Here is a 56120-nt window from a genome sequence, read left to right on the forward strand (position 1 = left end):
GTGCTGCCCATCGTCAAGAGTCACTACTACAGCAACGGCCAGCACTATTGAGCGGGCATCGTTGCTAAGACAGGTGCATGTCAAGAGGAGGGCCACCGAGGGCCCCTTTATCAGGCGGATTTGATCAGCAGCTTGTCCAGCCAGCGGCTTGGCAGCAGGCGGCGCAGCACGGTAAACAATTTGGTCGGGAAGGTGACCGGGTAGCGGTGCCTGGGACGCTTGCTCGTGAGCGCATGCACTAACGGCGGGATGCAGGCCTCGCTTGGCAGGGTAAAGCCCCGGGCACCCCCTTCACGCTCCAGCCTGGCCAGCGTCTGGGCATAGGCGTCCTGATGGCGGCTGGTGGCGGGGTCTATGTGGCGCAGGAAGGCCTCCCGGGCATTGGCGCGAAACCGGGTGTCGATGGGGCCGGGTTCGATCAGGCTGATGTGCACGCCGCTGCCCGCGAGTTCCAGGCGCAGGGTGTCGGTATAGCCTTCCAGCGCGAACTTGCTGGCGTTGTAGGCGCCACGATACTTCATGGCCACCAGGCCAAGCACCGAGCTGTTCTGCACGATGCGCCCCTCGCCTGCCGCCAGCATGGGAGGCAATATCTGGCGAATGAGGTGATGCCAGCCAAAGAAGTTGGTCTCGAACTGCTCGCGCAGCGCCTCGGTGGGCAGATCTTCCAGCGCACCGGGCTGGCCGTAGGCGCCGTTGTTGAAGAGGCCGTAGAGGCGCCCTTCTGCCAGGGCCAGCGCCTCTGCCGCCCCTCGCTCTATGCTGGCGCTGTCCGCCAGATCCAGTTGCACCGCCAACAGACCCTGCTGCTGCAGCAGGGCCACATCCTCGGCCTTGCGGGCGGAAGCGATGACGGTGAAGCCCCGGGCGCCGAGCGTTCTTGCGGCGGTGAGGCCGATGCCGCTGGAGCAGCCGGTGACGAGCACGAAGGGATGGGGCATGAGCATGGTCCTGGTTGACGGCCGGCAGGTGGCCCGAAGTTGGCATGGTAGCGTGGTGCCACCAAAAACAAAACCGGGCCAGAGGCCCGGTTTTCGGTCACGTCAGATGCCTGATTACATGATGGTGAACGGCATGATGATGTGGAACTTGACGTCATGCTCGGAGCTGAACATGTTCGGGTAGTACCAGCTGCCCTTGTCGTCCTGTTCGTTGTTGTAGTCGGTGTAGTGCAGCTTGAACAGGGTGCCCTTCAGCTTGCCATCCTGCACTGTGTACATGACGTCGAAGTTGGCTGCCCACTCTTTGCCGCCTTCCAGGGACTTGTCGCCGTTGTTGGCATCCCAGCCGTAGGCACCGGAGACACCCACGCCCCAGCCCGGTGCACCCACCAGATCATCCAGGGAACGAGTCACGCCGAAGAACAGGGCTTTCTCGTCGTTGTGGTTCCAGTCGGAGCGGGAATCCCACCAGATTTCGTTCGCGCCCTGGGAGTTGCCGTAGCCGCGGGTCAGACGGGGCAGGTAGTTGCCCAGATCCCCTTCAGCCTTGGTCCACAGGCCTTCCAGACGGAAGCCATAGGGGCCGGCTGCCCAGCTGGCGGTCAGGGCTTGTTGCCAGGCCAGGCCGTCATAGTCGCTGTTCTCGGTGTCGGAACCGTAGAACTGGTAGCTGGTGTTCAGGCCACCCAGTACGTCGAACTTGTGGGCCAGCTTGAAGTGGTAGCTGTCCATGTAGCCTTCGGACTGACCGAAGCCGGCGGTGACGGCAGTGCCGTTCTCGAAGGTGTAGCGAGCGGCCAGACCGTGGATGTAGTCGATCTTGTTCGTATCGGTGAAGGGATCGCTGGCATAGGGGCTGCTCTTGGAGAAGCCGGTGGTGTTCTTGAACCAGGGAGCCTTGTACTCGTCGGCGATGGCGTAGGTCAGGTAGAGGCCGCCGAAGGTGCCTTCGATCTGGCCACCACGGTAGGTACCGGGTTGATAGGACCAGTTGACGCCGAGGATGCCGGGTACATAGAGCTGGGTGTAACCACCCTTGGCGGTGACGGCGTCACCGAACTTGAATTTCAGGGCAGCGTTGGAGAGGCTGAAGCCGTTCTCGGGAACACCGTCACCACCTGAACCCCACTTGTCGCCCCAGAAGGAGAACTCGTTCTCTTCGTTGACGCCATTGCTCTCGTCAACGGCCAGGTCGTAGGCACCGAAGCCGCCCACGTCGACGCCGACCACACCCCATGCATAGCCGGAGTTGAAGTTCAGGGCTGCCTGGGTGGTGGCATGGCTCAGGTTGGAGTGGTATTTGCCATCCTGACCCGGACCGGCCTGGACGCGATCACGCTCACGCTGGAAGTAGAACAGGCCACCGGTGAGCTTGCCTTCGTCGATGAAGGCGCTGTAGGACTTGCCGTATTCCGGGCTCATCATGTCTTGAGCGGCGAACGCCATGCCGGGGGCGACCAGTGCCGCGACCACGGCAGCACTCAACGCGGCGCGCTTGAAGATCACTTTTTCCATTTGTTATTGCTCCTGATTTTATGGACTTAGCTTTTTATCCGGCAGCCGGGTAGGCACCCGCCGCTCGGTATTGGCATTGCAATCAACACCCCGAAGGGCAAAAAAATGGTTCTCTGTCGTGCCCTTGTGCCTGATGCCTTGGCGCATCGGTCGGGGCTATCTGCATCGTTACAGTCGTTATTTTTTGGCTGTCGATCCTTGGCGATCTGACATCACCAAGAGTACGTTCGCGGTGCGAAATATCAATGTAAAGTTCCCGGCAAGTTTCAAAAATATGACCGAGTGCAAATAATCATGATTCTTGGTGTGGGCACTCCCAGGCCACTCATGTCGGCAATGACAGCGCTTTCATGGTGATTTCACCGTTCTCCTGCGCAGATCTTGCCGTCAAGGCAGAACTTTCTTTGTTAACCCGGTGGCAACATATAATTTTGTATCACAAAAAAAGATGGGCCCGGCCGGATGCCCACTGTCATGAGCGTGAGCCGTCGCCCGACAGACAGGGGGACCAGGGATGTGAAAGGGGTGAGGGAGCCTGTGACTGAATGGATGAGGCAACCCGTCATTGGCCGTGAGGACATGACGGGAGCATCAAGAGAAGGGTTGCGGCAAGGCCGTACCGCGGGGAGATTGACAGGGAACGCGCCCCGGGTCTGGTGCGAACCAGACCCGGGGGTTATCAGGCCTGGCTCAGGATCCGGGGGATCTGCTGGGCCTGGTGGTGGATATGCTCCGAGACCTGTACCGAGAGGCGGCTGCCCTGGCGGGCGTGCTGGCTGATGCGACCGATGAGGGCGGCGAAGCTCGCCAGCCTGTGCTCCTGGCTCTTGGCATTGTCGGCGCCCTGCAGGGCGATGACGGCGGTGCTGCGCGCCATCTCCCGCACCGTCAGGGTGGTCTGGCGCAGCTGCTCCGCCTGCTGGCGCTGCTCGGCGGCCTCTGCGGTGATGCGGGCCAGCACGGTGGCGAGCTGATCCCCCGCCTGGGTGAGGCTCGCCAGGATTTCGGTGATCTGGCCGAGGGAGCGCTGGGTGTCGGCGGAGAGGTGGCGCACCTCGTCGGCTACCACCGCGAAGCCGCGTCCCTGCTCCCCGGCCCTGGCCGCCTCGATGGCGGCGTTGAGGGCCAGCAGGTTGGTCTGCTGGGAGATATGGCCGATGACGTCGACGATGGCGGTCACGTCTTCCACCGAGCGGGTCAGCTGGGCCAGGGCGCCGCTGCTCTCGTCGATGGCGAGCCCGGTCTGGGCGGTAGCCGTCAGCATGCCCCCGACCAGCCGCTCGCTCTGGCTCATGGAGTGTTCATTGTGCTGGGCGTGCTGGGCGATTTCGGCGGCGACCTGGTGCACCTCGCTGGCGAGCTGGTTGAGCTCCTGCATCATGGTGTCGCTCTCGTCCACCGCCTGCTCCGTGGTGCGGGTGCTGTGATGGATCTCCTGCACCTGGTTGACCATCCCTTGCAGACTTTGCGACACCGCCGATAGCTGGCCCTCTTTCTGCTGCTGATCCTGTTGCAGGCGCCGTATCAGGCGGTTGTAGCTCGCGACGATGTCCGCCAGCTCGTTGCGCTCGCGCCCCGGGGTCAGCAGCTGGGCCTGACCCGTGGCGTCGAGCTGCAGGAAGGCTGCCCGCAGTTGCAGCAGGGGCCTGACCAGCCAGCGACGCTGCACCAGGGCGAACAGCAGGGCCACCACGACCAGGCAGAGCGCCAGCACGCCGAGCACGGTGGCCAGCTCCCGGTTCATGGTCTGACGGGCGGCGGCGAGTTGTTCACCCAATTGCTCCCCCGCTTGCAGCAGCTGGGTGATGTCCTGCTGCACCATCTGACGAGCGGCCTGCTGCTGTTGCAGCGCCTTGCGGCTGTTTTCCAGCTCCTGGGGATAGCGCTTGAGCAGGGAGGTCAGCTCGGCTTTGGGCTGATCCCCGAGCTCCTTGCGTATCGGCTCTCCCAGGGTGAATTCGTCGGCCGGTGCCTCCTCGAAAAGTGCCAGGCTCGGCAGGGCGGCCAGGGAGTCGGCCTGCTTTTGCAGGGCAGCCAGCTCGAATTGCAGCCCTTCGAGACGCTTGGCACTCGCCTGCTCCATGTAGTTCTGGCGCTGGTGGGCGAGGGAGGGGAGGGCGGTCAGGATGTCGGCCGCCCCCTGGCGATACTGCTCGGCAAGGGCCGGATCCCGCCCGGCGGCTGCTCCCTGCTGGCCGTAACGGAGCAAGGCTTTGGCCTGGGTGGTCAACTCGTTCTCGGCATTTTGCAGCAACCACTGGCTGTTGCCGGAGAGCTTGCCCGCCGCCAGATAGTCGCCGTCAATGCGGGTTTTCATCTGCTCAAGCCGGGCGTTTAGCGGCTGGGTCTGGGGATCCTCCAGGCGGGACAACAGCGCCAGCGCCTGCTGGCGCACCCCCTGTGCCTGGGCCAGCAACAGGGGATCCCCGCTGCCGAGATAGTCGCGAAGCGCCCCCTGCAGCGGACCGCTCAGTTGCTGTTGCAGGCGCTCCTGCAAACGCTGGGCCTGGGCCGAGTGGTTGAATTGTTGCCAGCCATGATAGAGCGCGGTGGCCTGGACACCGGCCACCAGCAGCAAGACGAGGGAAGAGAGGGAGGAAAAATGGGCAATTTTCACATCAGATTCCTGCTTGAATCACGCAATGGGCGCGAGCTTAATCAGGTCTGATGGCGTTTTTATGACAGTGGCTGTGCCAGCTCCCGTTGACTTGGGCTCTTCACCAGCAGGCCGAGCAGGGCGCCGCCCATGATGAGCCCCCCCGCCAGCAGATGGCGCGGGGTGAGCGCCTCGCCGTTGAGCCAGACCAGCAGCAGGGTGCTCAGCAAGGGCGTGAGGTAGGCGAGCGCGCCGATGCGGCGCGGATCCCCGTCCCGCAGCGCCAGATACCAGGTGACGAAGGCCGCCCCCATGGGGCCGAGGGCGAGCCCGGCGATGAGCAGCCAGTCCCCCTGGGGGATCCGGGCGAATGGCAAGGGGCCTTCCAGCATCCATGCCAGCAGCAGGGCCAGGAGCCCTGCGGGCAGGCAGGCGGCGGCCGTGACCACGGCGGGAGCGGGAGGCAGGCGGCGGGAGAGCACGGAATAGGCGCCCCAGACGATGGCGGCGCCGAGGGCCAGCAGGTAGCCGGGCAGATGGGCCTGTTGCAACTGCAGGTGACCATCGACCATCACCAGCACCGATCCCGCGAGACCCAGGGCCCCGGCCAGCAGATGGTGCAGGCTCAGGGGATGACCCGGCAGCAGCAAGGGGGTGAACAGGATGATGCACAGCGGCCAGAGGTAGTTGATGAGGTTTGCCTCCAGCACGGGGGCGTGGCGAAAGCTTGTGAACAGCAGCAGGTGATAGAGCAGCAGGGCGGTGATGGTCACCAGCCAGGTGAGGGGGCTGGCGCGCCACTGGCGCCAGAATGGCAGAGTGCCCGCCCCGCAGAACAGCAGCACCAGCCCCACCAGCACCAGCGGCGAGACGCTGGTGATCCGGGAGGTGAGCGCGGCGAGGGAGGCCCACAACAAGATGGTGAGCAGGGCAAAACCGGTGGACTTGTCCCACCAGGAAGGCGCAGGCATCCAACACTCCTTTGCAAGATGAATGAACGAAAAAGAGGGCCAGTCTAGCAGACTGGCCCTCGTCACACAGCGTTGCCGTGACGGTGCAGGTTATGACTCCCGGCTCGGGACGGCCCCTGCCGCCGGAGCCAGGGACTGCCCCTTGACGTACCAGACGATGAGGGCCAGCACCAGCAGCGGCAGCACGGGGTCGAACCAGGTGCCGCCGGAGCCGAACAGCAGGTTCAGCAGGGCGACGCCGGTGCCGCCGATGGCCCAGGCGATGGTGGTCGGGATGGACCAGACGATCATCTGTTGCTTCACGTCGGAGATCCCCATCATGCGGTTGACCACCCAGAACAGGCTGTCGTTGAAGTAACCGAAGAAGAGCGACCCCATGGTGGCGGCCTGGGCGGCCAGCAGCATGTTGACCCCGGGGATCTGCGCCAGGATGGGGGCGGAGATGGAGGCCGCCGTCACCATGGCCACGGTGCCGGACCCCTGGATGAGGCGCACCAGGGTCGCCACGATGAAGGGGATCAGGATGGGGGAGATGGGCAATTGGGCGATCTGCTCGGCCAGTTGCTGACCTGCGCCACTGTCGCGCAGCACGGCCCCCAGCGCCCCACCGGCACCGGTCACCAGCAGGATGATGCCGGCGGATTGCAGCCCCTCTTCCAGGCGGGCGGCGGTGGCGTGCCTGTCCATGTGCGGGACCAGGGTATAGACCGCCAGCAGCACGCTGATGGCCAGCGCGATGATGGGGGTGCCGATGAAGTTGATGCCCTGCACCAGGGGGTTCGCCATCAGGCCATCCATGCCCTCCAGGGTGGCCAGGGTGGTGAAGATGGCCTTGACGAAGATGAGCACGATGGGCACCAGGATCGGCAGCAGCGACAGGGTCAGGCTCGGCAGGGTCTTGCCCTCCTTCTCCTTGAGGTACTGCTCATAGGTGGCTTGCAGCTCGTCCGGGGTCTGGGCGGCCTGGGCACCGAACTCGGGGTACTTCTTGTCGAGCCACTGGGCGTAGAAGACGATGCCGAGCACGCAGGGGATGGCCAGGGCCATGCCGGTCAGCAGCATGGCGCCGATGTCCACGCCAAACAGGCCGGCAACCCCCAGCGGGCCCGGGGTCGGCGGCACGGTATGGTGGGTTACCACCAGGCCGCCCGCGAGCGCCACCCCCAGGGTGAGCAGGGAGCGCTTGCCACTTTTTGCCAGCGCCTTGGCCACCGGATAGAGGATGACGAAGGCGGAATCCACGAAGATGGGGATGCTGACGATGTAGCCCGTGATGGCCAGTGCCCACTCCTCGCGGCGCTTGCCGAGCCACTTGATGAAGCTGTAGGCGATCTGTTCGGCGGCGCCGGAGACCTCAAGCAGGCGACCCATCATGACCCCGAGGCCGATGACGATGCCGATGCTGCCGAGGGTGGAGCCAAAGCCCTGGGTGATCACGGTGAGGGTCTTGTCGATGCTCATGCCGCCGGTGATCCCGGCGATGCAGGCCGCCGCCAGCATGGCGATCAGGGCGTGCACCCGGGTGCGGATGACCAGGAACACCAGCACGAAGACCGCGATGATGAGACCGATGATGGGGGTTGGGATGTCGCTCATGATGCCTCCTGCATGTCATGGGTGATGAAACTGTCGATGATGTCGGCAAACGTCCTGTCTGCCGCGAAACCGAGGGCGCTGGCCCGCTGGTTGTCGATGCGTCCCGGCCAGCTTGCCACGATGCGCTCGATGGCCGGATCGGCGGCAAACTGCACCCGATCCCGGGCCGCCTGGCCACCGACCCGTGCGAGGGCCTCCAGCATTTCGCCGACGGTCACGCTGATGCCGGGCAGGTTGATGCTGCGGGCGTCACCGGTGGCGGGAAGTCTGGCCGCCAGCAGGAAGTTCGCGACCACGGTGGCGGGGCTGGAGAGCCAGAGGCGCAGATCCGGGCTCACCGGGCAGATGGCGCTCTCCCCTTGCAGCGGCTCGCGGATGATGCTGCTGACAAAGGAGGAGGCGGCGCGGTTCGGCTTGCCCGGCCGCACGCAGATGGTGGGCAGGCGCAATACCAGACCGTCGACGAAGTCCTTGCGGCTGTAGTCGTTGACCAGCAGTTCCCCCATGGCCTTCTGGGCGCCGTAGGAGGAGGTGGGGGTGAGCGCCGTGCCGTCATTCACCAGCTCCGGCAGCGGGCCGCCATAGACGGCGAGCGAGCTGGTGAAGACGAAGCGGATGCCCGGCCGGGCATGGCGGCACGCCTCCAGCAGGGTGCGGGTGGTGTCCAGGTTGACCTGCCAGCCGAGATCGAAGTCCTGCTCCGCGTGGCTGCTGACGATGGCGGCCAGGTGGTAGACCACGGCGGTCCGCTCGCTGATGAGGGACTCGGCGACACCGGCTTCGGTGAGGTCGGCCCGCAGACAGCGAACCCTGGGGTCCGGCAGGGGGGATTGCGGCTGCTGGATGTCCACCAGCAGCAGCTCGGTGAAGGGGTGGGGGCCTTGCAGCAGGGCCCGGGCTAGTTTCTGGCCCAGGAAGCCACCGCCGCCGGTGATGATGATCTGCATCTTGTTATCCTCAGACTCGTTCATGTTCAGGGTCGTTATTGTTGTGTCAGCCAGCCCAGCCCTTCCCGGGTGCCGGCTCTGGGGTTGTATTCGCAGCCAATCCAGTCGTGGTAGCCCGCCTGCGCCAGCACCTTGAACAGGTAGGGGTAGGCGATCTCCCCCTCGTCCGGCTCGTGGCGATCCGGCACCGAGGCGATCTGGACGTGGCCGATGGCCGGGCCCAGCTTGCCGATGAGACGGGTGAGATCCCCGTCCATGATCTGGGCGTGATAGAGGTCGAGCTGCACCCCCACGTTGGGTCTGTCTATCTCCTGCACCAGGGCCAGGGCGTCGAGCTGGTGGGCCAGGAAGTAGCCGGGCACATCTCTATCGTTGAGGGGCTCGAGCAGCACCTTGATGCCGTCTTCGGCCAGGAAGTCGGCGGCGAAGCGGATGTTGTCGATCAGGGTCTGGCGGTGGGCCGAGAGGCTATGAGCAGGGTCCACGATGCCGCTCATGGCGTGTACCTTGGTGCAGCCGAGCGCCAGGGCGTAGTCACGCACGCTTGGCAGGTGGCCGCGAAACTCCGCTTCCCGCCCCGGGATGGCAGCCATGCCGCGCTCACCCGCGCCCCAGTTGCCCGGCGGCATGTTGAACAGGGCCTGGGAGAGCCCCTGCTCGCGCAAGCGGCGGCCCAGCTCTGCGGCCGGCCACTCGTAGGGGAAGAGGAACTCTACCGCCTCGAAGCCTGTGTCGCGGGCGGCGGCGAAGCGCTCCAGGAACGGCACCTCGGTAAACAGCATGGTGAGATTGGCGGCAAACTTGCTCATGGTTTCATCCTCCTCAATTCATCAATTTCGGGTTCGCTCAGGTAGCGGATGGCGTGGCCATGGAGCATCAGTGCCAGGCGCGCCGTCTCCTCCAGCTCTTCCATGTTGTTGACCGCATCCACCAGATCCTTGCCCGTCACCACGGGGCCGTGGTTGGCAAGCAGGAAGGCGTTGCCTTCGGGGGCGCGGCGCCCCAGCTCCTCGGCGATGCGGGCATCCCCCGGCTTGTAGTAGGGGATGAGCGGCAACTGGCCGACCCGCATCACGTAGTAGGGGGTGAAGGGGCGGATGACGTTGGCCGGATCCAGCCCTTCCAGACAGGAGAGGGCGGTCAGGTGGGTGCAGTGCAGGTGCACCACGGCCCGGCAGTCCGGATTGTTGTGGTAGATGGCGAGGTGGAAGGCCACCTCCTTGGAGGGGCGATCTCCCCCCAGGTGTTCCCCCTGCAGGTTGACATGAGAGAGCCTGTCGGCGCTGAGCCGTCCCAGGCAGGAGCCGGTCGGGGTGGCGATCAGGGTGCCGTCCGGCAGCAGGGCGGAGAGGTTGCCGGCGCCCCCGGTGGCATAACCGCGCTGGAAGAGGGAAGCCCCCAGCATCACCATGGTGTCGCGCAGTGCCTGTTCAGTCATGGAAGTACTCCTGAGCCTTGTCGAAGAAGTCGTCGCTCCCGAAATTGCCGGATTTGAGGGCCAGCGACAGGGGGGCGTCGATGGCCCGCACCCAGGGCACACCGGGGGCGATCTGCGGGCCTATGTGGAACGCCTTGACGCCGAGAGCCTGGGTGACCCGGCTCGAGGTCTCGCCACCGGCGATGATGAAGCGGTCCACGCCGGCGCCTTGCAGCAGTTGGGCGAGGCGGGCAAAGCAGTGTTCCACCGCGTCGCTGGCTGCCTGCTGGCCGTGGGTTTCCTGAATGCGGGCCAGCTCAACCGGGCTGGTGGTGGCGTAGACCAGCGGCGCCGGGGTCCGGGGCTGGTCCAGTACCCAGCGCGCCAGCTCGGCCGGGTAGTCGGCATCCTCGAGGCAGCGCACCACATCCAGCGCCAGGGCAGGGGCGTGCTGGCGATAGCGGGCCACCTGACGGTTGGTCATCTCTGAGCAGGAGCCCGACAGCACCGCAGCGCGGGTGCCTCTGGGCCAGCCCGCTTCGCGGGCACCCTGCAGATCGCCGCTGCCAAGCTGACGGGCCAGGCCGATGGCGAGGCCGGATCCGCCGGTCACCAGGGGCATGTCGAGGGCGGCGGTGGCGATGTCCAGCAGGTGCTGCTCGGTCAGGGTGTCGACCACGGCGTAGCGCACACCAGCTTGCGTTAGCTGCTCAAAGGCGTCGGCAATGGCGCCGGGACCCTGTGCGATGGTATTGAACGGTACCAGACCGGCGCGGCCCTGGGCCTGCCCCTCCATCAGCCGCAGCAAGTTGCTGTCGGTCATGGGGGTGATGGGGTGATGGCGCATGCCGGACTCGGCGAGCGGCTGGGCGCCGACGAAGAGGTTGCCCTGATAGACGGTGCGACCGTTTACCGGCAGGGCCGGGCAGATCAGGGTGAACTTGTTCTCCAGCGCCGCCAGCAGGGCGTCGGTGACGGGGCCGATGTTGCCCGCCGCCGTGCTGTCGAAGGTGGAGCAGTACTTCTGGTAGATGCGCGGGCAGCCGCGGGCCTTGAGCCAGTCGAGGGCCGCCAGGGAGTCGCGTACTGCCTCATCGGCCGGGCAGGAGCGGCTCTTGAGGCTGATCACCACGGCGTCGACCCCGGTCAGATCCGCCTCAGCCGGGATGCCGGCAAACTGGATGGTGGAGAGGCCGTTCTCCACCAGGAAACCGGCGATGTCGGTGGCGCCGGTGAAGTCGTCTGCGATGACTCCGAGTTTCATGCTTGCTCCTCCTGACCCGGCAGGGTGATGCCTGAGAAGATCTTGATGACGGCGCTGTCATCTTCCTGGCCGTGCCCTGCGTTGCTGGCGCCGAGGAACATGTTCAGCGCCGTGCTCGCGAGCGGCAGCGGGAAGCGCAGCGCCTTGGCGGTGTCCGCCACCAGGGTGAGATCCTTGACGAAGATGTCCACTGCGGAGCGGGCCTGATAGTCACCGGCCAGCACCCGGGGCATGCGGTTTTCAAACATCCAGGAGTTGCCGGCGGCATGGGTCACCACGTCATACATGAGATCCAGGGACACGCCTGCCCGGCTGGCCAGGGCCATGGCCTCGGCGGCCACCGCGATGTGCACCCCGGCCAGCAGCTGGTGGATGATCTTGACCGTGCTGCCCTGGCCCGGCTCGCTGCCGACCCGGTAGACCTTGCCGGCCACCGCATCCAGCACCGGGGCCAGCTTGTCGAAGGCGGCGTCGGAGCCTGCGGCCATCACCGTCATCTCGCCGGCATCGGCCTTGATGGCGCCACCGGAAACCGGCGCATCCAGCATCGGCAACCCCATCAGCGCCAGCTCGGCAGCCAGGGCGCTCGCCTCTTCGGCGGCGATGGTGGAAGAGACCATGATGGCGGTGCCCGGTTTGAGGTGGCGAGCCAGCCCCGCTTCGCCGAGCAGGATGCGGCGCACCTGGGTGGCGTTGACCACCAGCAACAGCACGGCATCGAGCGTCTCGGCCAGGGGCCTGGCATCGGCCATGACGGCGGCGGCACCGGCCTGCTGCAACTGGCCGCGGGCCTGTTCGCTGAGGTCGATGCCATAGGTGGTGAGCCCGGCCCGCAGGCAGGAACGGGCGGCGCCCATGCCCATGGCGCCCAGGCCGATGACCGCAACATGATAGGGAGTGCTCATCTCGTGATTCCTCGATTACGACTGATGAGCAGATAGTAGAGGCTTGCGGCGATGAAATATCAGGCAGTCGTCACAAAAAATAACTTAATTGGTGTTAATTTTTGTTATTTGTGCGGGTTAAGATTCTTTTGAGTCAAATTTTGGCGTCTTTATTGTGAATAAATGTGATTTGTGAGCCCGTTTCAGGTTATTTATCATTTTTTCCCAGGTCGCTGGGGTAGAATGGCACCTTCCTTTTCCCGAGGCGCGAGGCAAGATGATTCCCGTAGAGCGACAGCAACGTATCCTGCAACTGCTGGCAGAGCGCGGCGTGGTCAGCATAGTGGAGCTGACCGACTGGCTGCAGGTCTCCCACATGACCATCAGGCGCGACATCCAGAAGCTGGAGGAGCAGGGGAGGGTACTCTCTGTCTCCGGCGGGGTCAGCCTCTCCCAGCGGATCAAGAGCGAGCCCTCCCACGCCGCCAAGCGCAGCCTGATGCAGGGGGCCAAGCTGGCCATTGCCCGGCTCGCCGCCGCCCAGGTGAGCGAGGGGAGCACCGTCTATCTGGATGCCGGTACCACCTCCCTGGAGCTGGCCCGGGAGCTGGCGCTTCGGGAAGACCTGATGATAGTGACCAACGACTTCATGGTCTGCGCCTACCTCATCGAGCACGGCCGCTGCCGCCTCTATCACACCGGGGGTCAGGTCATTCGCGAGAACCAGTCCTGTGCCGGGGAGGCCACCGCCCACTTCCTGCGCAACCTCCATCTGGACATCGCCTTCCTGTCAGCCTCCTCCTGGGACAGTCAGGGGATCTCCACCCCGAGCGAACAGAAGGTGCCGGTGAAGCGAGCCGTGGTGGAGTCGGCGGCGACGCGCATCCTCATCTGCGATTCGTCCAAATATGGCAAGGTGGGGACCTTCAACGTGGTGAGCTGGGATGCGATCGATCAGGTGATCACCGACGAGCAACTGCCCCAGAGCGCCCGCGAGGTATTGGCACAGCATGGGGTCAGGGTGACCATGGCGCCGCTGGCCAGTCTGGTGGCCAGCGCCGAACAGGGGTAAGGAAAGGGGTGACAGGAGGCGAACCACGGCGCCACCCGGCCGGGATCAGCGACCCTCTGCGGCCGGTGCGTCCGTCAGCTTGGCGGAGCCCTGGATCACCTCCCCCGCCTTCTCGATGTCCCGTCCCATCCCGTGTATGGTGTTGCAGCCCAGCAACCAGAGGCTGGTGCACAGCACCAGCAGCATGCGATTCGTCTTCATCCTTGCTCCTTTCATGCTATGGGGTCAGTTTGAGCAGGCGCCCCTGGCCTGAATCCGTCAACAGGTAGAGGGCGCCGTCGGGGCCCAGCTTGACGGTACGGATCCGCTCCCCCAGATCGGTCAGCAGCCGCTCTGCCGACACTATCTTGTCTCCGTCGAGGTGCAGGCGCAACAAGGCCTGACCGCGCAGGGCGCCGACCAGCAGATCCCCCTGCCACTCCCTGAACAGGTTCCCCTGATAAAAGGCCATGCCCGAGGGGGCGATGGAGGGCACCCAGATCCAGCGCGGTGCCGTCATGCCCGGCGCGCTCTGGCCCACGCCAATCTTGCCGCCCCCGTACTCCTCGCCAAAGGTCACTCTGGGCCAGCCGTAGTTGTGGCCTGGCAGGATGAGGTTGACCTCGTCCCCGCCCTGGGGACCGTGCTCGTGAGCCCAGAACTGCTGGCTGCCCGGGCGCAGGGCGGCCCCCTGCATGTTGCGATGGCCCAGGCTCCAGATCTCCGGCATGGCCCCCGGCGTCTTGACGAAGGGGTTGTCGGCGGGGACCCGGCCATCCTTGTGCAGACGCACCGTCTTGCCGAGGTGGTTGTCCAGAGTCTGGGCCCGCTCCCGCTCGCTGTAGCGATCCCCCAGGGTGATGAAGAGGTGGTCCTCCGTCAGCACCAGGCGGGAGCCGAAATGGGCGCCGCCGGCCACCTTGGGCTCTTGGCGAAACAGCAGTTGCCAGTCGACGAGGGCCTCTTTTTGCAGTCGGGCCCGGGCCACGGCGGTGCCGGCGCCTCCGTCCCCCGGCTCGCTGTAGCTGAGATAGAGCCAGCCATCGCCGTCCAGGGCGAGATCGAGCAGACCCCCCTGACCCGTGGCGGCGAGGGGCGGCAGGCCGGAGACCACATGGCGGTTGCCACCCGCGTCGATGCGCAGCAGGCGCCCAGGGCGCTCGCTGACGAGGTAGCCGCCATCCGGCAGGAAGGCGAGCCCCCAGGGGTGGCGCAGCTCCCCCGCCACCGGGGTCAGGGTCAGTGCCCGCACCGGGAGCACCAGGCAGACAAGCAGCAGGGCAAACAGTCGCAACATGGGGCCTCCTCGAGCGGCCAGACCTGAATGTCGCTGAAGTATAGGGGAGGCAAACGGGAAAACGTGAGCAACAACAAGCCATTGGGTGATACCGGCGGCGCCGGTTGTTCCTTGGGGCAGGAAGGGAAAGGGGGTGAGCCAGGGCTCACCCCCCTCTGGCTAGAAGAGGGCTGGCACGATGCGAAGCGGGTGATCCGATGGTTTGACTTTGCCTATCTTGCGCTTGGGCAGCTTCACCGGCTCCGCCGGCAGCGCCTCGTAGGGGATGTGCGCCAGCAGGTGGGAGATGATGTTGAGGCGCACCCGTTTCTTGTCCTCGGAGTGGGCCACGAACCAGGGGGCCCAGGCGGTGTCGGTGGCGATGAACATGGCATCCCGCGCCCGGGTGTAGTCATCCCAGCGATCGAAGGACTTGATGTCCATGGGGGGAGAGCTTCCAGATCTTGCGGCCATCGTCGATGCGATCACGCAGCCGCCGCTCCTGCTCTTGTGGGGTCACCTCCAGCCAGTACTTCAGCAGAATGATGCCAGAGTCCACCAGGGCTTTTTCCACCATGGGGGTGCCAGCCAGGAATTTGTCGCTCGCCTCCTCGCTGCAAAAGCCCATGATGCGCTCCACCCCGGCCCGGTTGTACCAGCTGCGATCGAAGATGACGATCTCCCCCGCCGCCGGCAGATGGGGGATGTAGCGCTGGAAGTAGAGCTGGCTCTTCTCCCGCTCCGTGGGGGCGGGCAGTGCGACGACCCGAAAGACCCGGGGGCTGACCCGTTCGGTGATCGCCTTGATGGTGCCCCCCTTGCCGGCCCCGTCGCGCCCCTCGAAGACGATGCAGACCTTGAGCCCCTTGTGCACCACCCACTGCTGCAGCCTGACCAGTTCCACGTGCAAGAGGCGCAGCGCCTTTTCGTATGCCTTGTTGCCAAGGGGCTTTTGCGCCTCGGCCACGACCGGTTCTTCCGTTCTGGATTTTCGTTTGCTGCCCATGATGTCCTTCTCTGTGTCTCGGCGAATGGAGGGCCGTCCTGCCGGACGGCGCCCTTCAAGGGTAGATGACGGTGTGCCGCCACCGGGAGTTGCAACTACCGTGGGATGGCCGGGATCATCTTTGGTGGGGCTCGCGGGGTTGTTGGTGGTGTAACCAGTCACCAAGAATGAAAAACCCGGGAGCACCTGAAAACAAGTGGGATCTCGTGGGAGAAGCCCAGACAGGGCATGGGTTACAGGTCAATCTGGGTCAAGCGCGGGCCAAAATGTGAAAATGAAAAAAAGCGGGGTCGATCTGGGGTCTGTGACGGCAAAAATGAAAGATGAGAGTAGGTTTTAAAAATCTGCCGGCTTGCGTTGAACAACCCGTTTAAACAGCGAGGCGATAGGCTGCAATTTTACATCTGGTTGGCCTGCTAACTCTGATGTGGCACTGTTTAACGCTTGGCTTCGTGACGCAACGTCAAAGAGGTCATCCGGCCAAGCCAGCAACTCGCTAGTGCCGGAAACAGGGGGCTATGGGGGGGAATTGAGGTTCTTTTCTATAGCCAAAAAAAGAACCAACGCTTCCTTTTCTTGGTGGTACTTCCCTTTGGGATCTGATTCACCTATCCAATTGATATTAAATGATTATTTATCAATATATTACTCCTTTCCAGGGGTTTAAGTCTCAAAGGGAAAGAACCTGAGTACGAATAAATAATGAATATAAATGTACTCTTGAGGCTAAATTACGCGCATGCGTAAACTGTCGTTGTGCGTAACTTCGGCTTCGGGTTATACTCATCTTCGGTGCTCAAAACACCCTCTATCAGCGGTTTCCGCGCCCGTCAGACTTGCGGTTTTTTTGTGCCTGAAACTTGAGGCGCAAACGGTTTACATGGTCGGGAGTGCGGCTAATACAACACTCTTGCAAAAGAGAAATATGCCCGCCGTCTGATAGCGGTTTTGAGCTCCCGACCACCCTCTCAAAAAGGGTCAACTCAAAATGTCTATCAGGAGGCCCACCATGGCCGCTACAACCCTTTCCACCGCCATCCAAGTAAATGACGCGATTGCATCTGTAGTCGTGACCGCGTTTGCTCAAGAAAAAAACCTAGCTGATCTGATTGACTTAAACTCCTCGGCATCTCACGTGCTAGAACTAGCCATTTCAGAGCTGGATGCGCTATCACCAGCTGAGCGCCGAGTCTTGGTTTTCTCACTGAACCTCGTGAAGGATATCGCTATGGCCAAAGCTGTGACCATAGCGGGCACATCAAATAACAACTGAAAATATTCCCAGCATTGTTGCTGAGAATGTTTTAGGACGTGAATTCATGGGAAGAACAAGAGAGCAAGCTTGGCTTTATATGAAAAGCGTAAAGACATTTACCTCAGCAGAGCTTGCTCTCGCTGTTGGTATGGCTATGCACAAATCTTACTTAATGGTTTCCCGCTATAGGGCTAAAGGCTATATCACCCAGACCGGTGGAAGTGGACATTGGATTGACCCATTTTTCTACACGGCGAATCAGAAAGCTAACCCCCGATTTGGTAAAGGAAATCGGAGCGGAATAGCGACAAAACGTAGGCCTCGCCGCAGAGAAAAATCAAAACAGCAAAAGATGTGGAACGCCATGAAAATAGAGCGCTTCTTCACAACTACGGACCTATGTATTACAACTGGTGCAAGTACGCGACATGCTTACCGATACGTAGTTAAGTTGGAAAGGGCAGGTTATTTGCGAGCGGTGTTTAAAGTTAACATTAAAATTGCTGGTGCGATTAGCCGCTACACATTAATCAGAGATACTGGTTCCATGAGTCCGATAATCAGGGACGATGGTGTATGGGACCAAAATGAGCAAAGGCTATATTCTTTCGTGAGCTAGTTAAAGGCCGCCAGTAGGCGGCCTTTTCATTGCGCTTTCATAGCTATTTATAAGCCACCATAAACAATATTATGGCCCAGTATCTTTATCATGTCATAAAGACATAATGAGGTGGCGACATGAGCAAACATACTTTGGTAGAGCTTTTTGATGCGACGATTGATGTTGCTCCTGAATCAATCATGTTATCCGCACCTGATTCTATCAGGGAAATTTATGATGCCATGGTGCTCTCGTTGAAGGATACCAAGATATGGAGCCCGTTGAACATCAGGCGGATTTTTGGGGCTATATTGGTTATCTGTAGCGAATTTGGTGGTGTAAATCTTTATATTCCTTTTATAAAAAACAGCAAGGTCCGGGATAGATTTATTTTGTCTGTAATCAATATGATTGATGCAGGTAAGGAGTTATCTGGCTCGTTGGTTATTGAGGCACTAAAAGAAGCTGCACCAGAAAGAAATATCACATCTGGTACAAATTGGTCAGATGATTTTTCCAGGCTGATATCCGCCGCTCATGGCTTCTTGATAAGTCAAAAACCTGCATGCTCTAACACTGAAGTGAAAGAGATACTCAAGTTGATTGAAGCGCCCCTGGTTTTCTAGACACTTTGTTGCTGAAAAATAAACTGCCTTTCAAACTCTACCGGCGACAGCCCATCATTGGAACCATGACGCCTGATTGGGTTGTAAAACATCTCGATATAATCAAACACATCGCTGCGGGCTTCGTCTCTTGTCGCGTAAATCCTGCGCTTGATCCGCTCCCGTTTGAGCAACTGAAAGAAGCTCTCGGCGACCGCGTTGTCGTGACAGTTACCCCGTCGGCTCATACTGCAACTCAGGTTGTGGGCCTTCAGAAAGTCTTGCCATTCACCACCGGTAAACTGGCTGCCCTGATCCGAATGCACCAGTACCGGCTGCTTGGGTTTGCGCCGCCAGACGGCCATCAATAACGCATCAACCGCCAAGTCTGCCGTCATGCGTGACTTCATCGCCCAGCCGACGATCTGGCGAGAGAACAGGTCGAGCACCACCGCCAGGTACAGCCACCCTTCTTGAGTGCGAATGTAGGTAATGTCAGTCACCCAGGTGATGTTGGGGGCTGGCACCTTAAACTGACGTGCCAGCGTGTTTGGGGCAGCTTGCGTGCTCTTGCCTCCATAATGCCCCTTGCGGCGTTGATAGCCCGTTTGCGAACGCAGTCCCTCCCGCTTCATTAATTTGGCCACACGGTGCTTGCCGCAGGCTTCCCCTGCGTCACGAAGGTCGCGATGGATCTTGCGATAACCGTAGACAGCACCACTTTCCAGCCAGGATTGCTTGACCAATCCGGTCAGTCGTTCGTCCTCCTGCTGTCGTGGCGATGTGGGCTGTTTCAACCACGCGTAGAAGCCACTTCGGTGAACCCCCAGGGTCTGGCACAGGGTAACGACACTGTACCGGTCGAGTCGGGAGGTTATGAACGCGTACCTTTCCTTGACTCGCTGGCAAAGTACGCGGCGGCCTCCTTTAGAATATTGCGCTCCTCGGTGACCTGGCGCAGTTCAGTTTTCAGGCGGCGGATCTCGGCTTGCAAGGCAGACTCTTCTATCTGCTGGTCAGCAGGCTTACCGTACTGCTTGAGCCATGCATACAGGCTGTGGCTGGATACCCCGATGGCACGTGCAACGTCAGCCACCGGCCGCCCGCGCTCGGTGATTTGTTTAACGGCTTCTATTTTGAATGTTTCTGGATAACGCTGACGGGTCATAACACCTCCAATAGTTGCCTCATTTTAAGGCTGTGAGGTGTCTAGGGAACTGGGGGCGATTCAGATTTTTGAGGTGCTGCTAAACACTTGCTCTGGGCGGGTCTTCTATATCTCCTCATGTAAAGGCTTGATAAGCGCTATGCGCAAGCAAGCTATCTGGAAAGAATTTAATGGTTCTAACGTGCGAGAGTTATCGGCTCGGTACGGCCTCTCGATACCGACCGTTTATGGTCTCTTGAAAGATTGCAGGAACGAGCGCCGGACGATGGTTTGACTTTGGCTCTGTAATCGATGGTGTTGGGCTTTTGCTGTGTATAGAAGTGGGATTGCTTCCGGCTGCATGGCTTAAACGCTTGGCGAAGATTTTAAACGGGTTTTAAACAGGGTGTAAGCATGAACGTTGCGTACTGTTCTGTCGAGTTTGCAAGAGAAGGTCAAGATGGTGTCCCGCAGTGGATTCGGATCTGGCCAAAAGGGCCCGTACATCGTACACGGGATGGACGGCAATTCAGATTGGATAACCCATCGAAATATGTTGCCAAACTGAATGCCAGTCGCGTTGACATTGTGGTTGATTATGAGCATTCAACCGCGCTGCTTAAAGGGCAGAAAGCACCTGCCGCTGGTTGGTTAAAAGATTTCAAGGAAAATGATGGAGAGGTATGGGGTCGTGTGGAGTGGACAGAAGAGGCAGCACAACTTCTCTCCAAAAAGCATTATCGTTATATCTCGCCCCACTTCAATCATGATGAAATAGATGGTCAGGTTTTAAATCTTTGGAGCGTTGGTCTTGTTAATTCACCAGCATTGAACATGGAGGCTATTTGCGATGCAAATGGTCAATTAACAGAGGAACAAGTGCATGAAGTAAGTTCAATATTATCCGTTGCTGGCGTAGCAACACTTTCTGGCTTGTATGCAAAGTTAGAAAATGACAAAAACATGGCGATTCTCTCAGTCGTCGAATCAGCGCGGGAAAAAATGATAATTCCTGCGTCCATCAAGGATGAACTGATCGAGGTCTGTAGTGCCATTGGTATTGATAAGTTCCAACGAATAATAAAAGTGCTGAGTTCTATCCAAGGGTTGACACTTCCAAATAAATCACAAGTTGACGGGCTCGAAAAACCGACCAATAAAAACTCATTGTTGACGCCACAAGAGCAGGAAATTTGTAAAAACTCAGGCATCACAGAAGAGCAATTTATTGAGGAAAAACGCCGACTAGCTAATCGTTAAGTATTATGGCGATATCAACTTATACTTTCACTAAAGGGGTAAACCATGAGTGAGTTCAATAACACCATTATCAATGCGAGTGCGGCCTTTAATGTTAAATTCAAAGGGGGGCAGGAAGCTGCTGAGCCGGACTATAAGGGGATCTGCACGGTAATACCGTCAATCGCTGCGACAACCGGTTATGGATTCCTCGGTGAGTTTCCGATGCTGAAAGAATGGATCGGGGAAAGAGATGTAAAAAATCTCGCTGACCATGACTATTCAGTAAAAAATAAACTCTATGAAGCCTCCATTTCTGTAAAGCGCACCGATTTTGAAGATAACGACTATGGCAAATATGGCCCCCTATTTGAAGAAATGGGGCGTCAGGGGGAGGAGTATCCTGACGAGGTGGTATTCTCGTTACTGAAAAATGGTTTGACGGATCTTTGCTACGATGGCAAGCCGTTCTTTTCTGTAGAGCATCCCGCCCGAAGTGGTGTTGCTTCAAATTTGTTCGATGTTCCGGCAGGGGAGCCTGAAGGAGAACGGTGGTATCTGCTGGACACACGCCGCGCATTGAAGCCTATGATCTGGCAAGAACGGGTCAAGCCCGCCATTGAGTCAGTCGTTGCCAATGGCAGTGTGATTGACTCCCACGTGTTCTTACAGGATCAATTCTTCTTCGGTGTACGTGCGCGTGGCAATGCAGGATTCACGTTGTGGCAACTGGCGGCATCCTCCAATCAGGCGCTCTCGGCAGATTCATTTAACCAGCTGTATGACGTCATGTTTGCCGCGAAGACTGATTCTGGACGCCCATTGCGCGTGCGTCCTTCTCTGCTGGTTGTGCCGCCTTCCCTGAGGCAGGCGGCCATGCAGATCACTCAGCGTGAGTATTTGCAGAACGGCGAGAGCAACCCGCTATACAAGATTGTGGATGTGCTTGTCTCTCCTTGGCTCTAGTTCCAGAAAGAGTGGCGGGAAGTGGGGATTGGCCGCGTATGCGGCCTTTTTTGGGTCTGATTAAGATGCGGGCGGCGGATGCAGGAGTTGAGTGCAACACAATCTATTGATTGTATTTGCTTGTCTTCAGGTGTAGCTCTATCAAACAATAGCAACAAACGGATCTAACTGAGGAGGGGAGCAAATGAGTCTTGCTAGCTTAATGAGAGATAAGGTTAATGTTCTGAAGGCTGATGGCACCAAGTATGAGGGGATCATGTGTTCAGTGTCTGATAGTGACACTATCACGATTTTGAACCCTACGTTTGCTATTGATCCTGATGACCTGGTTGTGAGAACAACTCGTTTTGGCCAGGATGAAATCTACAAAGTTATTGACCCCAAACTCAGTAATGGGCTAGGCAATGGCGCTATTCCTCCAAACTACAAGTTGAAGGTCAAGAAGCTAGGCATTCCTGAAGCCAAAGCAGCCGTCCAGAACGTTACCTATAACTTCAATGGCCACAACGCACGGGTCAATAACAGCAGCGTAGACAACTCCGTGAACACAGTGCAGATAGACAACCGTGCGCAGACCTATATCAATGAGCTACGCGAGGTGCTGAGAGCTGCTCCGTTGAGCGACTCTGAACGTGAAGATGCTCTTGAAATAGCTGATGCGATAGAGGCTCAATTTGAATCAGGAAAGCCCAAGAAAAGTGTTATAGGTGCATTACTAGCTGTCCTGCCGCCCTTGGAATCTGTTTTGTCTATCGGAGCAAATATCGCTGAATTAATGCAATAACTCGCGGATATGAAACTATATTTCATGCCACATAACTTGCCGTCAAACGCCTTTCAGGCATGCGATCGCAGCACGATTAAAGTGAATAAAACGCGCGTAACGCGCGTTTTGCATTTTTGGCGGATTTCATTTTCGTTTTTCGCGGCGGGCTACAGGTGGCAGTGAGACATTGAAGAGGGGGGGGCGGGACCTGGCCGCCATGGATGCAGGGGAAATGGCGCAGAAACGCACAAGGGGCTGGCATCATGACGATGCCAGCCCCTTGCTGTGTATGGTGTTCCCGACTGGAGTCGAACCAGTGGCCTGTCCCTTAGGAGGGGACCGCTCTATCCTGCTGAGCTACGGGAACCTTGTGGCGGGCATTATACAAGAAGCATTGTGCTTTTAAACCCTTGATTCCTATTCCAATACGGCCAGGTCACCGATTTGGACATTGAACGGCGAATATTTGTTCTGACTGCTGATGATGGCGCCATCCTCGAACACCTGCACCACCTCGAACAGACCGTCTGCGGGGTTGCGCATCACCCTGGACTTGCCATAGGGGTCGACGAAGTCGGCGCTGTGCTGGACCCGGAACTGGTCCCCGAGTTTGACCCCGTTGCGACGGCCCAGGTTGATGTGGGGGCCGCGCTCGTGCTGGGCCACGATCCGGGCGGTGACGGGGGCACAGGCGAGTTCGGCGGCGATGTCCTGGGCCGCCTCCTTCAACTGGTAGCCCACCTCCTGGCCAAAGCTCGACTGCCAGAACTGGCCGCCGCTGCTGCCCACCTGTTCCCGCTTGGAGAAGGTCCAGTTGGCGCGGCCCTTGTACTCCTTGCGACCGAGCAGGCTGCCGTTGATGCCGTCGAACAGGTAGAGCTGCATGGAGAAGTTGCGCACAGGATCCTCATACCAGCTGGTGAGGGCGTTGCCCTGGGGCTCGAGGGAGAGGTCATCGATGCTGCCGAGCACCAGATACTGGCTGTCGGTGCGCAGGCTCAGGGCCTTGATCTCCTCGAGGGCGCTGCGATCCCCCTGTTGCAGATGGAGAGGATCGATGCGCAGGTTCTCGTCCAGCCACTGGCGTGCGACCACCTGGGGCGTCGTCGCCAGGGTTTCAAACAGCCGGCGGGAGAGATCGGCGGGCATGTCGTCCAGGGCACCGGTGCTTGCCTGGTCCGGGTAGCGCATGCGCAGGCGCACCAGCGTCAAATCCTTGGCGTAGTGCTGGGTCTGGCAGATCTGCCGCTCCGCCTGGATGTCGGCCACGAGGGTGATGTACATGCGGCCGTTGCGCACCTCTTCGCGCTTGAGGCGGTACTGGCGGATGTCGCCGCCTGAGCGGATCTGGATCTGCTCGGAGCGCAGGCTGCCGTTTTCCAGGCGCTGGATGCTGGAGACGGAGGCACCGCTGGCCAGCAGCGCCTGGCGCAGGGCATCCCGGGTCGCCTGCTCGCGGGCGTAGACCTCGTCGCCCCCCAGAATGGCGGCACTGCCCTGGGCCTCGATAAGTTCGGCCCTGGCCGACAGGCTGGCCAGCAGCAGGGTGAACAGCAGCGAAACTTTCATAACAAACACCTTGAGTGGGCGACCCCGCAGCCGCCGGTGGGGCGGGTCAGGGATCCTGGACACAGATCCGGTCTGCACCGGAGCGGGTGACCAAATAAAAGCAAGAACCATGCCTTCTTCCCTGGCCGGAGCCCGCGCGGCGGGCTCCGGTGGCACAGTGCGCGCCTTTGCCCGGGGATCATCGAGGATCCTGCGCGCATTCCTGCCTCAAGTGTTGGCGGTTGCGACCGATAACAGGTCAGGTGCAGATACAGGAAAGGTATCCATGAAGAGAGTTATCACGGTGCTGGCGGTGGCGCTGGCATTGGTCGGTTGCGGGTCGGCCGACCCCATCAATCGGGAGCTGGGAGACCCTCGCCAGGCGGCGAAGGGGATGGAGCTCAACTGGCTGGTGGCCCGCATGACGGATCAGCTGATGGAGCGCAAGTCCCTCACCACCCTGACCGAGCCCATTGCGGTCGCCTCCTTTGTCGATCTCGATACCCTGAAGGACACCAACTGGATGGGGCAGCAGATCGAGGAGAGCTTCATCTACGAGCTGAACCGGCGCGGTGAGGTGGTGGTGGACTTCAAGACCACGGGCAACATCCAGGTGACCCCGCAGGGGGACTTCGTGATGAGCCGCAACTACAAGGATCTCTCGTCCCGGCTGCCCATCTCCCGCATTCTGACCGGCACCTTCAGCCGCAATCAGCAGGGGATCCTGGTCAACGCCCGCATCATCGATCTGCGCACCAAGATGGTGGAGACCACGGCCCAGAGCCTGATCCCGAAACAATATTTGTCCGGTGCCAGTAACTCCTTTGGCCGGGCCTCCATCAATCGCGGTTACCTGATGCGGGGGGGCCAGAGCCCGTCCGGCCATCTGGTCAACCTGACCCCTTGAGGTGGCGCGTCATGAAGCGTGAAGCGGGCTGGCTGACATTGAGCCGTGAAACATCGGGTGTGGTGAACAGGAAAACGGGGAAACAGCGATGAAAATCTTGTTGGGTTGCCTGATGGCCATGTTACTGACGGCGTGCAGTGGCAACCGGGTGGTGAACTATGACGTGGGCGAGAAGCCCGATGACTTCCCGGTGCTCAAGGCGGTGGGGTATGCGGTGATCGACATCCAGCCCGGTCCCTCCCAGTCCGAGAAGATGTTGCAGGCGATCCGCGCCTCCAAGATGGACGCCTACCGGGAGCTGGCGGAGCAGCTCAACGGCCAGCAGGTGCGCGGCCAGAGCAGCTACAAGGACCTGACCCAGACCTCCAATTCCCTGGATGTGTCGGTGGCGGGCATGGTGCGCGGTGCCCGGGTGGTGGCGACCTATCCCCGTGGCAACACCTATGCCACCGAGCTGGAGCTCGATACCCGCAACCTCTATCACCTGAACCAGCTGATGGCGGGCCAGTTCTAGGGCGGGTCCGGGGGGCGCCGGCATGAGCCCGGCGATCATCACGGCACAGACAAAGGCGAGCGCAGGCTCGCCTTTTTGTTTGGTCGGGAAGGGGCTCGGATCTGCGGGGAATAACCGGGTTGGGGCCTTGGACGGATAGGGCCTGCGGTGAGGGTAACCGGGGTTGGCGCGTGGGCGGTATAGCGCCTGGGGAGGATAAACGGGGTTGGCGTCTTTGGGGGGGGAACTGGTCTTCGGCAGGAGAAACGGAGTTGATGGCCGGTCGGGATCCGGCCTGTGGCGAGGAAAAAGGGGGGCTGAGGTAGTACAAGAGGCGCCCGGGCGCCGGAATGGCGGCCTTTTTTGTTTAGGGAAATCTAACGATATAGCCATGTCGTTAAATAAAGCCAAACGATAGAGAGGCCCGGCAGGCGGCAAAAGGGGGCCGCAACGGGAGGAAGATGGCCTGATGGTGAGTGGAAAGACAGCCGCGCCAGGATCCCGGGTCCACGAGGAAGGGGGTGGAGGGCGGTTTAACGCCGGAAGGGAAGGGCGGGACTGGGCCGCGTCTCACGGGGAGGGCGCAGAGAGCACGAAGGCGAGCCGGGGCTCGCCTTTATGTGGCAGGGGCGGGATCCGCTTCCCATCAGCTTCCCATCAAGACGGGCGGCACGGCGGTCGGCTTGACGTCTTCGCTCGGGTAGCAGCCCAGCACCTTGATGTAGCGGGTGATCTTGGTCAGCTCCAGCAGGGCGGCCTGCATGGCCGGGGTCTGCAGGTTGGCGGAGACATCCAGGTAGAACATCTCCTCCCAGGGGTTGCCCTGCACCGGACGGGATTCCAGCTTGGTCATGTTGATCTCGTGGCTGCGCAGCACCAGCAGCGCCTCCACCAGGGAGCCCGGCTTCTGGGAGGTGGACATGATGAGGGTGGTCTTGGCCGGGATCTGGGGCGCCACGTCGATGGGCTTGCGCGCCACCACGATGAAGCGGCTGTAGTTCTCCTTCTGGTTGGCGAGCTGCTCGGCCAGCACGTCCAGGCCGTAGAGCTCGCCGCCGGCGGCGCTGCCGATGGCCGCCGCTTCCGGGCTTGCCAGCTCCTTGACCTTCATCATGGCGCTGGAGGAGGAGTCGCAGATCTCGTGGCGTGCCCCTTCCAGCTTGCTGAGGTAATGGGAGCACTGCTGGAACACCTGGGGATGGGCGTAGAAGGTCTTGATGCGGGACAGCTCGGTGGGCACGGCGGTGAGGATGCAGTGCTCGATGGGATAGGTGAGTTCACCCACGATGGAGAGGGTGGTGTGCTGCATCACGTCGTACACCTCGTTGATGGAGCCCGAGCTGGTGTTCTCGATGGGCAGCACCCCGAAGGCGGCACGGCCCGACTCCACGGTGTCCAGCACCTCGCGGAAGTTCTGGCAGTTCACCTCGATCACCTGATCCTTGTAGCGGGCCAGGTACTTGCGGGCGGCCAGGCTCGAGTAGGAGCCGCGCGGTCCCAGGTAGGCGACGCTGGTCATGGGCTCCTGCTGCTGGGGATTGAGCAGGCTCTGCAGGTAGGCCTGCTGGGAGAGCACGGAGTCTTCGATGATGGTGTGGTAGATGCGGGTGATGTACTGGGCATCCAGTCCGAGGGCGCGCCCTTTCTGGATCAGGGCGACCAGCAAGTCCTGTTCGCGCTGGTGGTCACGGATGGGACGGGGATTGGCCTGCTTGGCGCGGGCGACCTCGATGCTGAGGGTCTTGCGTTTGGCCAGCAGGGCGAGCAGCTCCTGATCCAACTGGGTGATGTCGTGTCTGATCTCGTCGAGCGTTGCCATGGTGGTTCCCTATCCAGTGATTCTGTGGTGTGTGGTGCAAAAAAAAGCCTCCGCTGGGGAGGCTCGATTCGTCTTTGGTTTCTGTTTACGCGAATGGTTCACGTGACGACGGGCCTTCCCTCATGTGGGCCGGGTAAACGAGAAAACAAAGAAGAATGGTGTGTTCATGGGCGTGTCCTGAATGTAACGCCATAACCATTAAGGGATTTGGCGATGCGATGCAAGTAAAACTTGCCCGGGGGCGTTGAACGGGGCAGGGTGGTGGCTCGGGTTGCCGAGGGGGAGTGAGCGTCGTTCTGGTCCCTGTTTGTGGCAACCGCCGTGACCACATCCGTGGCAACAACACATAGAGGGGACGAGACGATGGCGGTGATCTTCGATCTGGGCAGGGTGGTGGTGCGCTGGGATCCGGTGGCCATAGTGAGTGGGGTGCGCGGACCCGAGGGGGCGACAGCGATCGCGGAGCAGCTGTTCAACCACCCGGACTGGCTGGAGGTGGACAGGGGGACCCTCTCCCTGCACACCATGGCCCGTCAGGCGCAGGGGCGCACCGGCCTGTCGATGGCGGAGAATCTGGCCATCTTGCAGGCGGTGCCGTCCTCCCTTGTGCCGGATCCCGCCATGGTGGCGCTCATCGAAGAATTGCACGGTGCAGGCCACCCCCTCTATGCCCTCTCCAACATGGGGCAGGCCAGCATCGACTGGCTGGAGCAGCATCAGTCCTTCTGGCGCTTCTTCAGCGGCAAGGTAGTGTCGGCCCGGGTACGGATGCTCAAACCCGAGCCCGACATTTACCGCTATCTGCTGGTCTCCTTCGATCTGACGGCGCAGGAGTGCCTCTTTATCGATGACAGCCCGGCCAACGTGGCGGCGGCCGAGGCGCTCGGTCTGCGGGGGCTGATCTTCACCGATCCGGCCCGGTGCCGGGCGCATCTGATCGATCAGGGGTTGTTGCCTGCCTGAGGGGAGCCAGTTTCGCTTCGCAGCGAAAAAAGTGGGGGAAGCGTTGACTTGGAGCAAATAACGTACAGCTTTATCCATGCTCTTTAAGTGTATATTCAGCTTGGTGCGGGCAAAATGGTATCCAGTTCATCATCCGGAGTTGTTGTTATGGATGCCAATGTCGTTGCGCTGCATCGGGGATACGATCAGACCTTTCAAGCCAGGGAACAGAGGCTCATCAACACCCTGGCCGGTTACAGCGAACTGCTTGTCTCCTTCTCCGGCCGACTGGAATCTTGCTACAGCATGGATCTGTGCCGGGCCAGCGGGGTGCGATTTCGCGCCATCACCCTGGACAACCCCACCCTCAGCCGCCAGTCGGTGGCCAGGGCACAGCGCTACTGCCGGCACTACGGCATCCCCCATCAGGTGCTCAAGACCGACGAGATGATCTTCAGCGCCCACCTGGGCCACCTCGCCGAGGTGACCGACCCGGTGCGCTACCTCTGCCAGCAGCTCGAACATGAAGAGGGCCCGCCGCTGCTGATGTCGGCCTCGGTGGAGGAGAAGCGGGAGTACCTGCGCCGATTCCACAGCCTGCCCGCCAACACCCTCTGGATCTTTGCCGAGCAGGGGATGACCAACCGGGATTTTCGCTACGGCTTTCACCAGCGGCAACTGGCGCTCTGGGGAGACGTGGGGGAGGCCTGCCTGAGCCGGCGGTTTGTCGATATGACCTCCCTGGACAGGCGGCACCTGCGGATGGTCGACATGGCCGAGCAGATGCTGGTGGACATGGGGCTGGGGGGAGCCCAGGTCTTCTTCCATACCCTGGGTGACAGGGTCACCACCCTTGCGAGGATCCGGGTGCCCGAACGGCTGCGGGCCCTGGTGTTCGACATGCAGCCCACCATCCAGAAGGCCCTCAGGAGTGCACAGTTCGATCTGGTGACCCTGGATCTGGCCACGCTGGAGGATCCCCACCCCCTGGTCATCTGAGCCGGTGCGTAACGTGAGGGGGGTCATAGGCAAGGAGGGCGCGACTCTTTATACTGCCCCCTTCGCATCCTTTATCGAGTGCCTGCCCATGAAACCCCTCTCCCGACTGCTGGTCGCCCTCTGTCTGTGCCCTCTGCTGGCCGAGGCGGCTCCCCTGCATCAGATCACCTTGCCGGATGGTCGCCAGGTGCAACTCAATGACGATTCCACCTGGGAATACCTGCTGGTCAAGCCGGCAGCCACGGTAGCCGGTCAGGCAGTGACGGCGAGTGTCGTGGCCCCGGTGCTGACCGAGCAGGCCATGGCCCATCCCGACTTGCTCTCCCAGGCGACCCGGGACGGCATCACGGTGAAGCTGGACCAGGTGGCGGGGGACGATCCCCTCAGCCTGCAGTTCGTGGTGAGCAACACCGGCAGTCGCAACGTGGTGCGCGTCAACGGCAGCCTGACCCTGTTCAGCGCCGACGGGGTGCAGCTCTCGAGCGAGCCCGTGCGCTTCTGGGTCGGGGAGAACCGCCTGCCTGACTCCTACCTGCGCAAGGGGGAGGCTCGCGCCTCCCGGGCCATCGAGCTGGCACGACCCGCCGGCCTCACCGGCAAGCCGCTGGTGCGGGTGCAGATCGACGAGGTGGAGTTCCGCTAGGATGACGGCGGGGGAGCCCTCGCTCCCCCGCAGAGTGTTGCACCGGTAACCGCCAGCAATATCCGCTTACATCTGACATGGTTTGGCAACAGCTTGCCCCTCGGCGTTCCCCCCTTTGCCCGTCACAATGGCTCCATTCCAGTTAGGTCCGCCTAACTCAACCCATGGAGTCAACAAAATGCAAAAGATCGCACTGTCTGTTCTGGTTCTGGCCGGTCTCTCTTCCACCTCCGTCCTGGCGCAAGATGCCTTCAGCTATGCCAAGGGCTCTGCCACCTGGGCCCACACCAAGTCTGACTACATCGGTGGCAAGGATGGGGAGAACCGCGACTTCGGCGGCCTGAGCCTGGATCTCTCCAAGAGCTTCACCAGCAATGTCTATGGCCGGATCGGCAGCGAATACACCTCCCGCAGCAGCGGCAACGACAGCATGGCCATCTCCAGCCTGGGGATGGGTGTCTACACCCCCCTCAGCACCGGCCTGAACCTCTACGGTGAAACCGGCCTGATGGGCTACAGCCTGGAACGGGAGCTGGCCTCCGACGTGAACCACTCCGGTTGGGATACCCTGGCCCGCAAGAAGAGCGGCAGCCTCTACGGAGAAGTGGGCCTGCGCTACGACATCGGCGCCGTCGAGCTCTCCACCGGCTATCGCTACGCCAACATGACCGACGACATGCACGACTTCAAGGCGGGGGCGGCGTACAAGCTGACCCAGAACCTGGCCCTCACCGCCGACTACACCTATCGCAACTGGGATCTGCAAAAAGGCTCCATCTCCAGCCTGGGTGTGAAATACAGCTTCTGATCATCCTTCCTGCAGGGTCTTCACCTTTACCCATGACTTCGGTCATGGGTTTTTTTTATGGGGGCTGATCCGCCCGCCGCCCCCTGGCCGTATCAGTTCGCAATAGTTATACAGCTTCCAATTTTTTGTATAACTGCTATAACTTACTCAAGGCTTATACAAGGGGATTCATCATGTACAAGATAAAGGTCGGTATCAGTGCCTGTCTGCTCGGCCAGGAAGTGCGCTTCGACGGGGGCCACAAACGATCCAGTTTCTGCGAACGGGATCTGGGTGCCCATTTCGACTATCACCCCGTCTGCCCCGAGATGGCCATTGGCCTGGGCGCACCCCGCGCCGCCATCCGGCTGGTGAAACGCCAGGGCGAGGTGCGGGCCGAGGCAAGCAACGGCAGCTTCGACATCACCGACAAGCTGATTGCCTTCAGCGAGCAGAAGGCACGCCAGCTCGACTTCCTCTCCGGCTACATCCTCTGCGCCAAGTCCCCCAGCTGCGGCATGGAGCGGGTGCGCATCTATGGCGCCAACAACGAGGGGAGCGCCAAGGAGGGGGTCGGCCTCTTTGCCAAGGCGCTGATGGAGGCCAACCCCCTGCTGCCGGTGGAGGAAGATGGCCGCCTGTGCGACCCCATCCTGCGGGAGAACTTCGTGCTGCGGGTCTTCGCCTACCACGACTGGCAGCAGCTTTGCGCCCGGGGGATCACCGCCTCAGCCCTGATCCGCTTCCATTCACGCTACAAGTACCTGGTGCTCTCCCACGCCACCACCCACTACCGGGCGCTGGGGCGCCTGCTCGCCAACCTTGGCAAGGCCAACCTGCAGGAGGTGGCCGACAGCTACATCCAGGGGTTGATGGCGGCGCTGACCCTGCGGGCCAACCGCCGCAGCCACACCAATGTGCTGATGCACCTGCAGGGCTACTTCAAGCGGGTGCTGACCCCGGCCCAGAAGCAGGAGCTGTGCGACACCATCGACAAGTACCGCACCGGGGTCTTCCCGTTGTTGGTGCCCCTTACCCTGATCCGCCACTACCTGCGCGAGTACCCGAACCCCTATCTCGCCGAGCAGGTGTACCTCAATCCCCATCCCGACACGCTGAAATTGCGTTACGGGCTGTGAAGGTGTGGCTGGATTTGGCCGATCAGGCCTACCTCGACCTTCATCCCGACACGCTCAAGCTGCGCTACGGGCTCTGAACCCTCTGTGCAGGCCCTGGTGGATGACCGGGGCCTCTTCCCAACGTCTGATGGACTCTCTCATGTCTGATGAATCACAAGCAGCCGCACCTCTCCCCGACGAGGGCGTCTACCCCATTCGCGAGGTCTCCCGCCTCACCGGCGTCAACGCCGTCACCCTGCGCGCCTGGCAGCGCCGCTACGGGCTGGTGCAACCGGCCCGAACCGAGAAGGGCCATCGCCTCTACAGCGAGCAGGATATCCGCCAGATAGGCGAGATCCTGAGCTGGCTGGAGCGGGGAGTGAGCATAGGTCAGGTGAAGGGGCTGCTGAGCGAGCCCCAGAGTGCGCCGGTGAGCGATCACTGGCAGCAGACCCTGGAGCAGTTCAGCCAGGCGCTGCTCGCTTTCAACCAGCGCAAGGCGGAGGCCGAGCTTGGCGATCTGCTGGCGAGCTACCCCTTCGAGCTGGTGCGCAGCCGGGTGCTGCAGCCCCTGGTGGAGCGGCTGCTGGGGCTGTGGCGCGAGCGCCCCGATGGCGAGTTGCTGCAACAGGTGTGGCTCGGCTGGCTGCATACCCGCTTCGCCCGCCACCTCATCGAGCAGGAGAAAGGCGTGCCCGTCACCCTGGCAAGCTGGGGGCAGGTGGGGCCGCTGGATCTGGTCTGGGCTGCGTATGAGCTCATCGGTCAGGGTTATGAGGTGCAACTGCTGGGGGCGGTGGAGCCCCGCCATGCCACCCTGCTGGAGGGGCGCGCCACTCCCCTCTGGCTGATCCTGCTGGGGGCCGGGCTCGGCAAGCAGGACCAGGCCGCCGAATGGCCTGCGGGTACCCGCTTCTTTGGCGAGCTGGGACGCCTCTACGATGAGCCGTGGCGGCGTGCCCGCAACTGGCACGCCACCCTGGCAGAGGTCAGTGCGATGCCCCGCACTGCCAAGGCGAAGGGCAAGGGCGGGAGAACACCGTCATGAGGCTGGTCTGGTTTCGCAACGATCTGCGTCTGGCCGACAACCCGGCCCTGCGCCACGCCTGCGCCGGAGATGAACCGGTCGCCGCACTCTTCATCGTCTCGCCGACCCAGTGGCAGACACACAAGCTGGCCCCGGTCCGCCAGCGCTTCATGCTGGCACAGGTGGATGCCATGGGCCGCGAGCTGGCGGCCCTCGGCATTCCGCTTCATCTGCTGCGGGTCGAGACCTTTGCCGAGGTGCCGACGGCGCTGACGGCGCTTTGCCGGGATCTCGGGGTGAGCCAGCTCTACGCCAACCAGGCCATCGAGATTGACGAGCTGCGCCGCGACCACGCCGTCAGCGCCGCGCTGGGGGAGCAGGGCATGACCAGCCACTGGTTCAACGGCTGCTGCGTGCTGCCGCCCGGTCGGGTACTGACCGGGTCGGGGGAGATGTTCAAGGTCTTCACCCCCTTCAGCCGCGCCTGGCTCAAGGCTCTCGAGGAGGATGGCTTCGTCATTCACCGTGCCCCCGCACCACGCGGCGAGCCGTTGCCGTGGCTGCCCCTGGCCGAGCGGGAGTGGGTGGACGACGGGCTGGGGGATCTGACGCCGGACACCCGCTGGCCGGTGGGGGAGGCCGAGGCGAGCCGCCGGTTGCACGCTTTTCTGGATCAGGCGGTGCTCGATTACGGCGAGACCCGGGACTTTCCGGCGCTGGCGGGCACCTCCGTGCTCTCCCCCTATCTGGCGGCGGGCATCATCAGTGCCCGCCAGTGCGTGGGGGCGCTGCAGCAGCGTCTCGGCTACCGGCCCCAGTCGAAGGCCCAACCCGGTTTCGTTTGGCTCAACGAGCTCATCTGGCGCGAGTTCTACCGCCACTTGCTGGTGCTGATCCCGAGCCTCTCCATGAACCGCCCCTTCAAGCCGGAGACGGCGGCCCTGCCGTGGAGCTGGGATCCGGATGCCTTCGCCGCCTGGTGCGAGGGGCGCACCGGCTACCCCGTGGTCGATGCGGCCATGCGTTGCCTCAACGCCACCGGCTGGATGCACAACCGGCTGCGGATGATAGTGGCGAGCTTCCTCACCAAGGATCTCCACATCCACTGGCGGCTTGGGGAGGACTACTTCATGAGTCGGCTCATCGACGGGGATCTGGCGGCCAACAATGGCGGCTGGCAGTGGGCGGCGGGGACAGGGGCCGATGCGGCGCCCTATTTCCGGGTCTTCAACCCCACCACCCAGGGGCAACGATTTGATCCACAAGGGGAGTTCATTCGTACCTGGGTCACTGAGCTGGCGGATGTGCCTGCTGCCTATCTCCACGAGCCCCACGACTGGTTGCGGCTCAAGGGGCGGCAGGATTATCCGGCCCCCATGGTGGATCATGCCGTTGCACGGGTGAGGGCCATCGAGATGTTCCGCGAACTGGAGAAAAACTAGCATGAATGACGCGCTGGCCCGCTTTGTCATCCTCTACCTGCAATTGGACAAGCATCAGTTGCACCGCTTGCCGGAGGTCTATGCCGATGAGGTGCTCTTCATCGATCCTGCGCACCGGATAGAGGGGCTGGCCGCGCTCACCCGCTACTTTTCCTCCCTATATGAGCGCCTTGCCCAGTGCAGTTTCGAGATAACGAGTCAGCAGCAGTCGGGCAATGAAGCCTGGCTCGCCTGGGTCATGACCTTCTCCCACCCCAGGATTGCCAGTGGCCGGGCCGTCAGGGTGGAGGGGGCCACCCGGTTGACGTTCGACTCCTGGGGCAAGGTGTGCCTGCACCGTGACTACTTCGATCTCGGGGCCATGCTCTACGAGCAGTTGCCGCTGTTGGGGCCCGTGGTACGGGCCATCAAGGGGAGGCTGGGGACATGAGCGGCCGGGTGCTGATCACCGGGGCCACCTCGGGCATCGGCCGCCAGCTGGCGCTGGATTATCGGCGCGCCGGCTGGCAGGTGTGGGGTTGTGGCCGGGACGAGGCGCGCTTGCAGGCACTGGCCGACCTGGGGATCACCCCTTTGCGATTCGATGCGCGCGACAGCGCCGCCACGGCCGGGGTGGCCGCGAGCCTGCCCGCCCTCGACCTGCTCATCCTCAATGCGGGCAACTGTGAATACATGGATCCGGCAGAAGGCTTTGACGGCGCCCTGTTTGCCCGGGTCATCGAGACCAACCTCATCGCCACCGGCAACGCCCTGGCCGCCTTGCTGCCGCGGCTGGGGGCGGGTGCACGGCTTGCCATCGTCAGCTCCTCGGTGAGCTGGCTGCCCCTGCCACGGGCGGAGGCCTATGGCGCCTCCAAGGCGGCCCTCGATTATCTGGCGGATACGCTGCGCCTGGATCTGGCCAGCAAGGGCATCGGGGTGACCCTGATCCGCCCGGGCTTCGTGCAGACGCCGCTCACCGACAAGAATGATTTTCCCATGCCCTGCCTGGTGACGGTGGAAGAGGCTTCCCGCGCCATCATGACGGGGCTTGCCGCCGGGCGCCATCAGATCCACTTTCCCCGTCGCTTCATCTGGCTGCTGCGCCTGCTCGGCGCTCTGCCGACGGGGCTCTGGCTGCGCCTTGGCCGCACACTCGTTTCGAAAGGACGCCCTTCATGAAGAAAAAGATCGCCATCGTCGGCTCCGGTATCTCCGGTCTCACCGCCGGTTTTCTGCTCCACAAGCTGCATGACATCACCCTGTTCGAGGCGGCGCCGACCCTGGGAGGCCACACCGCCACCGTGGAGGTGGAACAGGCTGGGCGCCACTATGCCATCGACACCGGCTTCATCGTCTTCAATGACCGCACCTATCCCAACTTCCTCAAATTGCTGGAGCGCATCGGGGTAGGGCGCCAACCCGCCGAGATGAGCTTCTCGGTCAAGAGTCCCGAGGGGATGGAGTACAACGGCCACAACCTCGATACCCTGTTCGCCCGGCGCCGCAATCTGCTGAGCCCGCGCTTCTATCGCTTTGTTGCCGAGATCCTGCGCTTCAACCGGGAGGCGCGGGCCTGGCTGGCCGCGCATCGCCAGCGGGAGCTGACCCCCGAGCTGACCCTGGGGGACTTCCTGCAGGCGGGGAAATTCAGCGACTATTTCGCCCGCCACTACATCCTGCCCATGGGGGCGGCCATCTGGTCCTCCACCCTGGCGGACATGCGTGCCTTCCCCTTGAGCTTCTTCCTGCGGTTTTTCGCCAACCACGGGCTGCTGGAGGTGGCGAACCGACCCCAGTGGTATGTGATCCCGGGTGGCTCGCGAGAGTACATAGGGCCGCTCACGGCGGGCTGGCAGTCGCGTATCCGCCTCGCTACCCCGGTGGAGGCGGTGCGCCGGGTGGCGGATGGCGTCGTGGTCACCAGCCAGGGGCAGGAGGCCCATTTTGACGAGGTGATCTTCGCCTGTCACAGCGATCAGGCCCTGGCCCTGCTGGCGGATGCGAGCGACGCAGAGAGGGCCATCCTCGGGAACATGCCCTATCAGGCCAACGACGTCTGGCTGCACACCGACGCCTCCTGCCTGCCGATGCGCCGCAAGGCGTGGGCGAGCTGGAACTACCAGCTCGGTGAGGATGACGGGGCGCGCCCCCTGGTGAGCTACAACATGAACATCCTGCAGGGGGTGAGCTCCCCAGCGCCCTTCTGCGTCAGCCTCAATCCCCGTGGACGGGTGGACGAGAGCAAGGTGTTGCGCCGTTTCGTCTATCATCATCCGGTATTCAATCAGGGCTCCATCGCCGCCCAGCAGCGACGGGGCGAGATCTGTGGCCATCAGCGCACCCACTTCTGCGGGGCTTACTGGTACAACGGTTTTCACGAGGACGGGGTGCGCAGCGCCCTGGACGTGGCCAGACGCTTCGGGGCCGAGCTATGAGCGGCGCCGCGGCCTTGACGCAAGGGGACGAGGGAATGGGGGAGGGGATCAGCGCCATCTGGCAAGGCTCGGTGCGCCATCGCCGCTTCGCCCCCAGGGCCCACGCTTTTTCATACAGCCTCTTCATGCTGGGGCTGGATCTGGACGAACTGCCCGGGCTTGAGCAGGGGCGCTGGTTTGCCGTGGAGCGGGCCGGATTGCTCTCGTTTCGCCGCGAGGACTATCTGCGGGGCAGCGAAGGGCCCCTCAAGCAGGCGGTCTGGGACAAGGTGGCGGCCCTTGGGGGGGATGCGGAGCCCGGCGGGCGGGTGCTGCTCCTTGGCAACGTGCGCTGCCTCGGGTTTTATTTCAGCCCGGTCAATTTCTACTTCTGCGATCGGGCGGGGGAGACCCGCTACCTGCTGGCGGAGGTCTCCAATACCCCCTGGAACGAGCGCCACTACTACCTGCTGGATCTGGCGGCGCTCTCCCCCCATGACAAGGATTTTCATGTCTCCCCCTTCATGGGACTGGGGATGCGCTACCACTGGCGCATCCGGGCGCCGAAAGAGGAGGCGCTGATCCATATCGAGAGCCACCCCGTATCAGGTGAGAGCAAGCTGTTTGACGCCACCCTGGCCCTGCGCCGCGCGCCGCTGTCGCGCAAGGGGCTGGCGGCGCTGCTGGCTCGCTGGCCCTGGATGACCCTGAAGGTGCTGCTCGGGATCTACTGGCAGGCCCTGTGCCTTTTTATCAAACGCACCCCCGTCTTCACCCATCCGGAGAGCCGCCCGTGACGCTGACACACCCGTTTAATTCCGCTTCCTGGTGTTGTCAGCAGCCCATGGTGCGGGTTCATCCCAACCGAACGATTCCACTCTTGACCCATTCGGAGAGCCGCTAATGGAACTTGCTCAATCAACCCTCTCTGCCTCTTTTATCGACAAGGGGGCCAAGCAACTGCTGCTCAAATTGCTGGCGCGCCTTGAGCAGGGCCAGCTGGTGCTCCACGACGGCAGCGAGTGCCACTGTTTCGGCAAGGCGGGCAGCGACCTGCATGCCGAGCTGGTGGTGCAGGATCCGGCGTTTTATCGCCGCCTGCTGCTGGGGGGAAGCATCGCCGCAGGAGAGACCTGGGTGGAGGGTCTCTGGACCAGCCCGGAGCCGGTGGCACTGGTGCGCTTGCTGGCCCGCAATCTGCCGCTGCTCGACGCCCTGGAACGGCGCCTAGGCTGGCTCAGCTTCCCGTTCAACAAGGTGCGCCACTGGTTCAATCGCAATACCCTGACCGGTTCGCGTGCCAACATCGCCGCCCACTATGACCTTGGCAACACCCTCTATCAGGGCTTTCTCGACGATCACATGCAGTATTCGAGCGCCATCTATCCCCACCCGGATGCCACCCTGGAGGAGGGGCAGCAGGCCAAGCTGCGCACCATCTGTGAGCGGCTTGAGCTTGGGCCGGACGACCACCTGCTGGAGATAGGCACCGGCTGGGGCGGTCTCGCCGTCTATGCGGCCCGTCACTACGGCTGCCGGGTCACCACCACTACCATCTCCCGGGCCCAGCACGACTATGCCAAGGCGTGGATCGAGCGGGAGGGGCTGGGGGATCGCATCACCTTGCTGCTGGAGGATTACCGCAAGCTGGAGGGACGCTATGACAAGCTGGTCTCCATCGAGATGATCGAGGCGGTGGGGCACGCCTTCCTGCCCGACTATTTCCGCCAGTTGTCGCGCCTGCTCAAGCCCGGCGGACGCCTGCTGATCCAGGCCATCACCATCGCCGATCAGCGTCACGCCCAGTATCTGCGCGGGGTGGACTTCATCCAGCGCTACATCTTCCCGGGAGGCTGCCTGCCCTGCGTCTCCCAGATGGCGGGTCTGCTGGCGCGGGAGACCGACATGCAGCTGGTACGGCTGCACGATCACGGTCACCACTATGCCCGTACCCTGGCCCACTGGTGCGAACGCTTCCTGGCGCTGGCCCCGGAGCTGCCCAAACTCGGTTACAGCCAGGATTTCATCCGGCTCTGGCACTTCTACTTCGCCTACTGTGAAGGGGGATTCTGGGAGCGGGCCATCAGCCTGGTGCAACTGGAGGCCGCCAAGCCGGGGCCCCATGGCTGGTCCGGGGACTTGCCGGCAAGCGGTCGCTGATCATGTGGCCGTGGGCCCACCTGCTGGGATTCAACCTCTACTGGTTGCTGGCGGTGACATGGCAGCAACCGGGCCCGCTGCTCGGGATGCTGCTGCTCCATTTCATCTTCTCCCCCCGCCGTGGGCAGGACTGGCGCCTCATCCCGGTCGCCCTGGCAGGCTGCCTGCTCGACATCCTGCTCTGGCGCCTCGGCCTGTTTCACTTCCCGTCCGGTTTTCCGCTCTGGCTGTTGCTGCTCTGGTGCGGTTTCGCCCTGACCCTCTCCCACGGCCTTCCCTGGCTTCGCCCCTTGCCGCGCTGGCAACAGGGGCTGTTCGGCATGGTGGGGGGGGCCTCCTCCTATATGGCGGGGGCCGCCATGGGGGCAGTAAACTTACCCTGGGGCATCTGGACAAGCGCAGTGCTGCTGGCGGTGATCTGGATGTGGTGGTTACCCGTACTCCTGTGGGTAACGGTCAAGCTGGAGGGTGAGACGAGATGAACACCTTTTCGACCGACACCTTGTTGTTTTCCAAGTGGACCAGGGATGGCCAGTGCGAGCTGGCCGAGCGTTTCTACCTGGTGGTGGCCTGCCAGCGCGATGCCCAGGGGCATCTGGCGAGCGTGGTGATGCAGGATATCAACACCCTGCAGGAACAGGAGATGGACTGGCATGAACTGGAGGATCCCGCCCGTTGGCACATGGGGTGGAACTAGCCTGCTGCTGGCGGTCTTGAGCCTGCCACTGTTTGCGACCGCCCAGAGTGTTGCCGCCCCCTGGCAGGGGCTGCGCACCGTGGGACAGGGGGAGATGCGCTGGCTCTGGTTCAAGCTCTATGACGCCACCCTCTACAGCGAGAGCGGTCGCTATCAGCCGGGGCGCTACCCGCAGGCCCTCAGCATTACCTACGCGAGGGCCATCGAGCGCCAGGATTTGCTGGAGGCGACCGCCGCCGAGTGGCAGCGGCTCGGCCTTGGCAGCGAGAGTGAGCGCCAACGCTGGCTGGCTCGACTGGCCACGCTCTGGCCGGATGTCGCCCCCGGCGACAAGCTGGTTTTTTATGTGGACGAGCAAGGCACGGGCCACTTCTGGTTGCGAGATCGCCTACTTGGCTCTCTCGATGATCCCGCCTTCGCCCCCGCGTTTCTTGCTATCTGGCTGACTGACGACAGCCGGGATCCCGCTCTGACCCGCCGCCTGCGCGGCCAATCCTGATGGAGTATTCCATGAAATTCTCTTCCTGGTGGCGTCTTGCCTGGTTGCTGCCCCTGCTGTGGCTCTCTGGTTGCGGCGCGGGTCTTGACGATTATCGCGGCTCCCGGCCGGGTTGGGATCTCGCCCGTTTCTTCAATGGCAAGCTGGTGGCCCACGGCCTGGTGACGGACCGCAGCGGCGAAGTGACCAGTCGCTTTCGGGTCGAGATGCAGGGGCACTGGCGAGAGGGCAAGGGGGAGCTGTTCGAGCAGTTCTACTTCGATGATGGCCGTCGGCAGACCCGCACCTGGTTTTTGAGCAAGGGGGCGGATGGCCACTGGCGCGGCACGGCTTCAGACGTGGTGGGGGAGGCGGTAGGCAAGACAGAGGGCTTTGCCCTCAATTGGCGTTATCAACTCGATCTGGCTCTGCCGGATGAGAGCGTGGTGAGGGTGAGCTTTGATGACTGGATGTATCTGCTGGACGACGATCGCCTGATCAACCGCGCGAAGATCAGCAAGTTCGGCATTCATCTCGGCGAGGTGATCCTCTATATCGAACGACTTGAGCAATGAAAGCCGGTGCATTTTTTGCCGACGATAGCCACTCGCTATTGATCGGCAAGGCACAGACGATTGTCCTTTGAGTCTGCTTCTGGATAAGCTGACTCCGTTCCCGATAATGCTTACCACCTGGAGGTGAATCATGAAGAGCCCCATTGGTCTTGATACCGTTCAATCACAAGCCCTGGCCGCCGAGCTCAACAAGCTGCTGGCCAGCTACCAGATCCTCTACATGAACGTCCGTGGCTTCCACTGGAACATCCGCGGCAACCAGTTCTTCGAGCTGCACCTGAAATTCGAAGAGATCTACAACGACCTGCTGCTGAAAGTCGATGCCCTGGCCGAACGCATTCTGACCCTGGATGGCGTGCCCCTGCACAGTTTCAGCGACTACATCCAGGTGTCTGCCATCCCCGAGCAGAAGGGGCTGCATGACGGTCGTGCCTGCGTGGAATCCCTGCTGGCGAGCTTCCGCGAACTGCTGGTCGCCCAGCGCCGCATCCTGGGTCAGGCCGCCGATGCCGGTGATGAAGGGACTGCGTCCATCCTCTCCGACTATGTGCAGCAGCAGGAGAAACTGGTCTGGATGCTGCGCGCCTATCTGGCCTGATGAACCTGGGGCCGGCTGCCCATGCTCCGGCCCGTATCATTGCCCCTTTTGTTGCAAACCCGAGTTGTCTCTCCTTGATTTCCCACCCGCTTGCCGCCCGATTTGGGCGGCTTTTTTCTATTTGATCTGCATCAATTAAATGTTAATTGGTAAATTGAATGCCTATTAAGTTTTCCAGGAGGGGAATAGAATCGCCACAAAACAGATAACTGAAATGTCCAATTAGGAGAGACATGATGTTTTGTGTGCAATGTGAACAGACTATTCGTACCCCGGCAGGCAACGGCTGCGCCTATGCACAAGGCATGTGCGGCAAGACGGCGGAAACCTCCGACCTGCAGGATGTGCTGATCTATACCCTGCAAGGGCTCAGCGCCTGGGCCCTGGCGGCCCGCGAGCACGGCATCGTCGACAGCGAGATCGACGCCTTCGTGCCCAAGGCCTTCTTCGCCACCCTCACCAACGTCAACTTCGACTCCGCCCGCATTGTGGCCTATGTCAATCAGGCGCTGGCCTATCGCCAGCAACTGGCTGCCAAGCTGGCACCGCTGGCCGTGAATGTTGGCGATCTGCCCGCCGCGGCCAGCTTCGAGCCGGGTAGCGAGCTGCTGGAACAGCTGGCCCAGGCACCGCAGACCGCGGTCAACCGCGGCAAGAACGAGGTCAACGAAGACATCATGGGGCTGCGCCTGCTCTGTCTCTACGGCCTCAAGGGCGCCGCTGCCTACATGGAGCACGCCCGGGTGCTGGATCAGCAAGACAGCGAGGTAGCCGCCGAATTCCACCGCATCATGAGCTGGCTCGGTACGGATCCGAGCGATCTGGATCCCCTGTTCAAGTGCACAATGGACATTGGCCTGCTCAACTTCAAGATCATGGAGATGCTGGATCTCGGTGAAACCACCGCTTTCGGTCACCCCGAGCCGACCCAGGTACGCGTCACTCCGGTACCGGGCAAGTGCATCCTGGTCTCCGGTCACGACATGGTGGATCTCAAGCTCATCCTGGAGCAGACCAGGGGCACTGGCATCAACGTCTACACCCATGGCGAGATGCTGCCGGCCCTGGCCTACCCCTTCTTCAAGCAGTACCCGCACCTGGTGGGCAACTACGGCTCCGCCTGGCAGAACCAGCAGAAGGAGTTTGCCAATTTCCCGGGCGCCGTGGTGATGACCTCCAACTGCATCATCGACCCGAACGTGGGCAACTACTCGGATCGCATCTTCACCCGCTCCATCGTCGGCTGGCCCGGTGTGACCCACCTGGAAGGGGAAGATTTCTCTGCCGTTATCGCCAAGGCACAAGCGCTGGAAGGCTTCAAGCACGCTGAGCTCGAGCACTTCATCACCATCGGTTTTGCCCGCAACGCCCTGATGCAGGCCGCTCCCGCAGTGATCGACAAGGTCAAGGCTGGCGAAATCAGCCACTTCTTCCTGGTGGGGGGATGTGACGGTGACCGTGCCGAGCGCGCTTACTACACCGAGTTTGCCAAGGCGATCCCGCAGGACAGCCTGCTGCTGACCCTGGGCTGCGGCAAGTACAAGTTCAACAAGCTCGATTTCGGCGATATCGGCGGCATTCCGCGCCTGCTGGACGTGGGTCAGTGCAATGATGCCTACTCCGCCATCCAGCTGGCCCTGGCGCTCGCCGACGCGTTCGAGTGCGGCGTCAACGATCTGCCCCTGACCCTGGTGCTCTCCTGGTTCGAGCAAAAAGCCATCGTCATTTTGCTCACCCTGCTGGCGCTCGGTGTGAAGGACATCCGCACCGGCCCGACTGCCCCGGCCTTCCTCACCCCTGCCCTGCTCAAGGTGCTGGAGGAGCAGTTCGGCCTGAAAGGAACCACCACGGCAGACGCGGATCTCGCCGAGATCCTGGCGGCCTGAGCAAAGATACAGCCTTACACGCTCAGCATGTTGTAAGCCTTTGGCGAGCCTGATGGCTCGCCTTTTTTCAACGCAATTTCCGAGCAAGAGGAGCCTTGCGATGACCTCCACCTCTTTGAGCCTGCGCTGTATAGCCCGCCGGGCAGAGACCCACGACGTGGCCAGTTGGCAATTCGTCCCTCTGGCTGGCGACCTGCCCCCCGTGCTGGCCGGCCAGTGCGTTACCCTGCACACGATGATTGACGGCAAGCCCCACTGCCGCGCCTACACCCTCTCCTCCAGCCCGCAGGATCCTTTCTGGCAGGTCACCATCAAGGATGTGGGGCTGGTCTCTCACCATCTGCACCAGAGCCTGCAAGTGGGGGACGAGATCCGGGTAGATGGACCCTTCGGCGACTTCCACCTGACCGCGCTCCCCTGCGAGCGGCCGCTGCTGCTCAGCGCCGGCTCCGGCATCACCCCCATGTGGGCCATGCTGCGGGACGAGCTCGCCAAGTTGCCGGACGCCGATATCCGCTTTATTCACAGCGCCAGAACCCCCGGGGATGTGATCTTCGCGAGGGAACTGGCTTCACTGGCCGAGGCGCATACCGGTGTGCGCCACGCTTTAGTGCTGGAGAAAGTAGGGGAAGAGGCGCCAACGGCTCATCCCTGGGTTGGCCGGCTCACACCGGGGATGCTCAAGGAACTGGCGCCGGATCTCTTGAGCCGCCACGTCTATCTGTGCGGGCCCGCCCCCTATATGGCGGTGGTGAGCGAGATGCTGGCCGGGCTCGGGCTGCCCGCCGGGCAGTTGCATCAGGAGTCGTTCGGCCTGCCTGCTGCTACATCGGGCACGGCGCCAGTTGCGGCCGGCAGCGACCACTTCTGGCTGACCCTCAAAAAGAGCGGCAAGAAAGTGAAGATACTGCCTGGCCAGACCCTGCTGGCTGCACTGGAGGGGGCGGGGGAGACCATGATGGCCGCTTGCCGCGCCGGGGTGTGCGGCGCCTGTCGCTGCACCACGGAAGGCGAAATCGAGCGTCAGAGCGTGATGACCCTGAGCGCGCAGGACCTCGAGAACGGGGTGGCGCTGGCCTGTTCCTGCACCGCCAGAGGGGATGTGAGCCTGGAGTACTGACGGGCGTCATTGGTATCCCGAGCTTTTCCCGGACGGGTCGTGCGGGTAGACTCAACCCCAGTTTCAGCAAAGTACGGGATAAAAAATGACAATTCTGGTGACGGGGGGAGCCGGTTACATCGGTTCCCACACCCTGGTCGAGCTGCTTGGTACCGGGCAGCAGGTCGTAGTACTGGACAACCTCTCCAACGCTTCCCCCGAATCGCTCAAACGGGTCGAGCGGATCACCGGCAAGCCGGTCACCTTCGTGGAAGGGGACATTCTGGACAGAGCCTGCCTGCAGCGGCTGTTTGCCGAGCACAAGATAGCATCCGTGATCCACTTCGCCGGCCTCAAGGCGGTGGGGGAATCCGGCCAGATCCCGCTTACCTACTATCAGAACAACGTGACCGGCACCCTGGTGCTGTGCGAAGAGATGGCCAGGGCCGGCGTGTTCCGGCTGGTGTTCAGCTCCTCGGCCACCGTCTATGGGGATCCGGCCTCGGTCCCCCTGCGGGAAGATTTTCCCACCAGCGCCACCAACCCCTATGGCCGCTCCAAGCTGATGGTCGAAGAGATCCTGCGTGACCTCTCCAAATCCGATCCCCGCTGGGCCATCGTGTTGCTGCGCTACTTCAACCCGGTGGGGGCTCACGAGAGCGGCCTCATCGGTGAAGATCCCAACGGCATCCCCAACAACCTGCTGCCTTACATCAGTCAGGTCGGCGTGGGCAAGCTCAAGGAGCTGGGGGTCTTTGGCAACGACTATCCGACCCCGGACGGCACCGGGGTGCGCGACTATATCCACGTGGTGGATCTCGCCATCGGTCACCTCAAAGCGTTGGCCCGCATCAAGAGTGATACCGGCGTCTTCACCTATAACCTCGGCACCGGTCAGGGCTATTCCGTGTTGGAGATGGTCAAGGCGTTCGAGGCAGCCAGTGGCCGTGCCATTCCCTACCAGATCAAGCCCCGTCGCCCCGGCGACATTGCCGAGTGCTGGGCTGAACCGGCCCTGGCCCGTGACGAGCTGGGCTGGCAGGCCGAGCGGGGTCTGGAGCAGATGATGATCGATACCTGGCGCTGGCAAAGCCAGAACCCGAACGGTTATGGCCCTGCTGCGAAGCCGTGATCACGGGTCATGGGCTGCTCAGGAACCTCATTTATTCATATCAACTCGGGTCCCTGCGCTGCTCTTCGCCTTGCTGACAGCTTCTCGCGACCTGATGGTTTGCAGCCTGAATAGCAAAACGCCCCGGCATGCCGGGGCGTTTTTTCATGAACAACGCGCGGGTTACTGGATGCTCTTGCCGGCGCGGACATCCTTGATGATGGCCTTGAGGCTGGCCAGATCCCGCGGTGCGCCGCGCAGGATCTGATCGCCGATGATGAAGGCCGGGGTGCCGGAAATGGCCATGGCTTCTGCCAACGCCCGGTTGGTACCCAGATTCTGATCGATGCTGCCGTCCTTGATCTTCGCCTCTACCTTGCTCCAGTCCACGCCGGCGGCCCTGGCGACGTCTTTCACCTGGGCTTCATCGGAGAGGGGCCCCTGATGGGCGTACAGCTTGTCGTGGAAGGCCTGGTATTTGTCGGGCTGGCCGAGCTTCACCGCCAGCGCCGCGCGGGCGGCGTAGTAGGAGGTTTCGCTCAGGATGGGGAACTGCTTGTAGATGTAGCGGATCTCCTTGTCCTCAGAGAGCAGTTGCTGAATGAGGGGATGAGCGCGCTTGCAGTAGCCGCAGTTGTAGTCGAAGAACTCCACCACCGTCAGGCTGCCCTTGGGATTGCCGCTCTCGGGATCCTGGTTGGCGAAGAGCTGCTTGGCATGGGCTTCTATCAGCGTCTTGTCGTTCTCGGCCTGCTGGCTCTCCTGCTTGGCACGCAGGGCGTTGGACATCTCGACCAGGATCTCCGGATTCTTGACCAGATAGTCGCGCACGATCTGCTCGACATCGCTCTTGGTCAGCTCGCTCGCCTGCACGGGCGCCGCAAGCAGGGTCGCGCCGGTCAGGGCGGCGAACAGGGCATGTTTGATTCTCATAAGTCCATCTTGCTGGGGATGTGGTAGTGGCCCCTATAGTGGGTGAGTCTGTTTTCAAGTCAAGCCATCCGCTTGAAAAAGCACGGTTTGCAGCGGTTTTGCCGGTTTTGTGCGCCAGATAGCCCAATAAATGGGCAAACAAACGGAGTAGGGATTTACAAGGGCTGGGGGCATGGGTAATATGCGTCGCACTGCTGCGGAGGGGTGGCAGAGCGGCTGAATGCACCGGTCTTGAAAACCGGCGATGGGCGACCATCCGTGGGTTCAAATCCCACCTCCTCCGCCATCTATATAGCCCAACTGATTTATTCAGTTGGGCTTTTTTGTGTCTTCGGTTTTGGGTATGCCGCCGTGTGCCCGGATTTAGTTGACCATCGCGATCACTCCCAGGGCGTCACATTGGCGTACTTGTATTTGGCGTAGACGGGCTGGCCGTTGTAGGAGCTGGGCGGGAAGCTCGGGTTGGCGCTGATCCAGTTATTCACAAACGTCTGCATCCAGCTGGTGACGGGGCGGCTCTCGCGGCGCACGCTCACCCATTTGTTCTGGGTGCGGCTGAAGACCTGCCAGGTGACTCCCGCCTCGTCGATGTTGAAGGCGTAACGCTCCATGTTCCAGATGGAGATACCGTACTTGCCCAGGTCGATGTCCTGGGGATACTGACGCCCCTGGATCCAGACGTTGGTATGGAGCAGGTTGGTGCCCCCCATCAGCTCGATGTCGACTTCATAGTGAGAGCTGGTGCCTGCATCTCCGGTATAGGTAAAGAAGGAGCTGATGGTGCCGGGCACCGATCCTGCCTGCATCTGCACCTCATAACGACCCTTGCGGGTGTAGTTGTAGGTTCGCAGCTCAGCGCAGCTCTTGTTTCCTTTGTCGGATTTCGCATGGAGGATGGCCATGCCGGACTCCATCCAGACGTTGGCGGCGCGCCAGGTGCAGTCGAATTCTGACCCGCCATTGCGCCAACCATCAGAGACCTGCCAATCCTGATTGCTCCACCACCATGCCGATGCCTGAGTGGAATATAATCCTCCCGCCATCAGCAATACTGACATCAGTCCAAGTTTACGCATATTATCCACATTCCTGTGTGTTTATTAATGAGTGTTTTATTGATGACTACAAGCAGCATCAGAATAGCCATAAACAGATATTGAAACTTATACTGGTATCGCGTCATGACAGTTTCATACTTTTGAAATTGCCTGAAAAAGGTATGAAATACATGACGGCTGGCTGGTATAACCAGAATAAAAAAAGCCACCGTATATAACGGTGGCAAAAGCACGGACTCCCGATCCGATGAGTTAAAATCAGCTGGCTTGGCGGCGATAGATCTCGACCAGTTCGGTGGCCAGTTCGCGGCACAGAATGGAGGTCATCAGGTGATCCTGGGCATGTACCATGACCAGTGTCATCTTGGTCTTGCCTTCGCCCTCATCGGCTTCAATCAGTTTGGTTTGTACGGCATGGGCAGCCTTCCCCGCGTCGGTGGCCTGGAGCAGCAAGGCATCCGCTTCGCTGAACTGGCCAGCACGAGCCTGACGCAGGGCTTCGAAACAGAGACTGCGAGATTGGCCGGCATTGACGATGATGCCCATGACTGCTTCTTCAAGATCCATCATTTATGACTCCTTAAAATCCATTATTACGAGAGACGTTGGCGAACCATTCACCACTTTTCTTGACGGTGCGCTGCTGGCTTTCCAAATCAAGGCTGATGAATCCATAACGGTTCTTGTAGGCATTCATCCAGGACCAGTTGTCAATAAAGGTCCACAGGTGATAACCACGGCAATTACTTCCTTCGGCAATGGCGGTATGAATCCACTGGAGGTGGCCGCGAATGAAGTCGATACGATAATCGTCTTTTACCTGACCATCTTCACCAATGAATCTGTGCTCCCCTTCGACACCCATACCATTTTCGGAGATATAGCTTGGGATATTTCCATAGTTGTCGCGCAGGTTGATCAATATGTCATAAATACCGCGCTCATATATTTCCCAGCCGCGATAAGGGTTCATTTTGCGGCCTGGCATCTCGTAATTCTCGAAGAACCAGTCAGGCAGGAAAGGGGAGTCCGGGTTGATGGCCGTCATGCGTGCCTTCACTCGCCGCGGCTGGTAGTAGTTGATGCCGAGCAGATCGATCTTGCCGGCGGCCAGCAGTTCGCAGTCGCCGCTTTGCACCACGGGCATCTGATCGTGCTCGCGCAGGATATCGATCAGCTCCTGGGGATAAACCCCCTTCACCGCAGGATCGAGGAAGGCACGGTTGAAGAACAGGTCGGCAATGAACGAGGCCTTCAAGTCTGCCGGGTTTGAAGAGCGCGGATAGGAGGGGGTCAGGTTCAGGACGATGCCGATCTGGCCGGGCAGGGAGAGTGTGCGATAACGCTTCACCGCCAGACTGTGGGCCAGCATCATGTGATAGGCCACCTGGGCTGCCCGTTTGAAGTCCATCTGGTTCGGGTAATGGAAGTCATACAGATACCCTCCTTCCACTACCACAACGGGTTCATTGAAGGTCATCCAGCAGGCGACGCGATCACCGAACAGTTTGAAGCAGAGCGCTGCGTACTCGGCATAGGCCGCCACGGTTTCGCGGCTCTCCCAGCCACCCTGCTCCTGCCAGTACATCGGCATGTCGAAGTGGAACAGGCCGATGAAGGGTTTGATCCCCTTGGCTAGCAGCTCATCGATAACCTTGTTGTAGAAGTCGACGGCCTCCTGGTTGACGGTGTGGCCATCCGGCAGCAACCGGGCCCAGGAGATGGATGTGCGGAAGCTGTTGTGGCCAATCTGTTCCATCAATGTGATGTCTTCACGATAACGATCGTAGAAGGTGGAGGTGTTGGCCGGGCCAACCTGACCGTGGAAACGGTGTGGCTCCGTCTCGAACCAGTGATCCCAGATGGTCGGTGCCTTGCCGCCCACATTGGCAGCTCCTTCCGATTGTGCGGCCGACGAGGCGCTACCCCACCAGAAGCCTTCGGGGAATGTATATTGCATTGCAGTTTCCTCTTGATGACCGGCGTGCAGGCGGCGTGGCGCCCGCACGCCTGGCGCTTACGCCTGACTCTGAATCGGTGTGATTGTGTCTGCTTTTTCTGATCTAGCGGCTTCTTCCGCTTCAGCCGTCTCGGCTTCCTGCTTGAGCAGGGTGCGTTCGTAAGCCCGCACGAAGGGGTAATACATCAGGGCGGAGATCCCCATGCAGATGAAGCACATGATGACCGGACTGAAGGCCCAGTTGGTCGCCCAGGAGGCGCCGATGGGGGCCGGCGTGGTCCATGCGGTCAGCATCACGACCTTCTCAACCAGACCCAGATCCACCGCGAACCAGGCCAGGATGGCGTTGATCACCGGCACCAGGATGAAGGGCAGGAAGAAGACCGGGTTCATGATGATGGGAGCACCAAACAGGATAGGCTCGTTGATGTTGAAGAACCCGGGGACCACGCCCATTCGTCCTATGGTGCGCAGGTGTACGGCGCGGCTGCGCATCAGCAGGAATGCCAGTGGCAAGGTGGAGCCCACGCCGCCGATAAAGAGGAAATGATCCCAGAAACCGGGCAGGAAGGTGTGGGGAATGGCTTGGCCGGCGGCCAATGCGGCCTGGTTGCTGGCCAGGTTTGCCATCCAGAAGGGGTTCATGATGCCGGTGACGATCATGGTGCCGTGGATGCCGGCAAACCAGAGGATCTGGCACAACAGCACCGCCAACAAGACGGCAGGCAGGCTGTCGGAAGCCGCCACCAGCGGTTTGAGCATGGACATGATCGCCTCGGGCAGGATCATGCCTGTGGTTTCCTGCAGCAGCATGTTGAAGGGGTGCAGGGTCAGGATAATCGCCAGGACCGGGATCAGCACCTCGAAGGAGCGCGCCACTCCCATCGGCACCTGCTCGGGCAGACGGATGGTGATGTTGTTGCGCTTGAGCCAGGCGTAGACCTCGGTCGAATAGATGGCGCAAATAAGAGCGGTAAAGATGCCCTGACCGGAGAAATACTGGGTGGAGATGGTGCCGTCTTTATATTGCGCCGCCACCAGCATGAACGACATCAGCGACAGCAGGCCCGTGGTGATGGGGTCCAGGGAGTACTGCTTGGCCAGGCTGGATGCGACGCCCACCGAGATGAAGACCGTCATCAGCCCCATGCTCATGTTGAAGGGCAACATGAGTTCGGCACGATAGGTGTTGGAAAAATCGAGCCAGGCTCTGGCAAAGCCCCAGGTGGTTTCGCTGGAGATGGGTGGAAAAATGAAGACCAGCATGAAGCTGCCGACGATCATGAACGGCAGCGCGGCAATAAAACCGTCACGGATGGCCAGAACATAGCGTTGCTGGCCCAGTTTTCCTGCCAATGGGCCGATCCGTTGTTCGATCAACTTGACCAGCATCCCATAGAGTGAACTCATAGTGTGTGTCCTTCCTTGTGAGCACGCTTAACCAATCAGGGAGAGGGCGTAGTCCAGCACCTTGTCGCCGCGCTGCATGCCGTAATCCATCATGTCGATAGGTTGTACCTTGATGCCGTGAGCCGCCGCCTTGGCTTGCAACTCCGGTTGCATGTACTTGATCTGCGGTCCCAGCAAGACCACCTGGTAATGGGGCATCTGGTCATCGAACTCCGATGCGCCAAAAGCCTTGATCTCGGCAGCCAGGCCCCGTTTTTCGGCTTCTACCAGCATTTTTTTCACCAGCAGGCTGGTGGACATCCCGGCAGAGCAGCACAACATGATTTTTTTCATGATCATTCCTCAGTTATTAAGCTGGGCTCACTATAGATCGATGCAACAAAGTGGGAAATCGATTTCACGAATAGGGTTTTGTAATTGTGATCGCGATCACTTGATGGATATTTGATATAAGGTCGATAAAATAAAATATCGTTATTTATCAATTAATTGTAATTGATTTTGTGATGTGGTTTACGCCATGTTTGTTCGACTTGGCATTTTGAAATATCGATTTCAAATCTGTCGTGGTTTTCATGCTGCCCCTCCCCCCTGCATGATGCAGGGGGCGCTTTCTGCATGGTGCCGATCCGGCGCCCATGCCAGCAATCCTGGATAACCGAGCCCATCGCCGTGCTCCTTCACCCCCTGGTGGCAGGGGGTCATGGTGGCGGCTAAGGGGCTCTGTACAGTGTCTTGCTCAGATGGCGGGCTCAGCCTGGGGTTGCCTTGTGGTTCTCGCTGAGGGTCACGAAACCCGATTCAGGAGCCGGGTATCCTGCTTTCCCGCCTTCTTCGCGCGCGGGGCACTGTAGAAGAGTCGGGGAGCGGGTGATGCCCAGATGGCGTCAGCAGATCTGATGGCAAATGAGGGATCAAGTGGATGCGCAAATAAGGTGGCCAAGAGACGGACATGTAAAAGGCAGGGTTGCGAAGGTGCGGTCAGATGAAATGATCGATAAGAGAGGGTTCTGCTGCCGTCAGCCTCTGAATGATGACGGAAAAGGGAAAAAAGGAAAAGGAAAACGTAAAGCGGAGGGTGGCGACCGGTGCGGGAGTTGTCCTGGGCAAGGTCGGCAGGAGAGTAAAACAATGCTCCGTCACGGGGACGGAGCATTGGAAGGGTGATCAGCGGGTCAATCCACCTTCATCCAGTACGCTGACCGTCCAGAAGAAGGGGGCATTCCAGTTGACGGTGACCTCGTTCAGCGTCCAGGCACCAATCTCATCTTTCCAGCAGGTCTGGCCGGTACACTTGCCCTTGAGGGTGGAGGCAACGGGATCGCTGAAGTTGATGGAGTTCGGTCCGCCCGAGAGCACACCTGGCGGAACCAGGGGAGACGCGGGGTCGATGGGGTGAGCCCAGAACCTGTGGTGCGGATTCTTCAGCGGACGGCTGCCGTAGCCTGACACATAGGACTGGTCGAGGGGGTTGCGGCCGAGCACATAGTCCATGGCATCGGACATGGCCTGCAGGTATTTGCGCTCTCCCGTGAAGTCATGGGCCAACCCGAGGAAGATGCTGCGGTTCATCAGGTTGGAGTTGGAGCCCCAGGGGTATTCGGTCGCCTGATAGGGGATAAGGTAACCCTCCGTCGCCACGCTCTTCTGGTAGCCGTCAGCTGCGGCGATGATAGCGGCGCGTGCCTTCTCCACTTCCTGTTTGCCCAGTTTGTTAGGCACCATGGCCAGCGTGATGGTCCCTGCGCTGCTGAGATCCTGCCAGTAGAGATCACCGCTTGCGCTGCGATCCCCCTTGGGGGCGGCCAGATAGAGAGGGGACTGCTGGACGGCCTGCTTGTACTCGGCTTTGCCGGTGGTGGCAAACAGCTCGGCGGCAGCCCAGTAGAATTCGTCCTTCAGGTTGGTGTCATCATAGGGACCGGATCCCACAAAGTTGTCATAGGCATAGACGTCCGGATGGCGGTTGGCCGCCTTCCAGGCTCGTTCCGCTGCCTGCAGGCTGCGCTGTGCGAAGGCCGGATCCAGATCTTTCCATACGCGAGCAGACTGGGCGGCGGTGGCCGCCAGGTTCAGAGTCGCAGCCGTGCTGGGGTGGCTCAGGAAACGGGGTTGTGGATCCTTGTGGGGCGGGAGCGGCATCCCGGTCCAGGCTTCGTCGGCGACCTTGTGGAAGACCATGCCGGAGGCATCGATCTCGGTCAGTTTCAGGCTGTCGAGCTGCTTGGACTGATCGCCTACCGGCACCCAGGCCTTCTTGCCTTCGGGCACCTGCATGGCGAGGAAGAACTCCATCATCCAGCGGGACTCGTCCAGCAGATCGTTGTAGCCGTTGTGCTGTTCCGGGATCTTGACCTTGCCGTCGGCAAAGGCGCTCTTGTCACCCTCTTTCGCCAGCTGCTCCCGTTCATAAAGGTTCATCAAGGTCCATACCGAGATCCCCCCGTTGACCACGTACTTGCCCTGATCGCCGGCGTCGTACCAGCCGCCGGTCACATCCAGCGTGAAGTCACAGCCAGGCCACTGGTTGCCCTTGGCGTCCTGCTTGTTGAAGCAGGTTACGTTCTCGGGCTTGTGTCCTGCCGGGCGAGCAAGGTCGGGACGCTGGACATATTTGGCTTCGATGTCGATGCCGCTACGCTGCTGATAGAAGAAGGAGAGGGCATCGAATTTCATGGTGTGATAGATGTCATCGCCGATGCTGAACGGATGACTCTTCTGGCCGGCGACCTCCAGTACCAGGCCGGTGCCCGGGGTGGTGACCTGACTGAAGTCGGCAATCTGTACGTTCTCGCCGGATGCGGCATTCAGGCCAAAGGGCGTGGTCTTGCCTTCCGCGATGGTCTCACCCTGGGCATTGCGCAGGGTCCAGGGGAGCGCGTCCTTGCTGTCGGTGGCGATGGTCGCCCGTTTCAGAGCCTTGCTCAGATAGCCGACCTGGTTGACGCGCACGCTGCCTAGCTCCGATTTCTTGATCAAGGAGGGGCCCGATAGCGTGGCTTCACCGATACAGACAGTGGTCGGTGTCTGGGTGCCCATCTGAAGTTGGAACTGGGTCTTCTCGTCAGTGGCAGAAGGTGTGAACTGGATATCGAACGGTTTGGGCGTGCTGCCGAGGGCGAGGTCCTGCACCATGTAGTTGGTGTAGGGGGCGCCATCATGCTGGATCAGGGCCTTGACGTTGATGTCGCTCTTGGCCATGGCAGTGAAATGGAGTTTGTAGGTTTGCCCCTGCACCAGGCCGAGATTGGACTGACCCAGGATGACATCCCAGGGATTGGAGCCCGACTCGGTGAAGGTGATACAGCCCATCTGGTTCTCGGCGTTCAGGGTCCCCCCGGCCGTCCACCATCCATCGGTTCCCTGGAAGCCCCCATTGGTCAGCAATTCACCCACAGGTCCGGCAGATGCCGAGGAGGTCGCTGAACCAGATGCTCCTGCACTGGGCAGGGAGCAGCCATGCAAGCCAATGACGCAAGACATGGCAAGCGTCAGGGCACTAAGCCGAGATGTTTTCATTGTTACCCCTTTGATCACAGACGGAAATAATGGCGTCGATTTTCGCACTCACGCAGAAAATGACCGAGTCATCCTGCGGCCCGCATTTCACTGTCAAGATTCACACACAATCCTTGAGTGGAAATCGATTTCACGATTCAGGTAACAGTAAATTTTTTGGCAGATCAAGTTTGCTTTTATGAAATGTGATGGAGACGGCAAATTTTCGTTTATTGATATATTTATGCACTTGAATTGAATTCCATTGAATCCTTTCAACATTCCTCTGACTCCCGAGCCGTTTGGCCATATCGGTGTCGTTCCAGACAGCTCACGCGGCAAATCAATGTGATTGATTGCATTTAAATTATTGTTTTAATTTTATTTTGTTGGTCATTCCTGCAATGAGTCTACCCGTTCTCTCTGTTCCTTCCTGGGTATTCTGCTGATGAGGCACGCCCCCGAGTTTGTGAGTTGCATCACTATTTTCTCTTTCAGCGGGATCTTTGTCATGGCATGACAAAGATACTGCTGGAATGACGAAGAGATTTCTGTTTACCATTTAATATTCTTGCAATCGATTTCAGATTCGACTGTTTTTCAAGACGACTCGCCATGAACGATGAGTCCAGGCGATGAACGAGAACATCCGGAGAGTCATAAGGAAAATGCGTAAAACTACAGGTCTCACCAGGTCTATGACCTGCCTATTCGTGGGGTGCGGCATCGGGAGTGCCGGGATGGCGGATGAGTTGTCGACCATGCCCTATTTTTCCACCTGGCCGCAGATCCACAGCGCCATTGCCAGGGACGAGGGGATGGAGCGCCAGATCCAGGCTCTGCTCTCCCGGATGACCCTGGAGGAGAAGGTTGGCCAGATGATCCAGCCCGACTTTCGTGAAGTGACACCTGAGGAGGTGACGCGCTACAAGATTGGCTCCGTCCTCAATGGAGGGGGGGGTTGGCCCGGCAACAACAAACACGCGTCGGCCCAGGACTGGGCACACCAGGCCGACACCTATTGGCAGGCGGCGGAAGCGGGCTTCGAGGGCAGGGGATATCGCATCCCCTTCATGTGGGCGACCGATGCGGTGCACGGCCACAACAACGTCTTCGCGGCGACCCTGTTCCCGCACAATATCGGCCTGGGGGCGGCGCGGGATCCGGATCTCATCTACCGTATCGGCCAGGTGACGGCGCGGGAAGTGGCCGCCACCGGGCTGGATTGGACCTTCGCCCCGACGGTGGCGGTGCCGAGGGATGATCGCTGGGGCCGGACCTATGAGGGCTATTCCGAAGATCCCGCCATCGTCTATCACTATGCTGGCGAGATGGTGCGTGGCCTGCAAGGTTCCGCGACGGATCTGCGCGGCCAGCGCCATGTCATCTCGAACGTGAAACACTTCGTGGGGGACGGCGGTACCCTGAACGGGGTCGACCGGGGTCAGAACTTCTATTCGGAAGAGGACCTGCGCAACCTGCACGCGGTGGGCTACTTCTCGGGGCTGGATGCCGGTGCCCAGGTGGTCATGGCTTCGTTCAACAGCTGGCACAACGAGCTCAACCGCGACGTGCTGCCAGAAGACGGGGTTGAGTACAACGGCAAGCTGCACGGCAGCCGCTATCTGCTGACCGACGTGCTCAAGGGCAAGATGGGCTTTGATGGCCTTGTCGTCTCTGATTGGAACGGTCACAGCGAGATCGCCGGTTGCACCATGGGGAGCTGCCTGCCTGCGGTGCTGGCCGGGGTCGACATCTTCATGGTCACGGCGCGCAAGGACTGGATGGAGTTTCGCCAGAGCCTGCTCGATGGCGTGGCGAGCCGGCAGATCCCGATAAGCCGGATCGACGATGCCGTGACGCGTATCCTGCGGGTCAAGATGCGGGCCGGGCTGTGGGAGAAACCCATGCCGTCGGCCCGTGAGCTGGCGGGCAAGCAGGGTGAACTTGGTGCCGTGACGCACAAGGCGCTGGCCCGGGAGGCGGTACGCAAGTCGCTGGTGCTGCTCAAGAACGAGGGCAGGATCCTGCCCCTGAGTCGGCAGAGCCGGGTGCTGGTGGCTGGGAGCGCCGCCAACGATCTTGGCAAGCAGGTGGGGGGCTGGAGCCTGACCTGGCAAGGCAGCGAAAACGGGCGCGGTGATTTCCCCGGTGCCCAGAGCGTGCTGGATGCGGTGACCGCCACCGTCGGTGCGGATCATGTGCAGGTAAGCACGGGAGCCGGTGAGTTTGCGGGAGCCAAGCCCGATGTCGCCATCCTGGTCATGGGGGAGGATCCCTATGCCGAGTGGTTCGGCGACATTCCTGACAACAAGACCCTTGCCTATGGGGATCTCAAGAGCAGCTATCACGAGGACCTGTTGACCCTCAAGCGGCTGAAGGCGGCCGGCATCCCCGTGGTGACCGTGCTTTTCTCCGGACGTCCGCTCTACGTCAATGAGGAGCTCAATCTCTCTTCCGCCTTTGTCGCCGCCTGGCTGCCGGGCACCGAGG

General features: G+C 61.0%; 52 protein-coding genes, 2 tRNA genes, 2 pseudogenes and 1 other annotated feature (2 of these 57 running past the window's edge). Of the genes and pseudogenes, 33 read left to right on the forward strand and 23 right to left on the reverse strand.

Annotation, left to right across the window (positions count from 1 at the left end):
* On the forward strand, positions 1-51 hold the 3' portion of the coding sequence (locus I6L48_RS08645) for a DUF1904 family protein (protein WP_103244392.1). It extends 282 nt beyond the left edge of the window; the window shows 51 of its 333 coding nt (coding positions 283-333); its start codon lies off the left edge, out of view; its stop codon occupies positions 49-51.
* A gap of 59 nt (positions 52-110) precedes the next feature.
* Here the strand turns inward: I6L48_RS08645 and I6L48_RS08650 are convergent, their stop codons facing one another.
* The 10 genes from I6L48_RS08650 to ltnD form a co-directional block, all read right to left on the reverse strand.
* A complete protein-coding gene (locus I6L48_RS08650) occupies positions 111-941 on the reverse strand; it encodes an SDR family oxidoreductase (protein WP_216987962.1) in 831 nt (276 codons plus the stop codon).
* Between the two features lie 114 nt (positions 942-1055).
* On the reverse strand, positions 1056-2456 hold the full coding sequence (locus tag I6L48_RS08655) for an OprD family outer membrane porin (protein WP_216987963.1): 1401 nt from the start codon (positions 2454-2456) through the stop codon (positions 1056-1058).
* 679 nt (positions 2457-3135) lie between these two features.
* Positions 3136-5073: a methyl-accepting chemotaxis protein gene (locus I6L48_RS08660; RefSeq protein ID WP_216987964.1), complete on the reverse strand. Its 1938-nt coding sequence runs from the start codon at positions 5071-5073 to the stop codon at positions 3136-3138.
* Between the two features lie 59 nt (positions 5074-5132).
* Positions 5133-6023 carry a DMT family transporter gene (locus tag I6L48_RS08665; protein ID WP_216987965.1) on the reverse strand — a complete coding sequence of 297 codons (891 nt, stop codon included), beginning with the start codon at positions 6021-6023 and terminating at the stop codon, positions 5133-5135.
* Positions 6024-6113: 90 nt separating this feature from the next.
* On the reverse strand, positions 6114-7619 hold the full coding sequence (locus I6L48_RS08670; RefSeq protein ID WP_010673294.1) for a GntP family permease: 1506 nt from the start codon (positions 7617-7619) through the stop codon (positions 6114-6116).
* Entirely contained in the window at positions 7616-8590 is a 975-nt protein-coding gene (gene denD, locus I6L48_RS08675) for a D-erythronate dehydrogenase (protein ID WP_254203237.1), read from the reverse strand. Before denD ends, I6L48_RS08670 begins: the two co-directional genes overlap by 4 nt.
* Positions 8591-8601: 11 nt before the next feature.
* Positions 8602-9375, reverse strand: a complete 774-nt coding sequence (otnI, locus tag I6L48_RS08680; protein WP_216987966.1) for a 2-oxo-tetronate isomerase — start codon at positions 9373-9375, stop codon at positions 8602-8604.
* Complete coding sequence (locus I6L48_RS08685; RefSeq protein ID WP_039041066.1) at positions 9372-10004, reverse strand: aldolase; 633 nt, start codon at positions 10002-10004, stop codon at positions 9372-9374. Before I6L48_RS08685 ends, otnI begins: the two co-directional genes overlap by 4 nt.
* Positions 9997-11247, reverse strand: coding sequence for a 3-oxo-tetronate kinase (gene otnK, locus I6L48_RS08690; protein ID WP_113069782.1), 1251 nt, complete (start codon positions 11245-11247; stop codon positions 9997-9999). Before otnK ends, I6L48_RS08685 begins: the two co-directional genes overlap by 8 nt.
* Entirely contained in the window at positions 11244-12152 is a 909-nt protein-coding gene (gene ltnD, locus I6L48_RS08695) for an L-threonate dehydrogenase (protein WP_045523655.1), read from the reverse strand. The genes otnK and ltnD overlap by 4 nt, the downstream gene beginning before the upstream one ends.
* A gap of 256 nt (positions 12153-12408) precedes the next feature.
* On the opposite strand from ltnD, the gene I6L48_RS08700 reads away from it, so the two are divergent.
* Entirely contained in the window at positions 12409-13203 is a 795-nt protein-coding gene (locus I6L48_RS08700) for a DeoR/GlpR family DNA-binding transcription regulator (protein ID WP_216987967.1), read from the forward strand.
* Positions 13204-13284: 81 nt separating this feature from the next.
* Here the strand turns inward: I6L48_RS08700 and I6L48_RS08710 are convergent.
* Together I6L48_RS08710 and ppk2 are read right to left on the reverse strand one after the other, a co-directional pair.
* Positions 13285-14479 (reverse strand): annotated as a pseudogene (locus I6L48_RS08710) (PQQ-dependent sugar dehydrogenase); the annotation flags it as partial.
* Between the two features lie 159 nt (positions 14480-14638).
* Positions 14639-15464: pseudogene (gene ppk2, locus I6L48_RS08715) on the reverse strand (polyphosphate kinase 2).
* Between the two features lie 1009 nt (positions 15465-16473).
* Here ppk2 and I6L48_RS08720 point away from each other — a divergent pair.
* The 3 genes from I6L48_RS08720 (at position 16474) to I6L48_RS08730 (ending at position 17946) form a co-directional block, all read left to right on the forward strand.
* The gene (locus I6L48_RS08720; protein WP_010673304.1) at positions 16474-16737 is read left to right on the forward strand and encodes a hypothetical protein; all 264 of its coding nucleotides are present in this window, start codon (positions 16474-16476) and stop codon (positions 16735-16737) included.
* Between the two features lie 46 nt (positions 16738-16783).
* The gene (locus I6L48_RS08725) at positions 16784-17338 is read left to right on the forward strand and encodes a hypothetical protein (RefSeq protein WP_139700642.1); all 555 of its coding nucleotides are present in this window, start codon (positions 16784-16786) and stop codon (positions 17336-17338) included.
* A 119-nt stretch (positions 17339-17457) separates the two neighbouring features.
* Positions 17458-17946, forward strand: a complete 489-nt coding sequence (locus tag I6L48_RS08730; RefSeq protein ID WP_113069784.1) for a hypothetical protein — start codon at positions 17458-17460, stop codon at positions 17944-17946.
* Here the strand turns inward: I6L48_RS08730 and I6L48_RS08735 are convergent.
* Positions 17943-19093, reverse strand: a protein-coding gene (locus I6L48_RS08735) for an IS3 family transposase (protein WP_111736006.1) whose coding sequence is annotated in 2 segments (ribosomal slippage) — positions 17943-18856 and positions 18856-19093 — 1152 coding nt in all. Because the reading frame shifts where the segments join, the coding sequence is not laid out codon by codon here. The genes I6L48_RS08730 and I6L48_RS08735 overlap by 4 nt on opposite strands.
* 73 nt (positions 19094-19166) lie before the next feature.
* Between I6L48_RS08735 and I6L48_RS20955 the strand changes: the two genes are divergently transcribed.
* From I6L48_RS20955 to I6L48_RS08755, 4 genes are all read left to right on the forward strand, one after another.
* On the forward strand, positions 19167-19367 hold the full coding sequence (locus I6L48_RS20955) for a Mor transcription activator family protein (RefSeq protein ID WP_367949434.1): 201 nt from the start codon (positions 19167-19169) through the stop codon (positions 19365-19367).
* Between the two features lie 119 nt (positions 19368-19486).
* Positions 19487-20332 carry a phage protease gene (locus I6L48_RS08745; protein ID WP_216987969.1) on the forward strand — a complete coding sequence of 282 codons (846 nt, stop codon included), beginning with the start codon at positions 19487-19489 and terminating at the stop codon, positions 20330-20332.
* Between the two features lie 45 nt (positions 20333-20377).
* Complete coding sequence (locus I6L48_RS08750) at positions 20378-21277, forward strand: Mu-like prophage major head subunit gpT family protein (RefSeq protein ID WP_113069787.1); 900 nt, start codon at positions 20378-20380, stop codon at positions 21275-21277.
* A gap of 184 nt (positions 21278-21461) precedes the next feature.
* Entirely contained in the window at positions 21462-22061 is a 600-nt protein-coding gene (locus I6L48_RS08755; protein WP_216987970.1) for a hypothetical protein, read from the forward strand.
* A 272-nt stretch (positions 22062-22333) separates the two neighbouring features.
* Here the strand turns inward: I6L48_RS08755 and I6L48_RS08760 are convergent.
* A tRNA-Arg gene (locus I6L48_RS08760) sits at positions 22334-22410 on the reverse strand.
* A 50-nt stretch (positions 22411-22460) separates the two neighbouring features.
* Positions 22461-23612 (reverse strand): flagellar assembly protein FlgT, encoded by a 1152-nt coding sequence (locus I6L48_RS08765; protein WP_039041370.1) that lies wholly within the window; start codon positions 23610-23612, stop codon positions 22461-22463.
* Positions 23613-23877: 265 nt separating this feature from the next.
* On the opposite strand from I6L48_RS08765, the gene I6L48_RS08770 reads away from it, so the two are divergent.
* Entirely contained in the window at positions 23878-24498 is a 621-nt protein-coding gene (locus I6L48_RS08770; protein ID WP_010673310.1) for a FlgO family outer membrane protein, read from the forward strand.
* A gap of 88 nt (positions 24499-24586) precedes the next feature.
* Positions 24587-25012 carry an LPP20 family lipoprotein gene (locus tag I6L48_RS08775; RefSeq protein ID WP_010673311.1) on the forward strand — a complete coding sequence of 142 codons (426 nt, stop codon included), beginning with the start codon at positions 24587-24589 and terminating at the stop codon, positions 25010-25012.
* A gap of 625 nt (positions 25013-25637) precedes the next feature.
* Here the strand turns inward: I6L48_RS08775 and pheA are convergent.
* On the reverse strand, positions 25638-26810 hold the full coding sequence (pheA, locus tag I6L48_RS08780; protein WP_103244400.1) for a prephenate dehydratase: 1173 nt from the start codon (positions 26808-26810) through the stop codon (positions 25638-25640).
* 38 nt (positions 26811-26848) lie between these two features.
* Positions 26849-26982 (reverse strand) — a sequence feature (Phe leader region).
* A 191-nt stretch (positions 26983-27173) separates the two neighbouring features.
* On the opposite strand from pheA, the gene I6L48_RS08785 reads away from it, so the two are divergent.
* From I6L48_RS08785 to galE, 20 genes are all read left to right on the forward strand, one after another.
* Positions 27174-27773, forward strand: a complete 600-nt coding sequence (locus tag I6L48_RS08785; RefSeq protein WP_216987971.1) for an HAD family phosphatase — start codon at positions 27174-27176, stop codon at positions 27771-27773.
* Between the two features lie 114 nt (positions 27774-27887).
* Positions 27888-28751 carry a hypothetical protein gene (locus tag I6L48_RS08790; protein ID WP_161957722.1) on the forward strand — a complete coding sequence of 288 codons (864 nt, stop codon included), beginning with the start codon at positions 27888-27890 and terminating at the stop codon, positions 28749-28751.
* Positions 28752-28839: 88 nt separating this feature from the next.
* Complete coding sequence (locus I6L48_RS08795; RefSeq protein ID WP_216987972.1) at positions 28840-29394, forward strand: DUF3157 family protein; 555 nt, start codon at positions 28840-28842, stop codon at positions 29392-29394.
* Positions 29395-29572: 178 nt separating this feature from the next.
* Positions 29573-30202, forward strand: coding sequence for an outer membrane beta-barrel protein (locus I6L48_RS08800; RefSeq protein WP_039041374.1), 630 nt, complete (start codon positions 29573-29575; stop codon positions 30200-30202).
* 173 nt (positions 30203-30375) lie between these two features.
* On the forward strand, positions 30376-31320 hold the full coding sequence (locus I6L48_RS08805) for a DUF523 and DUF1722 domain-containing protein (protein ID WP_216987973.1): 945 nt from the start codon (positions 30376-30378) through the stop codon (positions 31318-31320).
* A gap of 139 nt (positions 31321-31459) precedes the next feature.
* A complete protein-coding gene (locus I6L48_RS08810) occupies positions 31460-32347 on the forward strand; it encodes a MerR family transcriptional regulator (protein ID WP_216987974.1) in 888 nt (295 codons plus the stop codon).
* The gene (phrB, locus tag I6L48_RS08815) at positions 32344-33768 is read left to right on the forward strand and encodes a deoxyribodipyrimidine photo-lyase (protein ID WP_103255036.1); all 1425 of its coding nucleotides are present in this window, start codon (positions 32344-32346) and stop codon (positions 33766-33768) included. The genes I6L48_RS08810 and phrB overlap by 4 nt, the downstream gene beginning before the upstream one ends.
* 1 nt (position 33769) lies before the next feature.
* Positions 33770-34198 carry a nuclear transport factor 2 family protein gene (locus tag I6L48_RS08820; protein WP_216987975.1) on the forward strand — a complete coding sequence of 143 codons (429 nt, stop codon included), beginning with the start codon at positions 33770-33772 and terminating at the stop codon, positions 34196-34198.
* Positions 34195-34929 (forward strand): SDR family NAD(P)-dependent oxidoreductase, encoded by a 735-nt coding sequence (locus tag I6L48_RS08825; protein ID WP_216987976.1) that lies wholly within the window; start codon positions 34195-34197, stop codon positions 34927-34929. Before I6L48_RS08820 ends, I6L48_RS08825 begins: the two co-directional genes overlap by 4 nt.
* Positions 34926-36185 (forward strand): NAD(P)/FAD-dependent oxidoreductase, encoded by a 1260-nt coding sequence (locus tag I6L48_RS08830; protein WP_201996112.1) that lies wholly within the window; start codon positions 34926-34928, stop codon positions 36183-36185. Before I6L48_RS08825 ends, I6L48_RS08830 begins: the two co-directional genes overlap by 4 nt.
* A complete protein-coding gene (locus tag I6L48_RS08835) occupies positions 36182-36961 on the forward strand; it encodes a DUF1365 domain-containing protein (RefSeq protein WP_216987977.1) in 780 nt (259 codons plus the stop codon). The genes I6L48_RS08830 and I6L48_RS08835 overlap by 4 nt, the downstream gene beginning before the upstream one ends.
* A gap of 106 nt (positions 36962-37067) precedes the next feature.
* A complete protein-coding gene (locus I6L48_RS08840) occupies positions 37068-38324 on the forward strand; it encodes a cyclopropane-fatty-acyl-phospholipid synthase family protein (RefSeq protein ID WP_216987978.1) in 1257 nt (418 codons plus the stop codon).
* 2 nt (positions 38325-38326) lie between these two features.
* Positions 38327-38806: a DUF2878 domain-containing protein gene (locus I6L48_RS08845; RefSeq protein WP_216987979.1), complete on the forward strand. Its 480-nt coding sequence runs from the start codon at positions 38327-38329 to the stop codon at positions 38804-38806.
* The gene (locus tag I6L48_RS08850; RefSeq protein ID WP_010673326.1) at positions 38803-39021 is read left to right on the forward strand and encodes a TIGR02450 family Trp-rich protein; all 219 of its coding nucleotides are present in this window, start codon (positions 38803-38805) and stop codon (positions 39019-39021) included. Before I6L48_RS08845 ends, I6L48_RS08850 begins: the two co-directional genes overlap by 4 nt.
* A complete protein-coding gene (locus I6L48_RS08855) occupies positions 38978-39520 on the forward strand; it encodes a chalcone isomerase family protein (RefSeq protein ID WP_198497811.1) in 543 nt (180 codons plus the stop codon). Before I6L48_RS08850 ends, I6L48_RS08855 begins: the two co-directional genes overlap by 44 nt.
* An 11-nt stretch (positions 39521-39531) precedes the next feature.
* Positions 39532-40074, forward strand: coding sequence for a DUF3833 domain-containing protein (locus tag I6L48_RS08860; RefSeq protein WP_080768134.1), 543 nt, complete (start codon positions 39532-39534; stop codon positions 40072-40074).
* Between the two features lie 130 nt (positions 40075-40204).
* On the forward strand, positions 40205-40672 hold the full coding sequence (locus I6L48_RS08865; RefSeq protein WP_010673329.1) for a Dps family protein: 468 nt from the start codon (positions 40205-40207) through the stop codon (positions 40670-40672).
* 236 nt (positions 40673-40908) lie between these two features.
* A complete protein-coding gene (gene hcp / locus I6L48_RS08870; protein ID WP_216987980.1) occupies positions 40909-42558 on the forward strand; it encodes a hydroxylamine reductase in 1650 nt (549 codons plus the stop codon).
* A 100-nt stretch (positions 42559-42658) separates the two neighbouring features.
* Positions 42659-43678 (forward strand): hybrid-cluster NAD(P)-dependent oxidoreductase, encoded by a 1020-nt coding sequence (locus I6L48_RS08875; protein WP_216987981.1) that lies wholly within the window; start codon positions 42659-42661, stop codon positions 43676-43678.
* Between the two features lie 85 nt (positions 43679-43763).
* Positions 43764-44789, forward strand: coding sequence for a UDP-glucose 4-epimerase GalE (gene galE, locus I6L48_RS08880; protein ID WP_104454618.1), 1026 nt, complete (start codon positions 43764-43766; stop codon positions 44787-44789).
* Between the two features lie 162 nt (positions 44790-44951).
* Here the strand turns inward: galE and I6L48_RS08885 are convergent, their stop codons facing one another.
* Positions 44952-45701, reverse strand: coding sequence for a DsbA family protein (locus I6L48_RS08885; protein WP_039041345.1), 750 nt, complete (start codon positions 45699-45701; stop codon positions 44952-44954).
* Between the two features lie 198 nt (positions 45702-45899).
* On the opposite strand from I6L48_RS08885, the gene I6L48_RS08890 reads away from it, so the two are divergent.
* Positions 45900-45987 (forward strand) — tRNA-Ser (locus I6L48_RS08890).
* Positions 45988-46081: 94 nt separating this feature from the next.
* Here the strand turns inward: I6L48_RS08890 and I6L48_RS08895 are convergent.
* From I6L48_RS08895 to I6L48_RS08920, 6 genes are all read right to left on the reverse strand, one after another.
* A complete protein-coding gene (locus I6L48_RS08895) occupies positions 46082-46777 on the reverse strand; it encodes a family 16 glycosylhydrolase (protein WP_201894489.1) in 696 nt (231 codons plus the stop codon).
* A 240-nt stretch (positions 46778-47017) separates the two neighbouring features.
* Complete coding sequence (locus I6L48_RS08900) at positions 47018-47329, reverse strand: PTS lactose/cellobiose transporter subunit IIA (protein ID WP_010673336.1); 312 nt, start codon at positions 47327-47329, stop codon at positions 47018-47020.
* Positions 47330-47339: 10 nt separating this feature from the next.
* Complete coding sequence (locus I6L48_RS08905; protein ID WP_216987982.1) at positions 47340-48719, reverse strand: glycoside hydrolase family 1 protein; 1380 nt, start codon at positions 48717-48719, stop codon at positions 47340-47342.
* Between the two features lie 57 nt (positions 48720-48776).
* On the reverse strand, positions 48777-50129 hold the full coding sequence (locus I6L48_RS08910) for a PTS cellobiose transporter subunit IIC (RefSeq protein WP_010673338.1): 1353 nt from the start codon (positions 50127-50129) through the stop codon (positions 48777-48779).
* Positions 50130-50156: 27 nt separating this feature from the next.
* The gene (locus tag I6L48_RS08915; RefSeq protein WP_010673339.1) at positions 50157-50462 is read right to left on the reverse strand and encodes a PTS sugar transporter subunit IIB; all 306 of its coding nucleotides are present in this window, start codon (positions 50460-50462) and stop codon (positions 50157-50159) included.
* Positions 50463-51296: 834 nt separating this feature from the next.
* Positions 51297-53648: a glycoside hydrolase family 9 protein gene (locus I6L48_RS08920; protein WP_318841325.1), complete on the reverse strand. Its 2352-nt coding sequence runs from the start codon at positions 53646-53648 to the stop codon at positions 51297-51299.
* 719 nt (positions 53649-54367) lie between these two features.
* Between I6L48_RS08920 and I6L48_RS08925 the strand changes: the two genes are divergently transcribed.
* Positions 54368-56120, forward strand: the 5' portion of a protein-coding gene (locus tag I6L48_RS08925) for a glycoside hydrolase family 3 protein (protein ID WP_216987983.1). Its footprint extends 926 nt past the window's final position; 1753 of the gene's 2679 nt are visible here — the first part of the coding sequence; its start codon is at positions 54368-54370; the stop codon falls past the right edge of the window.

The organism is Aeromonas sp. FDAARGOS 1418 (genome assembly GCF_019048585.1).
GTDB lineage: Bacteria > Pseudomonadota > Gammaproteobacteria > Enterobacterales > Aeromonadaceae > Aeromonas > Aeromonas caviae.

Excerpts from the sequence above, each read along its gene's own strand:
- I6L48_RS08650 (WP_216987962.1), bottom strand. The coding sequence starts at position 941 with ATGCCCCATCCCTTCGTGCTCGTCACCGGCTGCTCCAGCGGCATCGGC.
- I6L48_RS08655 (WP_216987963.1), bottom strand. The coding sequence starts at position 2,456 with ATGGAAAAAGTGATCTTCAAGCGCGCCGCGTTGAGTGCTGCCGTGGTC.
- I6L48_RS08665 (WP_216987965.1), bottom strand. The coding sequence starts at position 6,023 with ATGCCTGCGCCTTCCTGGTGGGACAAGTCCACCGGTTTTGCCCTGCTC.
- I6L48_RS08670 (WP_010673294.1), bottom strand. The coding sequence starts at position 7,619 with ATGAGCGACATCCCAACCCCCATCATCGGTCTCATCATCGCGGTCTTC.
- denD (WP_254203237.1), bottom strand. The coding sequence starts at position 8,590 with ATGAACGAGTCTGAGGATAACAAGATGCAGATCATCATCACCGGCGGC.
- otnI (WP_216987966.1), bottom strand. The coding sequence starts at position 9,375 with ATGAGCAAGTTTGCCGCCAATCTCACCATGCTGTTTACCGAGGTGCCG.
- I6L48_RS08685 (WP_039041066.1), bottom strand. The coding sequence starts at position 10,004 with ATGACTGAACAGGCACTGCGCGACACCATGGTGATGCTGGGGGCTTCC.
- otnK (WP_113069782.1), bottom strand. The coding sequence starts at position 11,247 with ATGAAACTCGGAGTCATCGCAGACGACTTCACCGGCGCCACCGACATC.
- ltnD (WP_045523655.1), bottom strand. The coding sequence starts at position 12,152 with ATGAGCACTCCCTATCATGTTGCGGTCATCGGCCTGGGCGCCATGGGC.
- I6L48_RS08700 (WP_216987967.1), top strand. The coding sequence starts at position 12,409 with ATGATTCCCGTAGAGCGACAGCAACGTATCCTGCAACTGCTGGCAGAG.
- I6L48_RS08720 (WP_010673304.1), top strand. The coding sequence starts at position 16,474 with ATGGCCGCTACAACCCTTTCCACCGCCATCCAAGTAAATGACGCGATT.
- I6L48_RS08725 (WP_139700642.1), top strand. The coding sequence starts at position 16,784 with ATGGGAAGAACAAGAGAGCAAGCTTGGCTTTATATGAAAAGCGTAAAG.
- I6L48_RS08730 (WP_113069784.1), top strand. The coding sequence starts at position 17,458 with ATGAGCAAACATACTTTGGTAGAGCTTTTTGATGCGACGATTGATGTT.
- I6L48_RS08745 (WP_216987969.1), top strand. The coding sequence starts at position 19,487 with ATGAACGTTGCGTACTGTTCTGTCGAGTTTGCAAGAGAAGGTCAAGAT.
- I6L48_RS08750 (WP_113069787.1), top strand. The coding sequence starts at position 20,378 with ATGAGTGAGTTCAATAACACCATTATCAATGCGAGTGCGGCCTTTAAT.
- I6L48_RS08755 (WP_216987970.1), top strand. The coding sequence starts at position 21,462 with ATGAGTCTTGCTAGCTTAATGAGAGATAAGGTTAATGTTCTGAAGGCT.
- I6L48_RS08765 (WP_039041370.1), bottom strand. The coding sequence starts at position 23,612 with ATGAAAGTTTCGCTGCTGTTCACCCTGCTGCTGGCCAGCCTGTCGGCC.
- I6L48_RS08770 (WP_010673310.1), top strand. The coding sequence starts at position 23,878 with ATGAAGAGAGTTATCACGGTGCTGGCGGTGGCGCTGGCATTGGTCGGT.
- I6L48_RS08775 (WP_010673311.1), top strand. The coding sequence starts at position 24,587 with ATGAAAATCTTGTTGGGTTGCCTGATGGCCATGTTACTGACGGCGTGC.
- pheA (WP_103244400.1), bottom strand. The coding sequence starts at position 26,810 with ATGGCAACGCTCGACGAGATCAGACACGACATCACCCAGTTGGATCAG.
- I6L48_RS08785 (WP_216987971.1), top strand. The coding sequence starts at position 27,174 with ATGGCGGTGATCTTCGATCTGGGCAGGGTGGTGGTGCGCTGGGATCCG.
- I6L48_RS08790 (WP_161957722.1), top strand. The coding sequence starts at position 27,888 with ATGGTATCCAGTTCATCATCCGGAGTTGTTGTTATGGATGCCAATGTC.
- I6L48_RS08795 (WP_216987972.1), top strand. The coding sequence starts at position 28,840 with ATGAAACCCCTCTCCCGACTGCTGGTCGCCCTCTGTCTGTGCCCTCTG.
- I6L48_RS08800 (WP_039041374.1), top strand. The coding sequence starts at position 29,573 with ATGCAAAAGATCGCACTGTCTGTTCTGGTTCTGGCCGGTCTCTCTTCC.
- I6L48_RS08805 (WP_216987973.1), top strand. The coding sequence starts at position 30,376 with ATGTACAAGATAAAGGTCGGTATCAGTGCCTGTCTGCTCGGCCAGGAA.
- I6L48_RS08810 (WP_216987974.1), top strand. The coding sequence starts at position 31,460 with ATGTCTGATGAATCACAAGCAGCCGCACCTCTCCCCGACGAGGGCGTC.
- phrB (WP_103255036.1), top strand. The coding sequence starts at position 32,344 with ATGAGGCTGGTCTGGTTTCGCAACGATCTGCGTCTGGCCGACAACCCG.
- I6L48_RS08820 (WP_216987975.1), top strand. The coding sequence starts at position 33,770 with ATGAATGACGCGCTGGCCCGCTTTGTCATCCTCTACCTGCAATTGGAC.
- I6L48_RS08825 (WP_216987976.1), top strand. The coding sequence starts at position 34,195 with ATGAGCGGCCGGGTGCTGATCACCGGGGCCACCTCGGGCATCGGCCGC.
- I6L48_RS08830 (WP_201996112.1), top strand. The coding sequence starts at position 34,926 with ATGAAGAAAAAGATCGCCATCGTCGGCTCCGGTATCTCCGGTCTCACC.
- I6L48_RS08835 (WP_216987977.1), top strand. The coding sequence starts at position 36,182 with ATGAGCGGCGCCGCGGCCTTGACGCAAGGGGACGAGGGAATGGGGGAG.
- I6L48_RS08840 (WP_216987978.1), top strand. The coding sequence starts at position 37,068 with ATGGAACTTGCTCAATCAACCCTCTCTGCCTCTTTTATCGACAAGGGG.
- I6L48_RS08845 (WP_216987979.1), top strand. The coding sequence starts at position 38,327 with ATGTGGCCGTGGGCCCACCTGCTGGGATTCAACCTCTACTGGTTGCTG.
- I6L48_RS08850 (WP_010673326.1), top strand. The coding sequence starts at position 38,803 with ATGAACACCTTTTCGACCGACACCTTGTTGTTTTCCAAGTGGACCAGG.
- I6L48_RS08855 (WP_198497811.1), top strand. The coding sequence starts at position 38,978 with ATGAACTGGAGGATCCCGCCCGTTGGCACATGGGGTGGAACTAGCCTG.
- I6L48_RS08860 (WP_080768134.1), top strand. The coding sequence starts at position 39,532 with ATGAAATTCTCTTCCTGGTGGCGTCTTGCCTGGTTGCTGCCCCTGCTG.
- I6L48_RS08865 (WP_010673329.1), top strand. The coding sequence starts at position 40,205 with ATGAAGAGCCCCATTGGTCTTGATACCGTTCAATCACAAGCCCTGGCC.
- hcp (WP_216987980.1), top strand. The coding sequence starts at position 40,909 with ATGTTTTGTGTGCAATGTGAACAGACTATTCGTACCCCGGCAGGCAAC.
- I6L48_RS08875 (WP_216987981.1), top strand. The coding sequence starts at position 42,659 with ATGACCTCCACCTCTTTGAGCCTGCGCTGTATAGCCCGCCGGGCAGAG.
- galE (WP_104454618.1), top strand. The coding sequence starts at position 43,764 with ATGACAATTCTGGTGACGGGGGGAGCCGGTTACATCGGTTCCCACACC.
- I6L48_RS08885 (WP_039041345.1), bottom strand. The coding sequence starts at position 45,701 with ATGAGAATCAAACATGCCCTGTTCGCCGCCCTGACCGGCGCGACCCTG.
- I6L48_RS08895 (WP_201894489.1), bottom strand. The coding sequence starts at position 46,777 with ATGCGTAAACTTGGACTGATGTCAGTATTGCTGATGGCGGGAGGATTA.
- I6L48_RS08900 (WP_010673336.1), bottom strand. The coding sequence starts at position 47,329 with ATGATGGATCTTGAAGAAGCAGTCATGGGCATCATCGTCAATGCCGGC.
- I6L48_RS08905 (WP_216987982.1), bottom strand. The coding sequence starts at position 48,719 with ATGCAATATACATTCCCCGAAGGCTTCTGGTGGGGTAGCGCCTCGTCG.
- I6L48_RS08910 (WP_010673338.1), bottom strand. The coding sequence starts at position 50,129 with ATGAGTTCACTCTATGGGATGCTGGTCAAGTTGATCGAACAACGGATC.
- I6L48_RS08915 (WP_010673339.1), bottom strand. The coding sequence starts at position 50,462 with ATGAAAAAAATCATGTTGTGCTGCTCTGCCGGGATGTCCACCAGCCTG.
- I6L48_RS08920 (WP_318841325.1), bottom strand. The coding sequence starts at position 53,648 with ATGAAAACATCTCGGCTTAGTGCCCTGACGCTTGCCATGTCTTGCGTC.